Below are 55,614 nucleotides of genomic sequence, written 5' to 3' on the forward strand. Positions count from 1 at the left end.
TCCGCGGCATCGGCATCGACGCCGCCAAGGCGATGCCGGGCGTGCTCGGCGTCTGGACCGGGACGGATCTGAATGCCGCGGGCTACGGCCCCTTCACCTGCGGCCTGCCGCTGAAAAGCCGTGACGGCTCGCCCCTGATCCAGACCAACCGCCAGCCGCTGGCCACCGACAAGGTGCGCTTCGTCGGCGATCCCGTCGCCTTCGTGGTGGCGGAAACGCTGGCCCAGGCCCGCGATGCGGCCGAGGCGGTCGAGCTCGATATCGAGCCGCTGCCGGCGGTCACGGATCCCGAGGAAGCTGCCAAGCCCGGCGCGCCGCAGCTCTATGACCACATCCCTAACAACGTCGCGCTCGACTATCACTATGGCGACACCGAGAAGGTGAACGCGGCCTTCGCCAGCGCCGCCCATGTCACAAGGATCGACATCGAGAACACCCGTGTCGCCGTGGTGTCGATGGAACCGCGCGTCGGGCTTGCCTCGTACGACAAGGCCACCGAGCGCTACACCATCCAGATGCCGACGCAGGGCGTTGCGGGCAACCGCGCCAACCTCGCCAAGAATTTGAAGGTGCCGAACGAGAAGGTGCGCATCCTCACTGCCAATGTCGGCGGCTCGTTCGGCATGAAGAACGTCAACTATCCCGAGTATATGTGCATCCTGTACGCGGCGAAGGCGCTCGGGCGCCCGGTGAAGTGGCTCGACGAGCGCTCGACCAGCTTCCTCTCCGACAGCCACGGCCGCGCGCAGAAGATCCATGCCGAGCTGGCGCTCGATGCCGAAGGGCACTTCCTCGCAGCAAAACTGTCCGGCTACGGCAATCTCGGCGCCTATATCACCGGCGTTGCGCCCAGCCCGCTCTCGCTCAACACCGGCAAGAACTTCTCCAGCGTCTACCGCACGCCGCTGATGGCGATCGACATCAAGACGGTCTTGACCAACACGACGCTGATGGGGGCCTATCGCGGCGCCGGACGGCCCGAGGCCAACTACTACATGGAGCGGCTGATCGACCGCGCCGCCGACGAGATGGGCATCAACCGGCTGACCCTGCGCAAGCGCAACTTCATCAAGCCGAACCAGATGCCGTTCCCGGCCTCGTCAGGCGTCACCTATGACAGCGGCGACTTCCAGGCCGTGTTCAACAAGGCGCTCGAGATCTCCGACCACGAGAACTTCCCCAAGCGCAAGAAGGAGAGCAAGAAGGCCGGCAAGCTGCGCGGCATCGCGGTCGGCTCCTATCTCGAGGTCACCGCGCCGCCCGGCGTCGAGCTCGGCAAGATCGTGTTCGATCCTGATGGCACTGTGCAGCTCATCACCGGTACGCTCGACTACGGCCAGGGCCATGCCACACCGTTCGCACAGGTGCTTTGCGCGCAGTTAGGGGTTCCCTTCGAGAGCGTGAAGCTCGTCCAGGGCGACAGCGACATCGTCCACACCGGCAACGGCACGGGCGGCTCGCGCTCGATCACGGCAACCGGCATGGCGATCGTCGAGGCCGCCAAGCTCGTCGTCGAGAAGGGCAAGCGCGCCGCCGCGCACCTGCTGGAGGCCTCCGAGGCCGACATCGAGTTCGCAGACGGCAGCTTCACCATTGCCGGCACCGACCGCAGCATCGACATCATGGAGCTTGCCAGAAAGCTTCACGACGGCAAGGTGCCCGATGGCGTGCCTGACTCACTCGACGTCGATCACACCAGCGAGCCGGTGCCCTCGGCTTTTCCGAACGGCTGCCATGTCGCCGAAGTCGAGATCGATCCGGACACCGGCGTGGTGCAGATCGTGCGCTACAGCGCGGTGAACGATTTCGGCACGGTGATCAACCCGATGCTGGTCGCGGGCCAGCTCCATGGCGGTGTGGTCCAGGGCATTGGCCAGGCGCTGATGGAGCACGTCCGCTACGACGAGAGCGGCCAGCCGATCACGGGCTCGCTGATGGACTACGCCCTGCCGCGCGCGGAGGACGTGCCCGACATGACGGTCGGCGATCATCCGGTGCCGGCCACGACCAATCCGCTCGGCAGCAAGGGCTGCGGCGAAGCCGGCTGCGCCGGCAGCCTGTCGACGGTGGTCAACGCCGTGCTCGATGCGCTTTCCGACTACGGCATCAAGCACATCGACATGCCGCTAACCCCGGAGCGGGTGTGGCGCGCAATCCAGGATGCGAAGCGGAAGGCGGCGTAAGGCTGCCCTTCCGCCTCCACAAGAATGCTGTCATCGCCCGGCTTGACCGGGCGATCCAGTACTCCGAGACAGCAGTAATTCACCGAAGGGCCGCGGCGTACTGGATGCCCCGCCTTCGCGGGGCATGACACCGTATTTGAATTGACGCGCTTGCCTCTTCCTGTGCTACGCCGCCGCCTGCTCGCGCGGCTGGTAGATCGCAATGTGCTGGCAGCGTGCAATCGGCGTCGTGCCGTTGGCCACGACCAGCGCGTCGAACTCGACGAAGCGGTGGCCTTTCTTCTCGTAATTCGCACTGACCTTCGCCCGCGCGACAATCTCGTCGCCGATGCGTGCGGTCGACAGCAGCTGCATGCGGCTGCCGACATGGATCCATGGGCCGAGGATGGTGTTGTCGACCAGCACGCGGTTCATCACACGCTGGATCAGGCCGGGATGGCCGAGGCCCTCACGCACGAAAATCGGATCCGTCTCCCTGATGTCGGCGAGATAGTCGCTCGCCGCCTGCCCGGCCCAGCGGCGCGGCGCCGTGCCCAGCCACTTGCCGACTTCAAAGGTCGAAGGGCTGACCGGCTTGCGCTCGGCGATCGCGGGCACTTCGACATAGTCGCCTAGTGACACCGCAGGCGCTGCCGCCGGCAGCGAGGCCGTTCCAGTGGCGCAGAGTTCGGTGCGGCTGAACACCTCGATCGTCAGCAGGCCGTTGTGCTCGGTGGCGTCCACATCCGCGACCTCGCCGTCATAAACCGGCTTGATGAAGCGGGCCTCGACCAGGCCGCGGGCAAGAAAATCGCGGCCCCAGCGCGCCACCGGCACGTGCATCATGTAGGCGAAGACATCGACGCCGGGGACCAGCCCGCCGGCAAAGCCGAAGCGGCGCGCCACCGCGTCGTCGTGCATCTTGTTTTCTGACTGTTTTGCGGTGTTGTAGGCCTCGACGCGCCAGGTTTCGAGCAGGTTCGGCATGGCTTGGCTTCCCCAATATTCTTGTTGTTCAGGGCTGATCGTAGGCCCCGGGGAACAGGGGTCAATCCCCTCGCCTTTGCGGCCCGAATGCGGTACCACGCGGCCAATGACAGACACTTCCACCCGCATCTATGTCGACGCCGACGCCTGCCCGGTGAAGGACGAGATCTATCGCGTCGCGCTCAGGCACGGTGTGCCCGTCAGCGTGGTCGCCGGCAATTTTATCCGCGTGCCGCAGGACCCCCTGATCGAACGCATCGCTGCCGGCGCCGGCATGGACGCGGCCGACGACTGGATCGCAGAGCGGGCGAGGCCCGGCGACGTCGTCATCACGTCTGACATTCCGCTAGCGAGCCGCTGCGTCAAGGCGGGGGCCGACGTGATCGCGCCGAACGGCAAGCCGTTCACGGAGGAATCGATCGGCATGACGCTGGCGGTGCGCAATCTGATGACGGATCTGCGCTCGGCCGGCGAGGTCACCGGGGGCCCACGCTCGTTCGCGCCGCGCGACCGCTCCGCTTTCCTCTCGGCGCTCGACCAGACGTTGCGCCGGATCCAGCGCCGCCGCGCCGATCAGGCTGCTACGAGCCAGGGCTGACGATGGCGCCGCCGCTGATCCAACTCAAGGACATCAAGCTGACCTTCGGCGGCACGCCGCTGCTGTCGGGCGTCGAGCTCAATGTCGCGCCATCGGAGCGCGTCTGCCTGATCGGGCGCAACGGCTCCGGCAAGTCGACGCTGTTGAAGATCGCGGCTGGCCTGGTCGAGCCCGACGACGGCACGCGCTTCGTGCAGCCCGGCGCGACCGTGCGCTATCTGCCGCAGGAGCCTGACTTCGGCGAGCACAAGACCCTGCTCGCCTATGTCGAGGCCGGTCTCGCGCCCGGCGACGACCCCTATCAGGCGCGCTACCTGATCGAGCAGCTTGGGCTGACCGGCAACGAGAACCCGGCGAACGCCTCCGGCGGCGAGGCGCGCCGCGCCGCGCTCGCGCGGGTGCTGGCGCCCTCGCCCGACATCCTGCTGCTGGACGAGCCGACCAACCATCTCGACCTCTCCACCATCGAGTGGCTGGAAAAGGAGCTCGACTCCCGGCGCAGCGCGCTGGTCATCATTAGCCACGACCGCCGCTTCCTCACCAATCTCTCGCGTTCCACCGCCTGGCTCGACCGCGGCAAGATCAAGCAGATCGATCGCGGCTTTGCCTCGTTCGAGAGCTGGCGCGATGAGGTGCTGGCGGAAGAAGAGCGCGACCAGCACAAGCTCGACCGCAAGATCGTCGACGAGGAGCACTGGCTGCGCCACGGCGTCTCCGGCCGGCGCAAGCGCAACGTCAAGCGGCTCGCCAATCTGCACGCGCTGCGCGACCAGCGCCGCAACTATCGCGGCACCGCCGGCACCGCCAGTCTCGCCGCGGCGGAAGCCGAACAATCCGGCAAGCTGGTGATCGAGGCCAAGGGCATCACCAAGGCGTTCGGCGATCGCGTGATCGTCGACAATTTCTCCACCCGCATCCAGCGCGGCGACCGGCTCGGCATCATCGGGCCGAACGGCGCCGGCAAGACCACGCTGGTCAATCTGCTCACCGGGGGCATGCAGCCCGACGCCGGCACGGTGCGGCTCGGCGCCAATCTGGAGATGGCCACGCTCGACCAGCACCGCGAAAGCCTCGATCCCAAATCGACACTCGCGGAAGCGCTGACCGGCGGCCGCGGCGACCACGTCATGGTCGGCGGCAAGCCCAAGCACGTCGTCGGCTACATGAAGGACTTCCTGTTCGCGCAGGAGCAGCGCGGCACCCCGCTGGAGGTGCTCTCGGGCGGCGAGCGCGGCCGGCTGATGCTGGCACGCGCGCTGGCGAAACCGTCCAACCTGCTGGTGCTGGACGAGCCCACCAACGATCTCGATCTCGAAACCCTCGACGTACTCGAGGAGATGCTCGGCGATTACGAGGGCACGGTCATCCTGATCAGCCATGACCGCGACTTCCTCGACCGCGTCGTCACCTCGGTGATCGCGCCCGACGGCGACGGCAAGTGGATCGAATATGCCGGCGGCTACAGCGACATGCTGGCGCAGCGCGGTGCGGACCTGAAGCGCGAGACGGCCAAGGCGCAGGCGCCAGCGGAGAAGAAAGAGGAGCGTGCTGCGGCCCCCACTGCCACGCCCAAGCGCAAGCTGAGCTTCAACGAGAAGCACGCGCTGGAGACGCTGCCGCAGAAGATGGAGACGTTGCACGCCGACATCGCCAGGCTGCAACGCGTGCTCGACGATCCAAATCTGTACGCCAGGGATCGCAAGACATTCGACGACACATCCGCCGCCATCGCCAAGGCGCATGAAGAATTGTCAGCCGCCGAAGAGCGCTGGCTCGAACTTGAAATGCTTCGCGAAGAGATAGAACAGGCTTAACCCATGACAACGACCCTTGCTGCAAAGATCGCCCGCGAATATGGCACGCCCTGTGCCGTCATCGACATGGACAAGGTCGAGCGCAACATTGCCCGGATCCAGAAGGCCTGCGACGACGCCGGGATCGCCAACCGCCCGCACATCAAGACCCACAAGAACCCGACCATTGCGAAGATGCAGGTCGCGGCCGGCGCCAAGGGCATCACCTGCCAGAAGATCGGCGAGGCCGAGATCATGGCCAATGCCGGGATCGACGACATCCTGATCAGCTACAATCTCTTGGGCGAAGAGAAGATGGCGCGGCTCGGCGCGCTCAATGCCAAGACCAGGATGACCGTGGCGGCCGATAACTCGACGGTCGTTGCGGGCTTGCCGAAGGCCGCCGAGGCGTCGGGCCGTCCGCTCTCGGTCGTGGTCGAATGCGACACGGGTCGCAAGCGCGCGGGCGTCGAGACGCCAGCGGAAGCGATCGCGCTGGCGCGCGAGATCGCCGCGTCCAAGGGGCTCGAGTTCGCCGGCTTCATGCTATATCCGACCGAAACCGGCTGGGCCGATGCGCAGAAATTCTACGATGAGGCGCTGGCCGGCGTACGCGCGCACGGGCTGGACGCAAAAATCGTCTCGACCGGCGGCACGCCCAACCTCGTCAATATCGGCAAGCTCAAGGGCGGCACCGAGCATCGCTTCGGCACCTACATCTACAACGACCGCATGCAGGTCGCAGCCGGCGTCGCCAGCTGGGACGATTGCGCGCTGCATATTTATTCGACCGTGGTGAGCCGCGCGGCTCCCGAGCGCGGCATTCTCGATGCCGGCTCGAAGACGCTGACATCAGACACCGGCGGGCTCGACGGCCACGGCCTGATCCTCGAGCATCCCGAAGCCAGAATCGCAAAATTCGCCGAGGAGCACGGCTTCCTCGACCTCTCGCGCAGCAACACCCGGCCGAACGTCGGCGACGTCGTCCGCATCGTGCCGAACCATGTCTGCGTCGTCGTCAATATGATGGACGAGGTGGTGATGGTGCGCGGCGATGAGATCATCGGCACGCTGCCGGTGGCTGCGCGCGGGAAGCTGCGGTAGGGCACGCTGCCGTAGGGTGGGCAAAGCGAAGCGTGCCCACGACTTCTCGTCGTAACTGCGAAGATGGTGGGCACGGCGCTTCGCGCCTTTGCCCACCCTACGATTTCTGCAACTGGGCGAGCCACGCCAATACACCCCTGCCCGCCGCCACACCTGTCGCAAACGAGGCCTGCAGCAGATAGCCGCCGGTCGGCGCTTCCCAATCCAGCATCTCGCCAGCGGCGAACACGCCGGGCAGCTTGCGCAGCATGAAGTGATCGTCGAGTTCGTCGAAGGCAATCCCGCCCGCAGTCGAGATCGCGCGCTCGATCGGCGCGACGCCGGTCAGCTGAAGCGGAATCGCATTCGCCAGATGCGCCAGCTCCGCCGGCGAGAACGAGGCCAGCTGCCGGCCTGATCCGATCGCCGCCTCCTGCATCAGACCAATGCCGACGGGCGACAATTGCGCCGCCTTGCGCAGGAAGTTTGCGAGCGACTGCTTGCCGCGCGTGCCTGACAGCCGCATGGTCAGCGCGGCGGTGCCGAGATCCGGCCGCAGCGCGATCGTCAGCGTCGCCTGCCCGATCCCCAGCACCGCCTCACGCAGCTCCGCCGACAGTGCGTAGATCGCGCCGCCTTCGATGCCGCTGCGCGTGATCATGGCTTCGCCGCGCACAGTGTGCGGACCGACCGTCAGCGCCACGCCCTTGAGCGGCTGGCCTTCAAAACGATTGCGGAAGACATCGGACCATGCAACCGCGAAGCCGGAATTGGCTGGCCGAAGCTTCGAGATGGAAATACCTTTTGCAGCCAGGATATCGACCCAAGCGCCATCGGAGCCCAATCGTGGCCAGCTCGCACCACCGAGTGCGAGCACCGTTGCACCAGCGGCGACGGCAAGCGTGCCGTCCGGCGCGCGAAGCTTGAGCCGTCCCTCCGCGTCCCAACCGATCCAGCGATGGCGAAAGGCGAACTGCACACCTGATGCATCGAGCCGCCGGAGCCAGGCGCGCAACAATGGCGAAGCCTTGAAGGTTTTTGGAAACACCCGTCCGCTGCTGCCGACGAAGGTCAGCTGTCCGAGGCCCGCGCTCCAGTCGCGCAGCGCGTCGGGCGTGAACGCCTCGACGGCGGCGCGCAAGTGCGGCATCGCCTCCCGGTAACGCGGGAGGAAATCCGCCAGCGGCTCACTGTGGGTGAGGTTGAGCCCGCCCCGGCCCGCCATCAAAAATTTGCGGCCGGCCGACGGCATGGCATCGTAGACGGTGACGCGGGCGCCGCCTTGCGCCAGCACCTCCGCCGCCATCAGCCCGGCGGGACCGGCACCGATGACGGCGACGTCGGTCAGAGCTTGATCCCCGCCCGCACTGCTGCCTGCGCGACATACTTTTGCGTCTGCTCGAACGCACCGGCAAGCGCCTTGGCCTTGGACATGTCGCTGATCTCGGCGAAATGCGCCGCAATCGCGTCCGGGGTCCAGTCGGACTCAGGCAGGTTGATGCCTTCGCTCTCGACGATCTTGATCACGGCGAAGGAGCCGGCGCCGGCACCCATGATGGTGCGGGTCGGCGCGTCCTCGCTCAGCATGTATTCGATCGCCGGCGTGATCGCGTTCGGCTTCATCAGTTGCAGCGCTTGCGGCGGCAGCAGCTCTTCAGTCATGCGGGTCGCGGCGGTCGGCGAGATGATGTTGACGCGGATGTTGTTCTTGCGGCCCTCTTCCGCGAGCACATTCATCAGCCCGACCATGCCCGACTTGGCCGCGCCATAGTTGGCCTGGCCGAAATTGCCGTAGAGGCCGGAGGAGGACGTGGTCAGCACGATGCGGCCGTAGTTGCGGTCGCGCATGCCGGCCCACACCGCCTTGCAGCAATAGAAAGTACCGACCAGATGCACGTCGAGCACCTTCTGGAAGTCGGCTGCTTCCATCTTGCCGAACGACTTGTCACGCAGGATGCCGGCATTGGCGCACATGATGTCGACGCTGCCCCACTCCTTGGTGGCGCGCTCGACCATGGTGGTTACCTGCTCGAAATTCGAGACGTCGGCGCCGTCGGCCATGGCGGTGCCGCCGGCTTTGCGGATCTCCTCGACCACGGCCTCTGCCGGCGACAGCGAGCCTCCGGTGCCGTCACGCGCACCACCGAAATCATTGACCACGACCTTGGCGCCGCGGCTGGCGAGGCCCAGCGCGTGCGCCTTGCCGAGACCATTGCCCGCGCCGGTGACGATGGCGACGCGTCCGTCGAACCTGATTGCCATGAGTGCGCTTCCTAGATGTTAGACCGTCATGGCCAGGCTTGACCCGGCCATCCATCAAAATCGACAGGCTTTTGAGCAGCGATGGGTTGCCGGGTCAAGCCCGGCAACGACGCCTCAAGTCAGGCGAAATAGGTCAGGCCGAGCCACTCGGCGACCAGCGCCGGCTTTTCCTCGCCTTCGATCTCTACCGTCACGTTGGTGCGGGTCTGAAATTCGTTGGGCTTGCGCAGCTTGGCCTCGGCCAGCACAAATCGGCCGCGGACGCGCTTTCCGGAACGCACCGGCGAGATGAAGCGCAGCTTGTCGAAGCCGTAGTTCACGCCCATCGTGGTGCCGGCGATGACCGGCATCACCTCATAGGACATGATTGACAGCAGCGACATCGTCAGAAAGCCGTGCGCGATGGTGGTGCCGTACGCCGTCTCCTGCTTTGCCCTCTCGGGATCGACGTGGATGAACTGGTGATCCTCGATCACGTCGGCATAGGCGTCGATGCGGGGCTGGTCGATCAGGTGCCAGGACGACACGCCGATCTCCTTGCCGACCAGGGCCTGATAGGCCTGAAGCGTGATCGGCGGCTTCTTCCAGATTTGGTTCATTGGTAACTCCAAATACCGTCATTCCGGGGCGATGCGCAGCATCGAACCCGGAATCCATTATGCCGCAGCGCTGTTGCTGAATGGATTCCGGGTTCGTGCTCCGCACGCCCCGGAATGACAAGCTTCACCTAAGTCTCACTTCTTGTTCTCGGCAGCTCCGGAAAATCCTCCTCGCGGAATTCCCGGCCGCGCAGCGGATCGTCGCGATCGTTGTCGCGTTCGAGCCGTCGTAGCTGCACGCGGCGGATTTTGCCAGAGATCGTCTTCGGCAGCTCGGAGACGATTTCCAGCCGGCGGATGCGCTTGAACGGCGCAAGCCGGGTGTGCAGGTGCTTGAAGATGGAAAGCGCCGTCTCCGGTGTCCGCTCGGCGCCCGCGGTCAGCAGCACGAAGGCCTTGGGAATCGCGAGCCTGATGGGATCGGGGCTCGGCACCACCGCGGCTTCCGCGACGAGCTCATGCTCGAGCAGCACGCTCTCGAGCTCGAAGGGGCTGATGCGATAGTCGGAGGATTTGAACACGTCGTCGGAGCGGCCGACGAAGGTGAGATAGCCGTCCTCGTCTGCGAAGACGACATCGCCACTGCGATAGAGCTGGCCTTCCGCGCCCGACAGCTTACCGTCGTCGCCCTGATAGCCTTGCATCAGGCCGGCGGGACGAGCAGCGCCCAGCAGCAGCGCCACCTCACCTTCCTTGGCTGGATGGCCGTCGGCGTCGCTGACTTGCACACGGTAGCCCGGCAGCGGCCGGCCCATCGAACCAACCTTGATCTTTTGCCCAGGCGAGTTGCCGGCAAGCGCAGTCGTCTCGGTCTGGCCATAGCCGTCGCGGATGGTCAGACCCCAGGCGGCCTGAACCTGGTCGATCACCTCAGGATTGAGCGGCTCGCCCGCGCCGCAGACTTCGCGCAAGGCAACCTTGAACGAGGACAGGTTCTCCTGGATGAACAATCGCCACACCGTCGGCGGCGCGCACAGCGTGGTGACGCCGCAGCGGCCGACGGTGGCAAGCAGGCCCTTCGCGTCGAAGCGCGGCTGGTTGACCACAAACACGGTCGCACCCGCATTCCACGGCGCGAAGAAGCAGCTCCAGGCGTGCTTGGCCCAGCCGGGCGAGGAGATGTTGAGATGGACGTCGCCGGGCTTTAGCCCAATCCAGTACATGGTCGACAGATGCCCGACCGGATAGCTGCGCTGGCTATGCCGCACCAGCTTCGGCTTTGCCGTCGTGCCCGAGGTGAAATAGAGCAGCATCGGGTCGTCAGCGTTGGTCGGGCCGTCGGGCGTGAAACTCACAGGCGCCTTCGCCGCTTCGTCGTAAGCGAGCCAGCCCTCGGACGTCTCGCCCACAACGATGCGCGCGACACCATCGACGCCAAGGCTGGCAAACTTCGCGACCTGATCCTGTGCAGCCACCACCGCCTTCGCCTTGCCGCGATCGAGCCGGTCGCGCAGCTCGTCGGCCGTGAGCAGCGTGGTCGCGGGGATCACGACGACGCCGAGCTTCATTGCGGCGAGCATCGTCTCCCACAACGGAACCACATTGCCGAGCAGCAGCAGGAGATGATCGCCGCGCTTCAGGCCCTGCGCACGGAGGAAGTTGGCGACCTGGTTGGAGCGCTGCGAGAGCGTCGCAAAGGACAGTTTCGTCTGCTTGTCCTGCGCAGCATCGACAATCCAGAGCGCGGGCCGATCCTTGCTCTCCGCATTCGTCGCCAGCTCGGCGTCGAACCAGTCGAGCGCCCAGTTGAAGGGATCAGGATCGGGCCAGCGAAAATCCCTGACCGCTGTCTCGTAATCCGTGCGGTGCTGAAGCAGAAACGCGCGCGCTTCCTGAAATGTCGTCATTAAGATTTCCCGGCCAGCTCCCTAACGTGCTTGATAATTCCGGAAAAATCCACCCCGCCATGGCCGGCTGCGTCGAAAGACCGGTAGATCTCCTGCGCATGCTTGCCGAGCGGCGTCACCGCGCCGGCGGCCTTGGCGGCATCCTGCGCCAGGGTCAGGTCCTTCACCATCAGCGCCGAGGCGAAGCCCGGCTTGTAGTCGTTGTTGGCCGGCGAGGTCGGCACCGGGCCCGGAACCGGGCAATAGCTCGTCAGCGACCAGCACTGGCCCGACGAGGTCGAGGCGACGTCGAAGAGCGCCTGATGCGAGAGGCCGAGCTTCTCAGCCAACGCAAAAGCTTCGCTCACCGCGATCATGGAAATGCCGAGGATCATATTGTTGCAGATCTTGGCCGCCTGGCCAGCTCCGGCGCCGCCGCAATGCACGATCTTCTTGCCCATCTTCTCCAGCACGGGCTTGGCTGCCGCGAACGCGCCCTCCTCGCCGCCGCACATGAAGGTGAGCGACGCGCCCTTGGCGCCACCGGTGCCGCCGGACACCGGTGCGTCGACCGAAAGTACACCGTGTTTGGCTGCGAGCGCATGGGCGGCCCGCGCGCTCTCGACATCGATGGTGGAGCTGTCGATGATCAGCGCGCCCTTGGTCATGACAGGTACGACCTCGTTCCAGACGGCGAGCACGTGCTTCCCGGCCGGCAGCATGGTGACGACGACATCGGCGCCTCTCCCCGCGCCCGCCGCGCTGTCGGCGATGCTGGCGCCATCGGCCTTGGCCTGGCTGCGCGAGGCCTCGACGAGGTCAAAGGCCACGACCTTGTGGCCGGCCTTGACCAGATTGGCCGCCATCGGGCCGCCCATGTTGCCGAGACCGATGAATGCGATCGTAGCCATTGTCGTTTCCTCCACTTCGATCGTTATTGGTTGAATTTGAGCTCGTCGGCGCCGATCTCGGCAAAATACGGTGCAAGCATCTCCGGCGTCACATCCTCGATGCGCGGCGGCGACCAGGTCGGGTTGCGGTCCTTGTCGATTACCGCGGCACGCACGCCCTCGCGGAAATCATCGCTGCGGAAGACCTCATTCGCGGCGCGATATTCCCGCACCAGGCATTCTTCCAGGCTCGACGCGGTGCGCGCCAGCCGCAGCAGCTTCAGCGTCACCACCATGCCGCGCGGCGATTTTTCATTGAGCGTCTTGAGCGTTGCCAACGCAAAGTCCGAGCCGTCGCGCTTGAGCGCGGCAAAGATGTCTTCCATGCGGTCGAAGCCGAACAACGCATCGATCACCGGCTCCTTTGCCGCGACCGGCCCCGCGGTCTCGCCGGTCGCAAAACCGTTGATGAGCCTGCTGATATCAGTCGCGGTCGCGCCCGCGCGCACCTTGGTCAGCGCCCCGCGCAACTCCGGCAATTTTGCTGCAGGAACCACCCAATCGGCAAATCTCGCGTGGATCGCATCCGGCCCGTTCATGGTCTGGCCGGTCAGGCCGAAGAACGTGCCGATCTCGCCGGGCGAGCGCGACAACAAATAGGTGCCGCCGACATCGGGAAAGAAGCCGAGCCCGACCTCCGGCATCGCCAGCTTCGTGCGATCCGTGACGACCCGATGGCTCGCATGCGCGGACAAGCCGACGCCGCCGCCCATCACGATGCCGTCCATGAAAGCGACATAGGGCTTTGGAAACTTCTTGATCCGGGCGTTGAGGATATATTCCTCGCGCCACAGGATCTTGCCGAGATCGCCGCCAGCCTTCGAGCTTTCCCAGAGCGTGCGGATGTCGCCGCCGGCGCACAGCCCGCGCTCACCGGCGCCTTCCAGCAGGATCACGGCAACGGTGGGATCGCTCTCGAAGCGGTCGAGCGCCTTCTCGATGTCGCGAAACATCTCCAGCGTGACGGCATTGATGGCCTTGGGACGATTCAGCCTGATCACGCCAGCCCCGCCCTCGACACGGGCGACCAGATCGCCCTCCTCCACTTCGCTCATCGCGCGCCCTCGATCAGTTTGCGCGCCACGATGAGCCGCATGATTTCATTGGTGCCTTCGAGGATCTGGTGCACGCGCAGATCGCGCACGATCTTCTCGATGCCGTATTCGCTGAGGTAGCCGTAGCCGCCGTGCAGCTGCAGCGCATGGTTGGCGACCTCGAAACCGACATCGGTGCCGAAGCGTTTTGCCATCGCGCACAGCATGGTGGCGTCGGGGTCCTTGCGATCCAATGCGGCCGCGGCCCGCCACAGGAAGGTGCGCGCGGCCTCAAGCTCGATCGCCATATCGGCGAGCTTGAACTGCAAGGCCTGGAATTCGTCCAGACGTTTTCCGAACGCCTTGCGCTCCTTCATGTAGGCGCGCGCCTTGTCCAGCGCCGTCTGTGCGCCGCCGAGCGAGCACGCCGTGATATTGAGGCGGCCGCCGTCGAGGCCGGCCATCGCGATCTTGAAGCCGACCCCCTCCTCGCCCAGGCGGTTGGCAACAGGCACGCGGGCGTTCTCGAACATCACGGCGCGGGTCGGCTGCGCGTTCCAACCCATCTTGCGCTCATTGGCGCCGAAGGAAACACCCGGCGTCTTGCCGTCGATGACGAGGGTCGAGATGCCGCCCGGGCCATCACCGCCGGTGCGCACCATCGCGACCAGGAGATCGGTGCCGCCAGCACCGGAGATAAACTGCTTCTGGCCGTTGAGGACGTAGTGATCGCCGTCGCGCACTGCACGCGTCCGCAGCGCCGCTGCGTCGGAGCCGGCGCCCGGCTCGGTCAGGCAGTAGCTCGCGATCAGCTCCATCGAGCAAAGTTTTGGCAACCATTGATGGCGCTGGGTGTCGCTGCCGAAGGCATCGATCATCCATGACGCCATGTTGTGGATGGAGATGAAGGCCGAGGTGGTCGGGCAGCCCGTCGCCAGCGCCTCGAAGATCAACGCGGCGTCGAACCGCGTCATGGCGGAGCCGCCGACATCGTCGCGGATGTAGATGCCGCCCATGCCGAGGGTTGCGGCCTCGCGCATCACATCGACCGGGAAATGCTTCTCCTCGTCCCAGCGTAGCGCATGCGGCGCGATCTTCTCCGCCGCAAACGCCAACGCCATGTCGCGAACCGCGATCTGATCCTCGTTCAGAGCGAATTGCATGATCGCCTCGCTCTAAACAGAATTACTTCATCAGCGGGATCGAGAACTCCGCACCTTCCTTGACGCCGGACGGCCAGCGCGAGGTCACCGTCTTGGTCTTGGTGTAGAAGCGGACCGAATCCGGACCGTGCTGGTTGAGGTCGCCGAAGCCCGACTTCTTCCAGCCGCCGAAGGTGTAATAGGCGATCGGCACCGGGATCGGCACGTTGATGCCGACCATGCCGACATTCACCTTGGCCGCGAAGTCGCGCGCGGCATCGCCGTCGCGGGTGAAGATGGCAACGCCGTTGCCGTAATCATGCTCGGACGGCAGCGCCAGCGCCTCCTTGTAGTCGTGCGCGCGCACGACCGAGAGCACGGGCCCGAAGATCTCTTCCTTGTAGATCCGCATGTCCTTGGTGACGTTGTCGAACAGCGAGCCGCCGAGATAGAAGCCGTTCTCGTAGCCCTGCATCTTGAAGCCGCGGCCGTCGACGGCGAGCGTCGCGCCTTCCTTGATGCCGATGTCGATGTAGCTCTTGACCTTTTCGACCGCCTCGCGCGTCACCAGCGGGCCGTAATCGGCCGACGGATCGATCGAGGTGCCGATCTTGAGCGACTCGACGCGCGGGATCAGCTTTTCCATCAAGCGGTCGGCAGTGGACTTGCCGACCGGCACCGCGACCGAGACCGCCATGCAGCGCTCGCCGGCCGAGCCGTAGCCCGCGCCGATCAGCGCGTCGACCGCCTGGTCCATATCGGCGTCAGGCATGACGATGGCGTGGTTCTTGGCACCGCCGAAGCACTGGCAGCGCTTGCCGGTCTGGGCGGCGCGCTCGTAGATGTACTGCGCGATCGGCGTGGAGCCGACGAAGCCGATGGCCTTGATGTCAGGGTCGTCGAGGATGGCGTCGACCGCTTCCTTGTCGCCATTGACGACGTTGAGAATGCCGGCCGGCAGGCCCGCCTCCATCATCAATTGGGCGAGCAGCATCGGTACGCCGGGGTCGCGCTCGGATGGTTTGAGGATGAAGGCGTTACCGCAGGCGATCGCGGGCGCGAACTTCCACATCGGGATCATCGCCGGGAAATTGAACGGTGTGATGCCGGCGACCACTCCCAAGGGTTGCCGCATCGAATAGATGTCGATGCCGGGACCGGCGCCTTCGGTGTACTCGCCCTTCATCAGATGCGGGATGCCGCAGGCGAACTCGGCGACTTCGAGGCCGCGCTGGATGTCGCCCTTGGCGTCGGGCACGGTCTTGCCGTGCTCGCGCGCCAGCAGCTCGGCGAGCTTGTCGTAATCGCGCTGCACCAGCTCGACGAACTTCATCATCACGCGGGCGCGACGCTGCGGGTTGGTCGCGGCCCATTCCGGCTGTGCAGCGCGGGCGTTCTCGACGGCGGCGCGAACCTCGGCCTTGGACGCCAGCGCGACCTTGGCCTGGACGTCACCGGTCATCGGCTCGAAGACGTCGGCGGTGCGGCCCGAGGTACCCTTGACCTCCTTGCCGCCGATGAAATGTCCGATTGAGCGCATGGAATGATCTCCTTCAGGCCGAGCTTGGACGCTTTGACAAATCCTATTGACCTGCATTTTATAGGATTCAAGTCTGAGATAATGCACCATAGATGTGCGAAAATGCTGGATCAAGGCGCTATCGACTGGGATGACTTCCGCTTCGTGCTGGCCATCGTGCGGGGCGGCTCGGTGTCGGCTGCCGCAAAGCAGCTCGGCGTCGACCATGCCACCGTGATCCGGCGTGTGGACCGGCTGGAGAAGCATCTCTCGGCCAAGCTGTTTGACCGGCGAAAGACCGGCTACCTGCTCACCGAATCCGGCCAGCGCGTGGCCGACAGCGCGGAGGCGATGGAATCCACCATCGTGGCCAACCAGGAGCAGGTCGGCGGCTCCGTGGCGCGGTTGACCGGCACGGTGCGGATCGGCGCGCCCGATGGCTTCGGCACCGCCTTCCTGGCGCCAAGGCTCGCCCCGTTCGCCGACCGCTATCCCGACCTCGATCTGCAACTTGTGGCCACCGCGCGGCTGTTCAGCCTCTCCAAGCGCGAGGCCGACATCGCGATCAGCCTGACCATGCCGAAGGAAGGCCGCATCGTTGGCCGCAAGCTGCTCGACTACCGCCTCGGGCTCTACGCCGCTCCCGCCTATCTCGATCGTTTCCCGAAAATCGTCTCGCGGCAGGACCTGCCGCAGCACCGTTTCGTCGGCTACATCGAGGAACTGCTGTTCACGCCGGAGCTCGACTATTTGCCGCAGGTGTCGCCGCGGATCTCCGCGCGCTTCCGCAGCGCCAATCTCATCGCGCAGCTCAACGCTACGCTCTCAGGCTTCGGCATCGCTGTGCTGCCGCACTTCATGGCGAGCGACTATCCGCAGCTCGTGGCGGTGCTGCCCGAGGAGATCTCGATCACAAGGACGTTCTGGATGCTGATGCACGCCGACAGCAAGGACCTGGCGCGGATCCGGGCGGTGGCGGATTATATCGGGGAGATCGTGGAGCGTGACCGGGCGTTGTTTGCGGGGCGATAAAAGCCGGGCTCGTAGGGTGGGCAAAGCGAAGCGTGCCCACGCATTTTTGTGACCGAGAGAGATGGTGGGCACGGCGCTTACGCGCCTTTGCCCACCCTACGGCACCTCGCCTAGTTTTGCTTCGCCTTCTTCGCAGCCGCCACCTTCGGCTCCCGCCTCGCGCCCTCGAGCGCGCTGTCCCGGCCCGCCTTCAGCACCTCATCCGACAGCTCGCTGGAGCCGGCGATGCGCGCCAGCAGCATGGTGCCGGCCATGGTCGCCAGCGTGGCGATCGCCTGCTTGCGCGCAGCCTTGCGCGGAACGTTCGGGATGAAATCGGTCATCATCTCGATCATCTCGTCGAGCTTGCCAGCAAAGGCTTTTCGCGTCTTCGGGCTCTCGCGGGCGATCTCGGCGCCGAGCGCTGGGATCGAGCAGCCCTGGCCGGGATTGTCGCGGTGCAGCACCGAGAGATAGGTTTCGACGATCTGGGTGAGCTGCCTCTCGGGCGCAACCTGATCGGACTGCTTGCGCCAGTGCTCCATCGAGCGGTCCATGGCGTAGGCAAAGGCTTCGATCACCAGCGCCTCGCGCGAATCGAAATGGGCGTAGAAGCCGCCATGAGTGAGGCCCGCCTCCTTCATGAGGTCGGCAACGCCGATACCATGGGCACCTTTTTCGCGCAGCCGCACGGAGGCCTTCCTCACGATGCGGTCGTGGGTTTCCTGCTTGTGTTCCCGAGAATAGCGCATGCAGCTCTCATTGGATGTCGGAGGTCATCTCATAACACGAATATCGGCCAAGCGGCGCATTAATTCCCGGTAAAGATGTTGCCGACCATAGAAAAAGTTGCAGTTGCATGGACTGCGAGTGCCCCTTTACCATCCCGCACAAACCCTTCGGTATAGCTGGTCTGGCGCCCAAGCTTGATGATCTTGCCTTCGGCCGAGATCAGTCCGGACCGGACCGAGAGCGGCCGCAGGAAGGTGATTTTCAGGTCGAGCGTCACCGACGACTGCCCGGCCTCCAGCCGCGTCGAGATCGCACAGCCCATCGCGGTGTCGAGCAGAGCCGCCGCGGTCGCCCCATGCAGAAGGCCGATGGTATTTTCGAGATCCTCGCGCGGCTCCAGTTCCATCACGATCCTGTCCGGCTCGACCACGGCCATGACAAAACCGATCAGCCTCGCGAAGGGCGGCGGTGGCAGCCGACCATCGCGGATGCCAAGCATGGCGTCCAGGCCTGATAGCCCCATGGCCACTTTCGCGACCGGCGCAGGCACCTGCCAGTCGACCACGCGCTCGCGCCGCTGCGCGGACGAAAACAAATCGACTTGAGCGGATTCCGTCATGATACCCTCTTTATAATATTATGATAATCATACTATGCGACGGACTTCATGCTGGCAACACCGTCGCATCCGCTTGACAAGCGCGGCGTTTCGGCCCACGGCCGCGCCTCGCGCCCGTCCACAAAGCTTCGAGACATCAGATGGAAATGCTCAACGACCACTGCGGCGTAACACGCGATGCGCGCGGCGTCGTTCATGTCGCAATCAGCAACGCCGGCTCACTGAACATTCTGAGCTCGCACGTGACCGACGCAGTCCGCGAAGGGCTGCAAAAGCTCGCCACTGACCGCAGCATCCGGGTCGTGGTGCTGCGCGGCCAGAGCGAGAAGAGCATGATCGGCGGCGCCGACATCAAGGAGATGGCCAAGCTCGACCAGACGTCCGCGGAGGCCTTCATCAGCCGCCTGCGCGATCTCTGCGAGGCGGTGCGGCAATTCCCTGCCCCGATGATCGCCCGCATGCCGGGCTGGTGCCTCGGCGGGGGGCTCGAGGTCGCAGCGGCCTGCGATTTCCGGATCGCGGCGCATGATGCGCATTTCGGCATGCCGGAGGTGCGCATCGGCATCCCCTCGGTGATCCACGCCGCGCTGCTGCCGCGCCTGATCGGCTGGGCCCGTGCCCGTTGGCTGGTGATGACCGCAGAAAATATCGATGCGCCGACGGCGCTGTCCTGGGGACTGATCGACAAGGTCGCGCCGGCGGGCGGGCTGGATGCCGAGATCGAGCACTTGGTGAGCACGCTGCTCGAATGTGGCCCGGAGGCGTTGCGCTCACAGAAGGCGCTACTGCGGCAATGGGAGGAATTGCCACTCACGCAGTCCGTCGACCTCAGCGTCAAGGTGTTCGGCGAGTCGTTCCTGACCGACGAGCCGACCCGGCTGATGCAGGCGTTCGTGAACAGGAAGCGGTAGGGCCCACTCCAAAGACGCTGTCATGCCCCGCGAAGGCGGGGCATCCAGTACGCGGCGGCCCCTCGATTCAACTACAAGCGTCTCGGAGTACTGGATGCCCCGGTCGAGCCGGGGCATGACACCATCTTTGGAGGGACGCCCTCGTTCCTCGCGCCAACCAACTTCGCTCGCACGACCAAATCTCATCTGGACCACGACATTTTCTCATGCCGGTCGCGGTTGCATTTTTTGCGGCGCATCATATGATGATCGTAATTTAATAGACCGTCGCCAGGGAGTTCTGTCATGGCCGAAGCCGCCGATTCCGTCGTCATCGTCTCCGCCGCCCGCACCCCGCTCGGCCGCTTCATGGGCGAATTATCGCCGCTTGCCGCGCACAAGCTCGGATCGCACGTGATCAATGCAGCGTTGGAACGCGCCGAGCTCGCGCCCGAGAAAGTGGACGAGGTCTTCATGGGCTGCGTGCTGCCGGCTGGCCAGGGCCAGGCGCCGGCGCGGCAGGCGGCGCGTGGCGCCGGTCTGCCCGACGCGACAGGGGCTACCACGGTGAACAAGGTTTGCGGCTCCGGCATGAAGGCGACCATGCTGGCACACGACATCATCCGTGCCGGCTCAGCCGAGATCGTCGTCTCCGGTGGCATGGAGAGCATGAGCAACGCGCCCTACCTGCTCGCGAAGGCGCGTGGCGGCTATCGCGCCGGGCATGACCGCATCATCGACCATATGATGATGGACGGCCTTGAAGACGCCTACGAGACCGGCCGTTCGATGGGCGATTTCGGCGAGGCCACGGCCGAGGCTTATCAATTCACCCGTAAGGATCAGGACGCCTATGCGATGGAGACGTTGAGCCGCGCGCGCAAGGCGGTCGAGGGCGGTGCGTTCAAGGCCGAGATCGCGCCTGTTACGCTGACCGAGAAGGCTGGCCCGCGCGTGATCGCCAATGACGAGCATCCGCTGAAGGTCGATCCCGACAAGATCCCCGGACTGAAGCCGGCGTTCCGTGCCAACGGCACCATCACGCCGGCGGCCTCCTCCGCCAATGCCGACGGTGCCGCAGCGCTGGTGCTGACGAAGCGCTCGCTCGCCGATCGCAACAACCTTCCTGCCATCGCCGAGATCAAGGGCCACGCCACCCACAGCCAGGAGCCGCAATGGTTCACCACGGCGCCGATCCCGGCGATCAGAAAACTGCTCGATAAGGTCGGCTGGAGCGCGGGTGATGTCGACCTCTTCGAGATCAACGAGGCCTTCGCCGTCGTCGCGATGGCGGCGCAGCGCGATCTCGGCATCCCGCGCGAAAAACTCAACATCAATGGCGGCGCCTGCGCGCTCGGGCATCCGATCGGCGCGACCGGCGCGCGGCTGATCGTGACGTTGCTGCATGCGCTCGAAGCCAACAACCTCAAGCGCGGCGTCGCGGCGCTCTGCATCGGCGGCGGCGAGGCCACCGCGATCGCGGTGGAGCGCCTGACGTCCTAGCCATCGCAACGTCCGAAATTGAGGGAAGTCTGTCATTTCAGACTTCCCGTTTTCGTGTCAGAACTGCAACAATGACGCGGGCCTGCCAAAACCCGCCAACCTGGATTGAGGCGCAATGATCTCGAACTGGCTCTCGGCCGCGCTCGGCCGTCGCAACATCCATTACGGCTGGGTGATGGTCGGCGTGACCTTCTTCGCAGCACTGATCAGCGCCGGCACGGTCGGCGCGCCCGGAGTGTTCATCGTTCCGCTTCAGAAGGAGTTCGGCTGGAGCACGGCCGAGATCTCCTCCGCGCTGTCGATCCGCTTCATCCTGTTCGGGCTGATGGCGCCGTTCGCGGCCGCCCTGCTCAACCGGTATGGCCTGCGCAACGTCACGCTGACGGCGCAGCTCATCGTCGTCTCGGCTCTGGTTCTCTCGCTCGGCATGACGCAGGTCTGGCAGCTCGTGATGCTGTGGGGCGTGGTGATCGGCATCGGCACCGGCATGACCGCGCTGGTGCTGGGCGCCACCATCGCGACGCGCTGGTTCACAGCGCGCCGCGGCCTTGTCATCGGCATCATGACTGCGAGCGTCGCCACCGGCCAGCTCGTATTCCTGCCGCTACTGGCGAGCCTGACCGAACGTTTTGGTTGGCGACCGGCGCTCGGCTTCGTCTGCATCATGCTTGGCGTTTCCGCAACCGCGGTCATGCTCATCATGCGCGACCGCCCAAGCGATGTGGGCCTGCGCCCATTCGGCGACGAGGGCAGCGAGCCCCTGCCCGCACCTCCGGTGAGCCACGGCTCGATCACGGCGGTGGCGCTCGGCACGCTGCGCGACGCCTCGAAGTCGAGCGCGTTCTGGATCCTGTTTGCGACCTTCTTCGTCTGCGGCGCCTCCACCAACGGCCTCGTGCAGGTGCATTTGATCCCAATGTGCCTCGATTTCGGCATCCCGCAGGTGCAGGCGGCGAGCCTCTTGGCGGCGATGGGCATCTTCGACTTCTTCGGCACCATCATGTCGGGCTGGCTGTCGGATCGCTACGACAATCGCTTCCTGCTGTTCTGGTATTACGGCCTGCGCGGCCTCTCGCTGATCTTCCTGCCCTTCAGCGATTTCTCGTTCTATGGCCTGTCGATCTTCGCGATGTTCTACGGCCTCGACTGGATCGCGACGGTGCCGCCCACGGTGCGGCTCACCGCGCAAAAGTTCGGCCCCGAACGGGCCAATCTGGTGTTCGGCTGGATTTTCGCCGGGCATCAGCTCGGCGCCGGCACTGCCGCTTTCGGCGCCGGCCTGTCGCGGACGCTGCTGCAGAGCTATCTGCCCGCCTTCTTCATTGCCGGCGCGCTCTGCGTATTTGCCTCGCTGATCGTGCTGGCACTGTCGCGACAGCCGAAGCCACAGGCAAAACCCGCGATGGCCTAAAGCGATCGCGGCGGTGAATCAGTCGATCGGATCCGATGTGCCTCGCCGCCGCCGAAACGGAGCTGTTGACATGCTCGCCAGTGATGGCATCGCCGTCAACGCTCGGCCGGGGACCGGCTTTCCCATTGCTCAAGGCGGTCGATCGACGCCTGCCGTTCGTGCTGGCCCAGCCAAATCGTGAGGAGAACCAGCGCACCAACGAGAGCGCTGATGCCGAAATAAAGGTTCTTCATACGCGTTGAATGCAGCGCGGCGAAAATCGTTCCTGGCATCGCGGCGCGAACAGCGTTACGGATCGAGAAGTGGTCGCGGAAGCCCCGAATACCGGCGTCAGGCCACCATTGGACATCCGACGAGCGAGCGAAGACTTTCCCGGACCAGATCCTCCACTCACCGATCAACCGGACGCAGCCTGGAGCAAGCCGGGCTAACGGGAGGCCGTTCTTGAAGCGTCCTCGCCAAGTTGCTGGCCCTGCGCGAGTCTGCGCTCGACCATCCCCATGACGGAGCTCACCTCGTCGAAGGCTCTGGAGTGGGAATCGTCTCCACCAAGCTGGGTGAGGTCGAACACCAGGATCTTCTGCTGCGCCAACGCACTTCTGTACGGCTCTTCCTGCGGATTGATATCACCGAGGCGAATTGTCCCTCCGGCAAGCGACTTCGAGATTTTGAGAGCGACATCATCCTGCGACAGGAACAGGCCGATGCGGGGGCGCCGCGGCCCCAAAGCTCCGACCGCGCTGATGAACTCGTCGAAGCCGATGTCCGGCGCCACCAGCGCGGCATTCTTCAGCTTCGGCACCGATCCAGCCCGCGATGCCCTGCTCCGCAGCGCGTCGAGCGTCACCAGGCAGCCCATGGAATGGCAGACGAACGTGATCTCCTTGATGGTGGGATTGGCGCTCACGGTCTCCAGCAGTGCTGCCAGTGCCGCGCCCGATTGGCCCGCGACCTTGCGGTCGTGGTCGTATGACCCGAGATTGCCTGCCCCCTGCGACGGCCATGAAAACAGGATGGGAATGACGGGAAGCCGGCCGTCATGGACGAATTGCGCGTAGCGATACACCGCATCGTCAAAACGGTTGTTGAACCCGTGCACGAAGACCATCGCCTTGTTGCGATGCGTGGCCTTCACCGCTTGGGTGATGGCAGCATTGAATTCGGCGCGATCCAGATAACCAGCCGATGCCGTGACGAACTCCTTGCGCGGATCGCCGGGAGGCGAGAGCGGCCACTGGATCTCTCCGACCTTGCGCGATCCATCCGGTGGAATCGACACCGTGACCTGGGCAAACGCCATCTCGGTCGACGGCTCCCGGCTGAACATCTCCCCGGGATCGCCGCTTGAACGCGCCCGTGTCGTTCCGATCAGAACAGGTATTTGGGAGCTCGCTTCAACAGCCTCACTGCTCGGGACCAGCACGCCTTGCAGGGGGCGCATCGTGCAGGAAGCGCAGGCCAGCATGGTCAGCACAACAGCAGCAACATGCAGGGAAGTGACGGTACGGCTCCGAGGATGCATCCGGTTCTCCTTCCGGCGCACACAATGGGGTCCGGAGCAGTCTTACAATCGCCTGTTGCCGGCCCCGATTTTGACGCCGCCGGGCGGGTGCATCCGGCAAGCAAAGGCAGCTGCATGCTGTTCCGATTGATCCAGATCAACCCTCCAGTCCGGCAAGCCGGCTCCCGAGGACGCGATGATCCCTTGCCAGAACTCCGGCCCAAAGGCTTCTATGCCGGAGACCAGTCTTGATGTGCATCAAACGGTCGGGGAACGAAGCGGCTAGGAAATGAGGCCTAACTCGCCGGCGTCGGAGCGCGACATGGGAAAACATGCTGTCAAGTGTTTGATAATTGCCGGTCTTACCGCTGGTTTCGCCGCCGCGGCCCAGGCTGAAGACGTCGACGTCGGCAAGTCAGAGTTTCAGTCGTCCTGCGCGAGCTGTCATGGTGCGGATGCGAGGGGCAAAGGACCGGTCAGCAACCAGCTGAGGACACCACCTGCCGATTTGACGATGCTGGCCAAGAACAACAACGGCGTGTTTCCCGCGGACGCCATTTACGAAACAATAGAGGGAATGAAAACAGTTCCCGCTCACGGCTCTCGTGAGATGCCGATTTGGGGCGAGCGGTTCAATCCCATCGTCAACCTGCCGCACTATGTCGATCCGTCATATTGGGAAAAGGCCGGGCCGGAAAAGAACCCCGAGGTCGTTGTGCGAAAGCGCATCCTCTCTGTTGTCGATTATCTCAGCCGGATTCAGCAAAAGTAGCAGCTGGCAAGGATCGAGATGACCGGCCCCCGGCGCTCGGCTGTCCTCCAGAGCGGCCCGCTGCCCAATGCCTCCCACCCCTGGCTCGGGGCATATTGCCGTTAGACTTGGCGGCCCAAACGTGGACAATGCGACCTCAAGCGCTTCGCGCGCGCAGTGCACACCAAGATGCGCCAGAGGAAACAAGATGCCGACTGCCTTCCCGTCGCCCGTCCCCACCATTCCGACCACTCCCCTGACTGCCCAGCTCCGCGACGCGATGCGCGCGATCGTGGGCGAGAAGGGTTTCATCGAGGACGAACACGGCATGCAGCCGTTCATCACCGATTGGCGCGGGCTGCTGTTTGGCCGCGCCGGCGCCGTCGTTCGTCCCGGAAGTACCGAGGAAGTCTCAAAGCTCGTCCGGCTGTGCCATGAGCATGGCGTCGCCATTGTGCCCCAGGGCGGCAACACCGGGCTGATGGGTGGGGCCACGCCCTGGCCTGCGCACACCGGCATCGTGTTGTCGCTGGGCCGGATGAACCGCGTGCTCGACGTCGACCCCGTCGGCTATGCCATGACGGTCGAAGCCGGCTGTGTGCTGGAAACGCTTCAGGAGACAGCTAGCCGTCACGACAGGTTCCTGCCGCTCAGCCTGGGTGCCCAGGGCTCCTGCATGATCGGCGGCAATCTCTCGACCAATGCCGGCGGCGTGCAGGTGCTGCGCTATGGCAATGCCCGCAATCTCGTGCTCGGGCTCGAGGTCGTGCTGCCCAATGGCGACGTCTGGAATGGATTGCGCGCGCTGAAGAAGGACAACACCGGCTACGACCTCAAGCACCTCTTCATGGGCGCCGAGGGAACGCTCGGCATCATCACCAAGGCCGTGCTCAAGCTGTGGCCGGCGCCGAAGGACGTCTGCACGGCGTGGCTGGCCGTTCGCGATCCGCGCGCGGCGCTGGAGATCCTGTCCGAAGCGCACGCGGCGTCCGAGGACAATGTCGGCTCTTGCGAGCTCTTGAGCCGCGCGGCCGTCGACCTCGTGATGCGCCACATTCCCGGTGTGCAGGATCCGCTGAAGGCGGACACGCCGTGGTACCTGCTGCTGGAATGGTCGTCCTCGCGCCCGCGGCAGGACGGGGCCGACGGCATGTCGGAGAAGCTCGAGGCGTTTCTCGCCGACCAGCTCGAAGCCGGTCGCGTACTCGATGCGGTGATCGCGCAGACCGTCAGTCAGTCACGCAACATGTGGCGCATCCGGGAAGCCATGGCCGAGGCTGCCCGCGCCGAGGGGCCGGGGATCAGCTATGACGTGTCGGTGGCGATCTCGGGGATCCCCGAGTTCATCGACAAGGGCCTCAAGGCCGTGCTCGACATTCTCCCGAGCATTCGCCCCTATCCGCTCGGGCATATCGGTGACGGCAATCTGCATTTCTCGTTCATGGGACCAATCGGCATGGATCAGCAGACGCTAAACCAGTATACCGCCGCCATCACGCGGGCCGTGAACGACCTCATCACCTCCATGGGCGGCTCGATCTCGGCGGAGCACGGCATCGGCATCGAAAAGCTCGACGAGCTCAGCCACTACCGCTCGAAGACCGAGCTCGACATCATGCGCACCATCAAGCGCGCGCTCGATCCGCAGAACATCATGAATCCAGGCAAGGTGCTGCGGGTGTGATGGGCCGAGCACCTCGCCGTTTCCTCAGCCGTGCGGGTTGACGATGGTGTACCCCGCAGCGAACGCGCGTGCATGCGTGTGGCGTGACCGCCCGAGTTGGCGTCGTACGCCATCCACATGTCGCCGCCGAGAGACTGCTCGAGAACGAAGACATGCCCCCGTCGCGCCGCGACCATGCCCGGCGCCGGCGCCGCGCGCGGAAAGCGCAGCCAGTTGGATGCAAGATTCAATTCCGGCACGACATGACCGAACACGCGCAGCGCCGCGCCGCAGCCACAGAACGACGATGGGCAACCGGCGGGCCGGCCTCCGATGATGCGCTCGCCGGAGACGCTGATCGTGGTGGCCGTGGCGCCGGCATCGGTCACCGTCATTTGCGTTGAGCGATAGGCCTGCAACGGCCTGGGAGCCCGCTCGCGTCGCGTGGGCGAATAGGAGAAGTCGCAGGGCATGGTGACGTTGCATTCAGAGGCTTGGACAGCGCGATAAGGCCGCGCGTCGGCAACGGCAGAACTGGCGACAACAAAAATGCACGCAGAAAGAACTGTCTTGATCATTTGCAGGACTCTGAGTTGGAGGGTCCTGCCCCGCTGCAAAAAGACCAATATTGGTTTGGCTGAAATGAGCCTGAAGAGCGGCGGAAAAGGGCGTGCGATTAACCTGAGTTAACTCTCCGACCCGGGCACGGACGCACTCGCGCGACAATCATCATTGCGGACAAGCAATCCCGACCGTTTCCTACGTGCCCCGGACGCACCGTAGCGCGCCCCTGGCGATGCGAAGCATCGTCCGGCGCGGCGTGATGCGTTGCAGAGCCGGGGCCCATCCCTCGGCAATCTCGTGTGTGGCTTTTCTGGGTCCCGGCTAAGCGCAGCGACGCTGAAGCGTTGCGGCGCGTCCGGGACACGGGCTCACGGCCTGATCGAGAAATTCTCCGGCGGCCCCGCTTTGCGCAGCGGCTCGGCGAGACGTGCGAACTCGCACAGCAGCGAGCGCGTCTTGCGGGGATCGATGATCTCCTCGACCCAGAATTTCTCGGCCGAGCGGAACGGCGAGCGCAGTCTGTTGAGTCGCTCCTCGATCTCCTTCAGCTTGGCTGCCTTGTCCTCGGCGGCATCGATGTCGGCGCGGTAGGCAGCTTCGATGCCGCCTTCGAGCGGCAGCGAGCCCCAATAGGCGGACGGCCAGGCGTAGCGGATCGAGAAGCGGTCGGCGGGCTGGTGCACCACGCCGGCGACCCCGAAGGCGTTGCGCAGGATCACGGTGCACCAGGGCACGGTGGTCTGGTTGACCGCGGCCATGGCGCGGACGCCGTGGCGGATAGTCGCCGCCTTCTCGGCATCGAGACCGATCATGAAGCCCGGGCAGTCCATGAGATAGACGATCGGCAGATGGAAGGTTTCGGCGAAGTCGACCCAGCGCACCACCTTCTGGCAGGCATCGGCCGTCCAGGAGCCGCCATAGTGAAAACTGTCGCTGGCGAGCAGCATCACCGCCCTGCCCTCGAGCCGTGCGAGGCCGACGATGATGGGCTTGCCGAAATTACTGGCGACCTCGAAGAACGAGCCCTTGTCGACGACCGCTTCAATGATCGGCCTGACCTTGTAGACCTGCTTGCGGTTGCGCGGCACCGCCTTCATGAGCGCTTCTTCCATGCGCTCCGGATTGTCGATGCAAGGCAGGGTCGGCGGCAGCTCGTAGACCGACGACGGCAGATAGGACAGGAAGCGCCGGGCGCAGGCAAAGGCCTCTTCCTCGGTATCGACGGCATGATCGATCGCGCCGGCCTTGGTCTGAATATCAGCACCGCCGAGCTCTTCCTTCGAAAGGTTCTGACCGAGCGCCTTCACCACCGGCGGCCCTGCCACGAACATCGCGGACTTCCGGGTCATGATCGAATAGTGGCTGGCGGCAAGGCGCGCGGCACCTAAGCCCGCGACCGAGCCAAGGCCGAGCGCGACCACGGGCACGCGCGACAAATTCTCCGTCGTGAAGCGATACCAGCGCGTACCGCCGATGCCGCCGGGCAGGTTCGCCGCGCCCTTGGTCTCGATGGTCTTGACCGAGCCGCCGCCGCCGGAGCCCTCGATGATGCGGATGATGGGCAAACGGAAGTCGTGCGCCATCTCCTCCGCCATCAAGGGCTTTGCCGAGATCGACGCATCCGCCGAGCCGCCGCGCACGGTGAAGTCGTCGCCGACCACCACGACGGTGCGGCCGTCGACACGCGCGCGGCCGAACACGCAGTTCGCCGGCGTCACGGTCTTCAGCTCGCCTTTGGGATCGTACTCACCGATGCCGGAGACGGCACCGATCTCGTGGAAGCTACCCTTGTCGATCAGTCTGTCGATGCGTTCCCGAACTGTCAGCCGGCCCTGGTCATGCTGTCGCTTGACCTTGTCAACGCCGCCCATCTCCCGCGCGAAGGCTTCGCGCCGGGCGAGCTCGTCGAGTTCCGGCTTCCAGTTCATTCACTCCCTCCGAACTCATCGGCTTGTTATTGTTATGCACTGATATTGCGACCGGCTTGCGCGAGATGCGGTTGTTGAAGGCATCGCCTTCGGCGCCTTCCATCAGGCTGCCGAGCGAGCGGCCGAGCGCCAGCATCAGCGGCGCGACCTCGGCATGCAGGCGCTGCTCGTCATACATCGCCGACAGAAGCCCGATCGTGACGACCACGAAGGTCTGGTACTGCGGCGACCAGATCGGCACCGCCAGGCCGTTGATGTGCGGGCTCCACAGCCCGCAAGCCGTGACATAGCCGCGCTCGCGCAGCGACTGCCTGTTGGCCTCGATGCGGGGCCGCAGGATCTTTGCAGCCTCCGGCGCTTCGCGCTCCATGTCGTTGATGAAGGCATCGCCGACCTGTGGCGCCAGGGCCGCGGTGTAGGCCGCGCCCGCCGCAGTCGAGGCCATCGAGATGCGGCTGCCGGTGCCCTCGTGTAGGCCGAGCGCAGAAGGCGAGCGTGCAAACTGGAGATAGACCAGATGGAAGCGATCGGGCACGACGAAGCCGACGGTGCCGGGCAGCTGCTCGGCGACTTCCTGAAGCCGCTGGCGGATCATGCTGCGCAGCTGCGCGCCCTTCATCATCGAGGCGCTCATCGCCACGGCGCTCGGACCGATTCGGTATTTCTGATCGCGCGGCAGATAGACGAGCTGCCCCATGCGCGTCAGCGTGTGCGTGAGCCGCGACACCGTCGAGCGCGGCAGGCCGCAGCGATTCGAAATTTCGAGATTGCCGAGCCGCGCCTCGTGGCCCTCGAAGCATCGCAACACGTCGAACGCGCGCGACACCACCTGGATGACATCACCCTCACCGGCATCGCCAGCGAGCGCACCTTGCCTGCTTAACCGCTCCGAACGTCGTCCCATGATCCCTACCGTTTGTTCCGCTCTGCGGAATTAAATTCCACTTTGTGAACGACGCTACCTCAGGCATTTTGCCACGACAACAAAAAGGCGATGGCATGCCAGAAATTAAGATCGTCACGGAGGTCGCCGGCCGCATCTGCGCAACTCCCGCGCAAGTTGGAGGAACTGTCGCCGATGGCGAGGACGTTGTGGTCGTCGAAGCCATGAAGATGGAGATACCGGTGCAATCGCCTGCATCAGGCACGCTGACATCATTGCTCGTGAAGATCGATGACCTCGTTGCCGAGGGACAGGCGATCGCGATCGTCGTGAGCTGAGCGCGCGCCATCAGCGGCTTGTCGGCCACGACAATCTGAAACAGATGATATCGGAAGGGCGCGTGGCGTCTTGCGTTCGGGCGTGACCACGAGACCGGACGGGTTGCGCATATGCTTAATGCGTTGCACAAGGGAGCGATGATAGCGCAACCGTTGCACGCCTCCGCCTGGACCCGCTCGAAGCCGCCGCTGCTGCGGTTTCTCGACACATGCCTCAATGAATTCTCCGCGGAGACTGCAGGTCATGTCGCAGATTATATTCCCGAACTGAGCAAAGCCGATCCTGCCTATTTTGGCATCAGCCTCGCCACGCTTGACGGCCATGTCTACGAGGTGGGCGACTCCCGGGTGCCCTTCACCATCCAGTCGATGTCCAAGCCGTTCGTGTTCGCTTTGGCGCTGGATCTTTTGGGCGCGGGCAAGGTCGAGGGGGCGATCGGTGTCGAACCCTCGGGCGATCCCTTCAACTCGATCCGGCTCAACGCGGAAAACCATCCGTTCAATCCGATGGTGAATGCCGGCGCGATCGCCTGCACGGGGCTGATCTACGACAGCAAGGGATCTGAGGCCTTTGAGCAGATCCGGCTTGCGCTCAGCCGCTTTGCCGGGCGCGAGCTCGCCGTAGACGAGGCGGTTTACTCCTCGGAGAGCCAGACCGGCGACCGCAATCGCGCCATCGGCTATCTGCTCAAGACCAATGCGGTGATCTCGGACAATGTCGCTGAAGTCCTCGACGTCTATTTCCGCCAGTGTGCCGTGCTGGTCACCGCGCGCGACATCGCGGTGATGGCGGCGACGCTGGCCAATCGCGGCGTCAATCCGGTGACGGGCGAACAGGTGCTGACGCCGTATGCGATTTCGCGCACGCTGTCGGTGATGACGTCGTCGGGCATGTATGATTATGCCGGCGAGTGGATCTACCGGATCGGCATCCCCGCCAAGAGCGGCGTCGGCGGCGGCATTCTGGCCGCGCTCCCGGCCCGTCTCGGGCTCGGCAGCTATTCGCCAAAGCTCGACAAGCACGGCAACAGCGTGCGCGGCATCAAGGTCTGCGAGGCGCTGTCCTCGCATTACGACCTGCACATGCTCAACCGCAGCGATGACGCCCGCAACGCCGTGATCGCCGACTACGACATCGGCAAGAGCCCGTCACGCCGCGTCCGCCGCCAGCAGGAGCGCGACATCCTGGCCGCGCACGAGCAGGCCGTGCGCGTGATCGAGCTGGTCGGCGTGCTGTCACTGTCGGCCGTCGACTATGTCTCGCGGCGGCTCGCCGGGCGACCGCGACCGCAAATCGTCGTGTTCGACCTGCACCGCGTCACCTCGACGACGCGCGCTGGCGCCCGCCTGATCGCCGAAGCCTTCGAGGAGCTCGCCGCGCTCGATGTCACCGTGGTTCTGTCAGGCGTCAGGCGCGCCTCCAGGGAATGGGACAGCTTGCGCGAATGGACCGCGGGGCTGAAGAACGTCCGCGACTTCTATTTGCTCGACACGGCGATCGAATGGGCGGAAGACCAGATCGTCTATCGCTACGGCGGCTCGATCGATTTTCGCGAGACCACCGAGCTGTCCGAACAGCCGCTGCTCGACGGCCTCAGCGCGGAAGAGCTGACCGATCTCGCCTCGATCTGCACCATCAGGACCTATCAGTCCGGCGCAAAGATCGTCACGACGGGCGATCCGGCCGATGCGCTGTTCTTCCTGCGCAGCGGCGCGGTGCATGTCACCCTGCCCGACGGCGTGCGCCTGGCGACGCTGACCGCCGGCATGGCCTTCGGCGAGATGGCCCTGATCGAGACCGCCCGTACCGCCGACGTGTTCGCGGATATGGCAGCGACTGCGTTCGAAGTGCCGCTGAAGGACTTTGAGCGCTTTCGCAGGCAGCATCCGCGTGCCTCGGAGCGCATCATGCGCAACCTGGCGCAGCTGCTGGCCGATCGCCTGATCGTCGCCAACACCAAGGTGGATATTCTGACGTCGACGTGAGCGACCTTATGACAGGAGCTCGTCATGCCCGGGCTTGTCCCGGGCATCCACGTTCTCCATGCGCCTGGCAAGGCGCGGATGGCCGGGACAAGCCCGGCCATGACGTTGTGGATGCCGTCAGCGCCCCCGAACGCGCACCTGCCTTAGCGGCTCGCCGCCTCGCTGATCCGCCGCTTGATCTTGGCGGCGCTGGCCTTGAGCAATTCGGACGGCTGCTGGCCGGTCGCGGCGCACAGGCAGGCCCAGTAGTAGATAACGTCGCCGAGCTCTTCGACGAGACCCGCCTTGTCGAGCCAGTCGTCACGCAGGAGTTTCTTGATGTGCTCGGCGACTTCGCCCGCTTCGCCGGCGAGGCCCAACCCGAGATAGGACAGCCGCTCGTTCGAGGGATGCTCATCGACTTTCGCAATGGTTGCAGCCCAGGCCGCATATTCATCGATCGTCATGACCATCCCCCGCAGCTCGCGTCTGATCAGCCCACCACTTCGGTGACGGGCTGGAGATCGATCTCAAACGTCTCCAAAAACTTTGACGTCATGATGTAGAATCCGACCGAGAGCTGCAACTCGACCAGTGCGGCCGGCGTCAGCTTCGCGGCGATTGCCCTGAAGGTCGCATTGGTCGGCTTCTTCAGCTTGACGATCTCGTCGGTGAAGGCGAGCGCGGCGCGCTGCGTCTCATCGAAACAGTCGGCGGCCTGCCAGTTCTCCAGCGCCTCGTTCTGCGCGTCGGTGACGCCGACATTCTTGCCGATGCGCTTGTGCGCGATGATCTCGTACGGCGCCTCGCACAGAATGCCGGTGCGCGTGATCGCAAGCTCGCGCAGAACAGGATCGAGCTCGCCCTTGTGCCTGATGGCGCCGCCGAGCCGGCAATACTGCTCAAAATAGCTCGGCGAATGCGCCATCATGCGGAAAATGTTGGCGTTGCGGTTTTTGTCGAGGATTTCGCGGGTGCGGTCGGACGCCTTGGACGGATCGCTGTAGTCGATACGGGCCATGATTTACCTTGGGTTTTTCCTGACGCCTTTGAGGCTTATTGTCGTTACCGGAATAAGTTCCGAAAAACTCTATTCGCAGCCCGACGCAGGAGCAACATTATCGAGTCAAATTGCCGCCGCATTGCTGATCGACGCTGGCACAGTCGATATTCGCCGCGTGGGGACTTAATTGCGGTGAATACTCGAAGTGGGGTGTTCCGAGTAAAAACAATTGACCGTCTTTGCGCTTGACCGCGCAACGATGAGTCATGCCCAAGTCTAGGGAGAAAACGGCATGAAGGAAGCCTCCAAGGGGGCAGCCTCGGAAGCGCTCGCGCATATGCTGGCGGTGATGGCGATGCTCGTCATCGCCAGCATCATGTTCTACGCGCGCTGAGTTCGAGGTTTACGGTTTTCGTCATTCCGGGGGGCCCCCTCGGGACCGCGCAAAGCGCGGCCCTGGCAGGCCAGGCCCAGAATTCCCGTTCCAGGCTCGGTCCCACGACCGCCCCCGAATGACGAAATCCCACGTTGGCTGCCGTAGCCCGGATGGAGCCAACGGGTCGGCGCGAAGCGCCGCCCGATGACAGGCTCCGCGCAATCCGGGAAAATCTATCCGCGAGGTGAGATTCCCGGATTTCGCTGCGCTCCATCCGGGCTACAGCATCCCAATCCCACTATTTCTCTTTGGCGAAGTACGGCACGAGCTTACCGGCAAACGGCCTGAAGCTCGCCGTGACCGCATCGCCGATGGCCAATCCGTTATCGCCATGGGCCATCATCCGAAATCCTTCGGCGCAATCGACGAGGAGGATGTTGTAGGGCACGTGCGCGCGCGTCTCGGGCGTGGCGGCGCGGCAGACCAGAGAGGTTGCGTAGACCCTGCCCTTGCCGCTGGCGCGCGCCTCGCGCGGACCTGCGGCTCCGCACGCGGCGCAGAAAGCGCGGTGGAAATACTGGACATGACCGCACGCGGCGCAGGCCTGGTAGGTAATGGCCTCTTCGCCCCTGGTCCAATCAGCCAAGCGCTCGCTCATCGCACTTGCTCCAGAAACATGCTGACATGGGACGACAGCACGCCGCCGTCGCCGTGCAGCAGCGCAATCGAGGCGTCACGCACCTGGCGATTCGCTGCCCGGCCCGTCATCTGCAAATGCGCCTCGACCAGATGCGCCATGGCGCCGCCGACGCCGCAATGGCCGTAGCTGAGCAGGCCACCATGAGTGTTGAGCGGCATCTCGCCGTCGCGGCCGAAATGCCCCGATCGCACGCGCGCAGCCGCCTCGCCTCGTCCGGCAAGGCCAAGGTCTTCCAGCAGCATGGCCAGCGTGATGGTGAAACTGTCGTAGATCGCGGCGTAACGCACGTCTGATATTGCCAGCCCCGTAGCCTCCTTCGCGCGCGCGATGGAGATTTCGGCGCCGAACTCGCTTAAGCCTGGTGCGGCGGTGACGTGCTGATGCGTATGCGCCTGCGCGCAGCCGCGGATCCGCACGCCCGCCTCGCCGGTTCGCTCCCGGCTGATCACAAACGCAGCGCCGCCGTCGGACACCGGGCAGCAATCCAGCAGCTTTAACGGCATCGCCACTGGCTTCGAGGCCATGACATCGGCCACCGTGATGGGATCGCGGAATTGCGCCCCAGGATGGGTGCAGGCGTGCGCACGCATCAGCACGGCGAATTCGGCAAGGTCTTCTTCGGTCACGCCGTATTCGTGCATGTACCTGCTGGCAACGAGGCCGTAATAGGCGGGGATGGTCGGACCGAGCGGCACCTCGTAGTCGGGGTGGCCGACCTGCGCCAGCGCCTGGATCGAGGCATCGCGGCTCTGCCCGGTCAGGCGGTTCTCGCCGGCGACGACGAGCACATTGCGGCAGACACCTGATACGACGAGGTGATGGGCTAGCATGGTCATCGCAAGGCCCGTCGCGCCGCCGACCTGCACGGCATGGGCGTAAGACGGGCGGATGCCAAAATGCTCGGCGAAAACAGTCGCCAGCATGATGTGCGGCGAGACGGTGGAATAGCCGCAGAGGATGCCGTCGATCTCGGCGCGCTTGAGGCCGGCGTCGTCGAGCGCAGCTCGCGCCGCCTTGCTCATCAGGTCGAGCGAGGACGAGCCTTCGTGCTTGCCGAAAGACGTGAGGCCAACGCCGGTGATGAAGCTCATGGCGCGCCCCCATCGTCATTCCGGGGCGGTCCAAAGGGCCGAGCCCGGAATCGCGAGATTCCGGGTTCTCGCTTCGCGAGCCCCGGAATGACGGCGGAGAGAGCCTTCGCCATATCTTCCCCCTACTCCGGTGCCGCGCGTGTGACGCCGTCGCGGACCATGGCGGCGATCTCGCCCTCGGAGTAACCGATCTCGCGCAAGATCTGCGCGCCGTGCTCGTTGAGGCGTGGCGCCAGCCGCACCGGCTCGGCCGCGGTCTCCGACCAGCTCGCCGTCACCTTCATGCTGCGGATCGGGCCTTCGGTCGGATGGTTGACGACGGGGAAGAAACCGGTCGCTTCGAGATGCTCGTCGTGCAGGATCGATGCGAGGTCGTGCATCGGCATGACGGGCACGTCGGCCCTGGTCAGCAGCTCGATCCATTCAGCCGTGGTGCGCGTCTCGAAGATGCGGGCGAGCTCGGCATAGACGACATCGATATTGGCGGCGCGCCCCGCAAAGGTCGCGAATTTGGGATCAGCGCGCAGGTCATCGCGCCCGGTCGCCTTGAAGAAATTCTCCCACTGCTTGTCGTTGTAGACGATGACGCTGAGATAACCGTCCGAGGTCTTGTACGGCCTGCGGTCGCGCGAGAGGTGGCGGGCATAGCCGCCCTTGTCGAGCGGCGGCTCGTAAGTCAGCCCGCCCATGTGGTCGCCCATGACGAAACCGGCCATGGTCTCGAACATCGGGATGTCCAGACGCTGGCCGTGGCCGGTACGGTCGCGATGCACGAGGCTGGCACAGATCGCGCCGACGGCGGTGAGGCCGACGATGCGATCGACCAGCGCGTTCGGCACGTAGCGCGGCACGCCGTCGCCGGTCTGCGCCATCAAGGCCGGCAACGCGGTTGCGCCCTGGATCAGATCGTCATAGGCGGGTTTTGCCGCGTATGGCCCGTCCTGGCCGAAGCCGAACACACCGGCATAGACGAGCCGCGGATTGATCGCGGAGACCACGTCATAGCCGAGCTGCAGCCGCGCCATTGCCTGCGGTCGGACGTTGTAGACGAGAACGTCGGCATCCTTCAGCAACCGCAGCACGGCCTCGCGGCCAGCGGGCTTCTTCAGGTCGAGGCAGATCGAACGCTTGCTGCGGTTGGTGTTGAGGAACACCGGCCCCATGCCGGCATGCCGCATCGGGCCGATCAGGCGGGTGACGTCGCCGTCGAGCGATTCCACCTTGATGACGTCGGCCCCGTAGTCGCCGAGCATCTGGGTCGCATAAGGCCCCATCAGCACGGTGGTCATGTCGACGACCTTGATGCCCTTCAGCGGCCCCATTGGTTCGCTCCCGATTGCGCGGGCTCTCCCGCGATTTCGGTCCAGCTAAGGGGAGTGGTGGCGCATGCGCAAGGGCGGCCGGCGAATAGCCGCATGCGCGCGGACGCGGCCGCTATTTCTTCTGGCGGGATTCGCGGATCTTCATGAGACGCTCGAGCTCGTCGTTCTGCTGGTTGATGCGGTCGGCGATGCGCGACTCGTTCTGCTCGCCGGAGGCGGCGGCGGCCTGCTCGATCAGCTGGCGGATATTATCCTCGAGAATCGCGATGCGATCGTTGAGGGCTTCGATAGAGAGTGAATCTTCGTAGTTAGTGCTCATGATGCTTTTCCGCAAATCAATCAGGAGCCGTAGGGTGGGCAAAGCGAAGCGTGCTCACCATGATCTACCGCAAGGAAATGGTGGGCACGGCGCTTTTGCGCCTTTGCCCACCCTACAAGAGTCGAACCTTACTTCAATGGCTCGAGAACCGAGACGTAGTTGGCAACGGCCGCGCCGCCCATGTTGAAGATGCCGCCGAGCTTGGCATTCTTCAACTGCATGCCCTCGGGCGCCTGCCCGGCCAGCTGCATCGCGGTCATCACATGCATGGAGACGCCGGTGGCGCCGATCGGGTGGCCCTTGGCCTTCAGGCCGCCGGACGGATTGACCGGCAGCTTGCCGTCCTTGAGCGTCCAGCCTTCCTTGATGGCGCGGGCGCCCTGCCCCCTCGGCGTCAGTCCCATTGCTTCGTACTCGATCAGCTCGGCCACGGTGAAGCAGTCATGGGTCTCGACGAAGGAGAGATCGGACAGCGTCACGCCCGCCTTCTCCAGAGCGCGCTGCCAGGCGACCGTGCAGCCCTCGAACTGAAGGATGTCGCGCTTGCTCATCGGCAGGAAATCCTGGGCATGCGCGGTGGCGCGGAAGCCGATCGACTTGCTCATGGTCCTGGCGGTCTCGGTGTCGGCCAGCACCAGCGCGGCGGCGCCGTCGGACACCAGCGAGCAGTCGGTGCGCTTCAGGGGACCGGCGACGTATGGGTTCTTCTCGCTCTCGGCGCGGCAGAAGTCGAAGCCGAAATCCTTGCGCATCTGGGCGAAGGGATTGGCGACGCCGTTCTTGTGGTTCTTGGCCGCGATCAGCGCCAGCGCATCGGACTGATCGCCGTATTTCTGGAAGTAGGAGCTGGCGATCTTGCCGAACACGCCGGCAAAGCCGCCGACGGTGTCGCCGTCCTCGGGCAGGTACGAGGCCTTGAGCAGGTTCTTGCCGATCTCCGGCCCCGGTGTGCGGGTCATCTGCTCGACGCCGACGACCAGCACGATTCTGGCCGCGCCTGCGGCGATCGCGCGCAGGCCCTGATGGACGGCAGCCGAGCCCGTCGCACAGGCGTTCTCCACACGGGTGGCCGGCTTGAAGCGCAGCTTCGGGTCGGCCTGCAGCACCAGCGAGGCGGTAAAATCCTGCGCCGAGAAGCCGGCGTTGAAATGGCCAAGCACGATCTCGTCGACATCGGAGGCCGAAATGCCGGCATCGGCCATCGCCTCATTGGCGACCCGGGTGACGAGGCTCTCGACGGTCTCGGTATCGAACTTGCCGAACGGCGTATGCGCCCATCCGACGATGCTGGCAGTCATGGTCTTCTCTCCCTGGCGGTCTCTTGCTGACCTAAGTCTTAGCCCAGGGAGGGCAAGACTTCACGCGGGTTTAAGGGCCTGGAGGGTGCGCTGGCAGATGGCAGTTATGCCGGCCCAGTTCCCGGCCCTGATCTCCGCCGTCGGGCACAGCCAGGAACCACCGACACAGACCACATTGGGCTCGGCGAGCCAGGTCGCCGCATTGGCCTCACCGACCCCGCCGGTTGGGCAGAACCGGACGTTCGGGAACGGCCCGCCAAGCGAGCGGAGACCCTTGATGCCGCCGGCCTGCTCGGCCGGGAAGAATTTTGCGACGTCGAAGCCGTAGGACAGCGCCGTCATGAGCTCGGAGGCGGTCGCGATGCCCGGTGCAAACGGCAGGGAGCTATCGGCGGCGACCTTGAGGAGGTCGGGGGTCAGGCCCGGGCTGATGCCGAAGGCGACGCCGAGCTTCTCGACCCGGGTGAAGTCAGCCGGATTGAGGATGGTGCCGATCCCGACCACCGCGTCGGGGACCTCGGCCATCATCGCCCGCGCCGCCTCGATCGCGACAGGGGTGCGCATGGTCACCTCCAGCGTGCGGACGCCGCCGGCCACCAGGGCTTTTGCCAGTGGCACGGCGTCCTGGATCCGCTCGATGGTGAGGACGGGAATGACGGTCGCCGCCTTGAACAGCGCGACGAGGTGGTTCTGTTGGGCGGCAGTGGGCATCTTCTGGGTCTCGTTGACTTGGTCGCGTGACTTCGTGGCTCTACTTCGTGGCTTGGCGTGTGGTCGCAGGCCGGTGCCGCTTCTTCGGCGGCATGGCATAGCCCGGAATGATGGCGCCGGGATAGCAGATCACGAGACTGGCGAGGCGATGGCCCGATTGGGCCGCCTCGACCGGATCGGAACCACCGAGGCGGGCCGCGATATAGGCTGCGGCAAAACTGTCACCGGCCGCCGTGGTGTCGACGACGGGCTTTGTCATGGGTTCAGCGCGGACCTCGCTGGTACCACCGGGGTAGCGCAGCCGGCTGACGGGCTCCGCGAGCCGGAACACCAGCTCCGGCGTCGGGATGCGCGCCATCAATTGCTCAGGACTTTCGCCAGGATAGAGCGCGAGCAGATCCTCGGCCGACGTCAGCACGATGTCGGCGGCGGCAAAGGCCGCAGAAAACACCTCGCGGGCGATGTCGCGATCGGGCCAGCCGCGTGCGCGGAAATTGGTGTCGAACACGAAGCGGGTGCCGAGCAGGCGGGCGCGCTTGATCGCCGCAAACAGGCGGTCGCGCCCGGCCTGATCGTAGATCGAGAGCGTGATCGCGGAGAGATAGACGATGTCGTAGCTCATCAGCGAGTTGAGCAACTCGTCGGTCTCCGGCAGGCTCATGAGTTGCCGCGCCGCAGCGCTGTCGCGCCAGTGGTAGAACTGGCGCTCGCCCTTGGCATCGAGCTGGATCATGTAGAGGCCGGGCAGCTTGCCCGGCAGCCGCACCACGCGCCTTGTGCCGACGCCCTCGGCGTTCCAGGCCGCAATCATCTCCTCGCTCATCGCATCGTCGCCGAGCGCGGTGAAATAGTCGACCTTGACGTCGAGCCGCGCCAGATACACCGCTGTGTTGAGCGTGTCGCCGCCGAAGCCGCGCGAGAACAGGCCACCGCCCTGCCCTGCCTGCCCACCCTGAGCCTGTCGAAGCTCGACCATGCATTCACCGATGCAAGCCACGCTCGCCATCGTCATATCCACGCTGTTCATCAGTTACGTCAGGCGACGAAGTTGCCGCCGAGCTCGTCTTCGATGTGAATGCGGATGATGTCGTCAAAGGTCTTCTCGGCCGTGGTGAAGCCGAGCTCGAGCGCCCGCTTTGGGTTGAAATTGCGCGGCCAGCCCCCGACGATGCCGACAATGAAAGGATCGGGCTCCCGCTTGATGCGGGCAGCGACCTTCTCGCCGGCAACGCGCTTCAAGGCGGCGATCTGCTCGCCGACGGTGGCCGACAGGCCCGGCATCGTCAGATTGCGGCGCGGGCCGACCGTGGCGAGGTCCATGGTACCGGCGTGGAGCAGGAAGCCGACCGCCGAGCGCGGCGTCGCGTGCCAGTGGCGGACATCCTCCGACACCGGAAGCACCGCTTCCTCGCCGGCGAGCGGCTTACGGAGGATATTGGAGAAGAAGCCTGATGCCGCTTTGTTGGGCAGGCCAGGCCGGATGCAGATGGTCGGCAGGCGAATGCCGATGCCGTCGAGGAAGCCGCGGCGCGAATAATCCGCAAGTAGGAGTTCGCCGATCGCCTTCTGGGTCCCGTAGCTGAGCAGCGGGGTGTGGAAGAATTCGTCGCCGATCGCATCCGGGAACGGGGCGCCGAACACCGCGATCGACGACGTGAACACCACGCGCGGCTTGTAGCCGCCGCCGACCAGGCGGATGGCGTCGAGCAGCATCCGCGTGCCATCGAGATTGATGCGGTAGCCCTTGTCGAAATCGAGCTCGGCTTCGCCGGAGACGATGGCGGCGAGATGGAAGATCACGTCGGGACGGCCGGCGATCAGCTTTTCGGCAGCGCCCGGCACGGCAAAATCGCCCGAGACAGTCTCGACGGCAAAACCCGCCTTCTCCGGTTTCTTGGGCTCGACCACGTCGTGCATGGTCATCTTGGTGATGTCGCTCTTGCCGAGCCGGCCGTCGCGCAAGAGACGTTCACACAATTTGCGGCCGACCATGCCGGCAGCGCCCAGAACCAGAATGTGCAAGAGCTTAACTCCTTCTTATTGGCCTTATTGGCCGGAACGCGCCGGAACCGACGCGCTGCAACGGCCGGCCGCCATCATTCCTTCACGGCGCCGGTCATCGCCGACACATAATGCTCCACGAAGAAGGCGTAAAGGATAACCAGCGGCAGCGACCCTGCCAGCGCTCCCGCCATCAGCGAGCCCCAGCGATAGATATCCCCGTCCACGAACTCGTTGACGATCGCGACTGGCACCGTCTTGTTGCTGGTCGATTGCAGGAAGGTCAACGCGTAGATGAACTCGTTCCAGCACAGTGTAAAGCAGAAGATGAAGGCCGAGATCAGGCCGGGAATTGCGAGCGGCACGACGATCTTGATCAAGATCTGCCAGCGGCTCGCCCCGTCGATCAGCGCGCATTCCTCGAGCTCGAACGGGATGGTCTTGAAATAGCCCATCAACAGCCAGGTCGAGAACGGGATCAGGATGGTCGGATAGGTCAGGATCAGCGCCAGCGGCGAATCGAACAGGCCATACTGATATACGACGGTGGCGAGCGGAATGAACAGGATCGACGGCGGCACCAGATAGGCGAGGAAGATCAAGCCGCCGACGAGATTGGCGCCCTTGTAACGCAAGCGCACGATGGCGTAGGCGGCGAACACCGAGGCGACAATCGAGAGCACCGTGGCGCAGATCGCCACGTACATCGTGTTCCAGAGCCAATGCGGATAGTAGCTCTCGAACAGCAGCTTGTGGAAGTGCTTGAAGGTCGGATTCCAGGTCCAGAACGGATTGTACTTGTCGAGATCGAGCAGCTGCTCGTCGGGCTTCACGGAGGTCAGCGCCATCCAGTAGAACGGGAACAGCAGGATGACGACGATGATCGTGAGCGGCAGATACAGCGTCACGATCCTGCGCGGCACCGACTGCAGATAGCTCATACCCTCGCTGTTGTCGACGCGGGGCGGCGTCGACAGCACGCTCTTGAGATCGACTTTGGAAGCAGGAAGATCAGTCATTGCTTTCTCCCTGCTGCCATTTGCGTCGCTGCAGGCCGAACCAGGAGACCATGATCGCGGCGAGCAGGAACGGAATCATGGCGCTGGAAATCGCGGCGCCCTCGCCGAGCTGCCCGGCGATGATCGCGCGCTGATAGGACAGGGTTGCCATCAGGTGGGTGGCGTTGACCGGGCCGCCACGCGTCATCGCCCAGATCAGCTGGAAGTCGGTGAACGTAAAGAGCACGGAGAAGGTCATCACGACCGCGATGATCGGCGTCAGCAGCGGATAGGTGATGTACCGGAAGTTCTGCCAGCGCGTGGCGCCGTCGAGCGTCGCCGCTTCATAGAGCGAGGGCGAGACAGTCTGCAGTCCTGCGAGCAGCGTGATCGCCACGAAAGGCACGCCGCGCCAGATATTGGCAAAGATCACGCAAATGCGCGCCCAGGTTGTATCGCCCAAAAAGTTGATGTTCTGGCTGATCAGGCCAAGATGCCTCAGCGACCAGGAAATGATCGAAAATTGCGAATCGAATATCCACCAGAAGGCGAGCGCGGAGAGTACCGTCGGGACGATGAAGGGGATGAGCACCATCGCGCGCAGCATCGCCTTGAAGGGCATGTGCTCGTTGAGTAGCAGCGCAAGGTAAAGCCCGATGCCGAATTTGAAAGCGCTGGCGACGAAGGTGTAGAGCAACGTGTTGAACACCGACAGCCAGAAAATGGAATCGTCCCACAGCCACTCGTAGTTTTCGGTGGCGATGAAGTGCCCGACCCTGCCGATGCGCGTGTCCGTGAAGGACAGCCAGATTCCGAGCCCGAGCGGATAGGCCAGGAAGAAGATCAGGAACATCATGGCCGGCACCATGAACCAGAAGCCGAGCCAATTGCGGTTGTGCTTGAGCTGGGTCCACGCGCCAGCCTTGCTCATCTGAGGCTTGGCCCGGGAAATTGCGACATCAGCCATGCCCGTTTATCCCTGATCGAAATGTTGAGGGGCGGGCGGCCGAAACCGCCCGCTCCGTGACGTCAGCGATAGATGCGCTTCAACTGCCGTTCGGCTTCAGCCATCGCGCCCTTTGCGTCCTTCGAACCGGTGCAGTAGTTGGCGAACATGTCGACGACGATGAAATCGGCGATCGCGGTGGCCGCCTTCTCGCCGACCGTGCCGATGCCGGATGCTGGCAGGGTGCGCTTGGAGGCCTGCGAGAACACGGTGTTCTTGGGGTCTGCGGTCCAGACCGGCGCCGTCTCATAGGCGTTCAGGGTCTGCGTCAGATAGCCTTGCGCGCCTTCCAGCCACTTCTCGTAGTTTTCCTTCTCCAGCATGAAAGCGATGAAGGCCTTCGCCGCATTCGGATATTTGGTGAAGTTGAAGGAGAGGATCGGCAGAGCAAGCTGAAGCTCGGTTGGCTTGCCGACCGGACCGACCGGATGCAGCGCGTGATAGGTGTCTTCCGCCAGTTCCTTCTTGGTGGGATCGGTCTTGGCGGCAACATAGATCGAAATGCCGTTGAGGGTGCAATAGAGCTCACCGGCCAGGTACGCCTTGTTGTTGGAGGAGTCGTTCCAGGACGGCGTGCCCGGGATGAAGGTGTCGTACAGCGCCTTGCAATACTCCAATGCCTTCGCGGTCTCGGGCGAATTGATGACGATCTTGTCGTTCTGGTCGACCGTGTAGGCGCCGTGGCCCCACAGGATCCAGTGCAGCCAACCATTGGCGTCGCCGCTGGCGTGTCCGAGCGCGAAGCCCGCCGGCGTGTTGTTCGCCTTGAGCGCCTTGCACATCTCGAGGAAGCTCGGGAAATCTTTCGGGAATTCCTTGAAGCCCGCCTTGTCCATCGCCGACTTGCGGTAGGTCATGTAGCCGCCGTTGGTCGCGACCGGGATGCCCAGCCAGTCATCGCCAAGCTTACAGGTCTTTGCTGCAGCGTCCGTCCAGCCGCCATATTTCTTGCCGAGATAGTCGGCGACGTCGTTCATCTTCAGGACTTTGGTCGGGAACAGCTGCGGCAGCGTGTGAAGGCCCCAAGCGACGTCGAGGCCGGAGCCCGTGTTGGCTGCAACGGATGCCTTTGGCTGCACGTCCTCGAAGGACTCGCTGAATACGTTCATTTCGGTGCCGGTGGCCGACTTGAAGGCTGCAACCATGGCATTGAACGCATCATCCTCCGACGGGACGAAACGCTTCCAGCGCATCACGGTGAGCTTCGCACCGGACTCCGCCTTCCAAGGCGAATCCGCAGCCCAGGCTTTCGCGAATTCGAACAGCGCAGGCCCGGTCAGCATGCCGCCGGCGGCCAGTGCCGTTCCGCCCTGAAGCAAAGCCCGGCGGGTGAAGTCTTTCATGTCGTCCTCCCAGTGATGCTTTTTTTTGCTTTGTTCAGGCTAAATTCGTTTGCCTGTCGCCTCGTCAAACAAGTGGATCACGCCCGGATCGGGTTTCAGCTTGACCTTGTCGCCTGGATTGAACTGGTGGCGCTCGCGGAAGACCGCGACGACCTGCTCGCCCCCGAGCTTCGCAAACACCTGCGTCTCCGAGCCGGTCGGCTCGACCACGACGATCTCGGCGTCGGCGCCGTCATCGGCAATGGTGAAATGCTCGGGACGGACGCCGTAAACCACGGGCTTGCCGTCCGAGGCAGCCGGCGCGCTCTTGAGCGGCAGCTTGACGCCGTTTGGTCCTTCGAAGGTCGCAACGCCGTTGACGCGGATATGCCCCTTCAGGAAATTCATGGCCGGTGAGCCAATGAAGCCGGCGACGAACTGGTTTTCCGGCCGGTCATAGAGCTCGAGCGGCGTGCCCATCTGCTCGACGATGCCGTCATGCATCACGACGATCTTGTCGGCCATGGTCATGGCCTCGATCTGGTCGTGGGTGACGTAAACGGTGGTGGTCTTGAGCCGCTGGTGCAGCTCCTTGATCTCGGTGCGCATGGCGACGCGCAGCTTGGCGTCGAGGTTCGACAACGGCTCGTCGAACAGGAAGACCTGGGGATCGCGCACGATGGCGCGGCCCATGGCGACGCGCTGGCGCTGGCCGCCCGAGAGCTGGCGCGGGTAGCGGTCGAGCAACGGCGTCAGGGCAAGAATTTCAGCGGCGCGCTTGACCCGCTTGCCGATCTCGTCCGAGCCGGCGTTCCGCAGCTTCAGCGAGAAGCCCATGTTCTCGGCGACGGTCATGTGCGGATAGAGCGCGTAATTCTGGAACACCATCGCAATGTCCCGCTCCTTGGGCTGGACATTGTTGACGACGCGATCGCCAATCGAGATCGTGCCTGAGGTGATGTTCTCGAGGCCTGCGAGCATGCGCAGCAGCGTCGACTTGCCGCAGCCGGAGGGGCCAACCAGGACGACGAACTGGCCATCCTCGATCGGGATCGAGACGCCGTGCAGGACCTCAAAATTGCCGAACGATTTCCGCACGTCGCGGATTTGCACAGACGACATCTAGCTCCCTCCTTCGACCGAGACGACACATCTCTGCAGCGCCGCCGCGGACTTGTTTTTTCCGAACTTCGCTGACCCGAAGCCCTCTTAACAGGCGACATTGTCAGCAGTTTGTGCGGGTTTGGCAATTTGTCTTTGGTTATTCGTTGCTGGTAGCGCTGTCAACGATCCTTTGTTTGCGGGAATGGCTGTGTTATGAGCAACAAATGGGTCGAAAGCGCACCAAGTCTGGCAAGATTCGGTTGGCGGAAGTCGCCGAGCTGGCCGGCGTCAGCCCGATCACGGCGTCCCGCTTCTTCCGCAATCCCGAGGCGCTCTCGATGGCCAAGCGGACGCGGGTCGAAAGCGCGGCCCGGGAGCTCGGCTATGTGCCCAACCTTGCGGCACGTGCGCTGGCCTCGCAGCGCACCGAAGTGATCGGCGTCTTGATTCCGTCGCTGACCAACAACGTGTTTTCCGACGTGCTGCGCGGCATCTATGACGCGTCCGAAGGCAGCCGTTACTCGATCCAGCTGTCCAACACGCGCTACTCCATTCTCCAGGAGGAGAAGCTGCTGCGGCTGTTTCTGGCACAGAAGCCGGCGGGACTGATCGTCACCGGCATCGACCAGACTACCGAGTCCCGCGCGATGCTTGAGGCGGCCGACTGCCCGATCGTGCAGATCATGGAGATCGGGCCTAATCCGGTCGACATGATGATCGGCTTCTCCCACTATGATGCGGCGCGCGCGGCAATTGCCCATTTGTTCGCGCAGGGCCACCGCAGGATCGGCTTCGTCGGCGCCCGCATGGATCCCCGGGTGCAGCGCCGGCTCGACGGCTATGCTGCAGCCATGAAAGAGGCCGGCCTGTTCGACCAAAGACTGACCGTGACGACGGCTACGCCGACCTCGGTGACGCTTGGCGGCGCGCTGTTCGCCGATCTGATCGCGCGCGAGCCCGACATCGACGCGGTGTTCTGCGCCAATGACGACCTCGCGCTCGGCGTTCTCTTCGAATGCCGCCGGCGCGACATCCCGGTCCCCGACCAGATCGCGATCGTCGGCTTCAACGACCTCGAATTCATGGCCTCCTCGGTGCCGACGCTGACGAGCGTGCGGACCAATCGTTACGAGATGGGCAGCACGGCTGCCGCGATGCTGATTGAAGCGATCGAGGGAAAGCGCCCTGAAAAGCCCGTGCTCGATCTCGGCTTCACGGTGATCGAACGACAGAGTTCGCAAGCACAGCGGCCGACGGCGAGCCCCCGCGCGGGCGAATGGGTGGCCGCCGTACAAAATGATAGCGTTACCAACGACCCGTGAGTAGTATCCCAACCATGAGGAAATGTTCGCCAGCAGGCGGGCCGTCTGACCATGCTCGCGCTGCCGGGCAGCGCACCGATCGACATCCCGAACGTCGGACCGTGCGTTTGCATTGAAGGAGAAACCCATGACAAAAAACCCAACCAATGGGCACGCGCCCGCCGGCAACGGCACCCGCCGCCATCTTCGCTCGCAGGACTGGTTCAACAATCCGCATAATCCGGGCATGACCGCGCTCTATATGGAGCGCTACCTGAATTTCGGCCTCACCCGCGCCGAGCTGCAATCCGGCAAGCCGATCATCGGTATCGCCCAGACCGGCAACGACCTGTCGCCCTGCAACCGCCACCATATCGAGCTGGCCCACCGCGTCCGCGAGGGTATCCGCGAGGCCGGCGGCATTGCGATGGAATTCCCGACCCACCCGATCCAGGAGACCGGCAAGCGCCCGACCGCGGCGCTGGACCGCAACCTCGCTTATCTGGGCCTGGTCGAGGTGCTCTACGGCTACCCGCTCGACGGCGTGGTGCTGACCACCGGCTGCGACAAGACCACGCCGGCCTGCATGATGGCGGCGGCGACCGTCAACCTGCCCGCGATCGTGCTGTCGGGCGGGCCCATGCTGAACGGCTGGCACAATGGCGAGCGCACCGGCTCCGGCACCATCGTCTGGAAGTCGCGCGAGCGGCTCGCCGCCGGCGAGATCGACTATGAAGAGTTCATGGAGATCGTGGCGTCCTCGGCGCCGTCGGTCGGCCATTGCAACACCATGGGCACGGCCTCGACCATGAACGGCCTTGCCGAAGCGCTCGGCTTCTCGCTGCCGGGCTGCGCGGCCATCCCCGCTCCCTATCGCGAGCGCGGCCAGATCGCCTATGAGACGGGAAAACGTATTGTCGAGATGGTCTGGGAAGACCTCAAGCCGTCGGACATCCTGACCCGCAAGGCGTTCGAGAACTGTATCGTCATCAATTCGGCGATCGGCGGCTCGACCAACGCGCCGATCCACATCAACGCGTTGGCCCGACACATCGGCGTCGAGCTGTCGATCGACGACTGGCAGAAATTCGGCCACGACGTGCCGCTGCTGGTCAACATGCAGCCGGCCGGATTCTATCTTGGCGAGGAATTCCACCGCGCCGGCGGCGTGCCCGCGGTGGTGCGCGAATTGATGAAGCACAAGCGCATCCATGAGGACGCGGTCACCGTCAACGGCCGCGGCATCGGCGAGAATTGCAAGAATGCGCCGGCGCCCGACAACGACGTGATCTGGGCCTACGACAAGCCGCTGGTGAAGGACGCCGGCTTCCTGGTGCTGAGGGGCAATCTGTTCGATTCTGCGATCATGAAGACCTCGGTGATCTCCAAGGAGTTTCGCGATCGCTACTTGAGCAATCCGAAGGATCTGAACGCCTTCGAGGGCCGCGCCGTCGTGTTCGAGGGGCCGGAGGATTATCACGCGCGGATCGACGATGCCTCGCTCGACATCGACGAGCATTGCGTGCTGTTCATCCGCGGCACCGGCCCGATCGGTTACCCCGGTGGTGCCGAGGTCGTGAACATGCAGCCGCCGGCGGCGCTGATCAAACGCGGCATCCTGTCCCTGCCCTGCATCGGCGATGGCCGTCAGTCCGGCACCTCGGGCTCGCCGTCCATCCTGAACGCCTCGCCGGAAGCCGCCGCCAACGGCGGCCTCGCGATCCTCAGGACCGGCGACAAGGTCCGCATCGACCTCAACAAGGGCAGCGCCAACATCCTCATCTCCGAGGAGGAACTGAAGAAGCGCCATGCCGAGCTGAAGGCCGCCGGCGGCTTCAAGCATCCGCCGAACCAGACGCCGTGGCAGGAGATCTATCGTAGCACTGTCGGCCAGCAATCGACCGGCGCCTGCATGGAGCTCGCCACGCGCTACCAGAACGTCGCCTCGGCGTTTGGCGTGCCGCGGGATAATCACTGACGCTGTCATTCCGGGGCGCGCGCAGCGCGAGCCCGGAATCCATCAATCCACAAACTTTGCCGCACAATGGATTCCGGGCTCGCGCCAAGAGGCGCGCCCCGGAATGACCAACTCAAAGGGAGAACACCATGGCCAACCGCCTCAAGGGCAAGCGCGCCGTCGTCACGGCTGCAGCGGCAGGCATCGGGCGCGCATGCGCGCTCGCATTCGCGCGTGAAGGCGCAACCGTCATCGCCACCGACATCAACGAGGCCGGCATCGCAAGCCTGACCAAAGAAGGCATCACGGAAGTCGCCAAGCTCGACGTCCGCAACACCGCTGACGTCAATGCCTTTGCAAAACGTATCGGCAAGATCGACATCCTGCTCAACGCGGCCGGCTTCGTGCACCACGGGACCATCCTGGATTGCTCGGAAGAGGATTTCGATTTCTCGTTCGACCTCAACGTCAAGTCGATGCACCGGACCATCAAGGCCTTCCTGCCTGACATGATCGCGGGCGGCGGCGGCAGCATCGTCAACATCTCGTCCTGCGCGGCGCTGCGTCCGCCGGCGAACCGCTACGTTTACAGCTCATCCAAAGCCGCGGTGTCGCTGCTGTCGCGCGCGGTCGCGCTGGACTTCATCACCAAGGGCATCCGTTGCAACGCGATCTGCCCCGGCACCGTCGAGACCCCCTCGATGCTCGACCGCGCCGCAGCCCAAGGGCCGCAGGGCAAGGAGATGTTCATCTCGCGCCAGAAGATGGGCCGGCTCGGCACTGCCGAGGAGATCGCATCCATGGCGGTCTATCTCGGCAGCGACGAGAGCGCCTTCACCACCGGTGTCGACCTCGTGGTTGACGGCGGCTACATGCTCTGACGCCCACCGGATCACATCTGATGAACAAGATTGATCTCAACGACCGCGTCGCCGTCGTCACCGGCGGCGCGCAGGGCTTTGGCCGCGCCATCAGCGAGCGTTTCGTCGCCTCCGGCGCCAGGGTCGCAATCTGGGATTTTGATTCAGATTTGGCCGAGAAGACCGCCGCGGAGATCGGCGACAACGTCCGCGTCTTCAAGGTCGACGTGACCGACACCGCAGGCGTCGAGCAGGCCCGCGATGCGACGCTGGCAGCCTTCGGCAGGATCGACATCCTCGTCAACAATGCCGGCATCGCCGGCGTCAACAAGCCGGTCTGGGAGACCGATCTGGAGGAATGGCGGAAAGTCCTGCGCATCAACCTCGACGGTCCCTTCATCGTCTGCAAGGCCATCGTGCCGGTGATGCTCAAGCAGAAATACGGGCGGATCGTGAACATCGCCTCGATCGCCGGCAAGGAAGGCAATCCGAACGCCTCGCACTATTCAGCCTCCAAGGCTGGCCTGATCGCGCTGACCAAATCGCTCGGCAAGGAGCTCGCCGCGCATGACATTCTCGTGAATGCGGTGACGCCGGCGGCGGCCAAGACCGCGATCTTCGACCAGATGACGCAGCAGCATATCGATTTCATGCTGTCTAAAATCCCCAAAGCGCGCTTCGTGCTGGTGGAAGAACTGGCGGCGATGGTCGCATGGCTCGCATCCGAAGACTGCGCGTTCTCGACCGGCGCGGTGTTCGATATCTCGGGTGGACGGGCAACCTATTGAGGACACCATGATCCGGGAAGGTGGATGCCTGTGCGGCGCAGTACGGTTCAAGGCGGAGGGCGAACCGCTGAACGTGCGCATCTGTCACTGCCGCATGTGCCAGAAGGCGATGGGCTCGCCCTATTTCGCCCGCGCCCAGTTCGACCAGAAGGCGCTGACAGTCGAGGGTGAGACCGGCCGCTACAAGTCGTCTGAGGCGATCGACCGCGTGTTCTGCAAGACCTGCGGCACGCGGCTGTTCTCCTGGCGGCGCAACGGCACGCTGGCCGGCGTCGCGCTCGCGACCTTCGACGACCGCAACGCCTTCGCGCCGACCGAGCACATCTGGGTCTCGGAAAAGCTCGCCTGGGTGAAGCTCGACGACGGCCTGACGCAGTATGAGACGACGATCCCGGCCTGAGGTCAGGGCTGCCTTGAAACGGTGATGCTTGCCGCCCGCACGCGCTTTCCCGTTGTCGTGGCTAACCAAATCCCTGCGAACACCGCGACAATGCCGGCCGCGAGGTTCCAGCGCAGCGGCTCATGCAGCAGCCAGGCGCCGACCAGCGATGCCGTGATCGGATTGACCGTGACCGAAATCGCCACGCGCGTCGGCGTGGTCCGCTCCAGCGCGAAGGCCCAGAGATAGAAGGTCAGCGCCGCGCCGAAGGCGCCGAGATAAAGCGCAGCCAGCCATTGGGGCGTGCCGAAATCTGCAACGGGCGCGAAGCTGCCTCGAAAACTTGAAAGCAGGATGAGGCAGAGACCGCCCGCGGCCATGCTCATGGTCGTAAACCCGATCGGGCTGGAGCGCCGGATCAGCGGCTTCGACCAGATGCCATACAGCGCCATGCACAGCGCAGCCGCCATCATCAGAAGATCACCGCGCCAGGCCCCTGACGGCGCCGAGCTCAAGTCAGAGAGAAGCGCGACGGCAACGCCTGATGTTGCCACGACGACACCAATTGACTTGCGCCAGGTCAGGGCTTCGCTGCCGAGCGCGGCGCCAATCACGAGCGACAACAGTGGCAGCGTCGATAGCGCGAGCGCGCCGCGCGCGGCTGTCGTGAAGATCAGCGATGCATTGAACAAGATTGGAAACAGCGCGAAAAACAATATGCCGAGCCCGACGGTAGCCGCCCAGTCATCGCGCTCCAGCCAGCGGTCGCCGCGCAGCAGGGTCAGCGGCAGTAGCAGCAGAAAGCCAATGCCAAACCGGAATGAGCCAATCGCCAGCGGATCGATGCTGCCGACGAGATAGCGCGTCGCGCCAATCGAGGTGCCGCCCAGCGCGCTCGATAGCACCGCGGCCAGAACGCCGAAAATCTCGCTCACGATTGCTCCCTGACGAACGCGCTGACGAACAGCATACGGGCCGTGTCAAAACTGAGAATGGAATTTCCGTCATGCTGGGATAACGTTCCGTCATGACCGCGCCCGACCTCGATCCCGATCTGCTGAGGGCTTTTCTCGCCGTCGCCGAGCATCGCTCGTTCACTCGCGCGGCCGATCGGCTCAACCGCACACAGTCCGCGGTGAGCGTGCAGGTCAGGCGCCTCGAGCAGCGGCTCGGCACAAAGTTGTTTCAGCGCAATCGGGACGGCATCGTGCAGACCGCCGCGGGCAAAGAGCTGCGCGCCTATGCCCAGCGTATCCTTGCCCTTCATGCGGAAGCGGTCGACGCCTTGCGCTCGCGCAAGCCCGAGGCGGTCATTCGCCTCGGCGTGATGGACGATTATGGCACGATCGTCGTTCCGCCGCTGCTGGCGAGCTTTGCCAACAATCATCCGACCGTCAGGGTCGAGGTCGAGACCGGGCTGACCGCCACCATGCCGGCCCGCCTCGGCGAGGCCTATGACCTCGTCATCGCCATGCATCCGGAAGGGCGTGGCGAGGGCGAGCTGTTGCGGCGCGAGCAGGCCGTCTGGGCAGCCGCCGCCGCTTGTCGTGCCATGGCGGAAGACACCCTGCCCGTCGCGCTCTACCCGCCGGGCTGCCTGTTCCGCCAATGGGCCGCGGAAGCACTTGATCACGCCGGCCGGCCCTGGCGGCTCGCCTTTGTCAGCCGGACGACGGCGGCGGTGGAAGCGATCGCAGCGGAAGGCCTTGTGGTGACCGTCGTGAAGGCCGGCACCCTGCCGCGCCGCCTTCGACCTCTCGGCTTACGCGACGGCCTGCCGCCGCTGCCGGTGGCGGACATCCGCCTCCATTGCGCGCGCGGCCTATCGCGCCCGGCGGCACTGCTCGCCGATCATCTGCAGCGTGGCATTTCGGAACCGGCCACCCTATGTTGAGCTGAAGCATTGCTGCACCGCCTGACGGTCGTCTGCAAGGCGACAGGCACAAACAGGCTGGATGCGACGTGAACGTTTCCTTTTATGATCTCTCGGTGTGGGTGCTGCCGCTGGTGCTTGCCATCACCTTCCATGAAGCCGCGCACGGTTTTGTCGCGCACCGGCTCGGCGACGACACAGCCTGGCAGCTTGGGCGCGTCAGCTTCAATCCTGCCAGGCACATCGATCCGTTCGGCACGCTGATATTACCGGCGATGCTGCTGTTTGCGCATTCCCCGTTCCTGTTCGGCTATGCCAAGCCCGTGCCGGTGAATTTTCGCAAGCTCAACAATCCGAAGCTGGACATGGTCTGGGTCGCTCTCGCCGGTCCCGTCACCAACATCCTGCTGGCGCTGGTCGCAGGTCTCGCCCTCCACGCTTTGCCCTTGGCGCCGGCAGGCTCCGCGCAATGGATCTTCGACAATCTCAAGAATGCGCTGCTGATCAACGCCGTGCTGGCGGTCTTCAACATGATGCCGATACCGCCGCTCGACGGCGGACGGGTCGCGGTCGGGCTGTTGCCCCGCGCGCTCGCCCTGCCGCTGTCGCGACTCGAGCCGTTCGGCATGATGATCCTGATCGGGCTTCTGATTTTGCTACCGCTGGCGGGTTCCCAGTTCGGTCTAAATCTTGATGTTATTTCAGCAATACTGCGAACGTTGACCGGTTATGTGATTCAAGCTGTTCTCTTGGCCACCGGCAATGCGTAGTTGAAACCGTACTTGATATCCCTGAAGACAAAGCCGAAGGGCTAGAGGCCAACTTGGTCAAAGCTGCCGATATGCTGATCGCGCGTCGCGCGGACACCCGTGCCCGAGCCGATTTCGCCACCTGGAAGATGATGGCCAAGCTGAACGGGTTGTCGGCGCTGCCCCCTGACGCACAGGGCTTCCTGGACGGCTACAAGAAGCTGCTGGAGCGGATGAGCGAGGCTGAGGCGACAGAGGCCGCCATCGCCGAGGTCTACAAATCCTACTATCTGGAGATGGGCGGCGGTGGAAACCCGCCCGACGTCCGCACGCGGCCGGCCGAACCGGCAAGGGACAATGTTACCGCTTTCCGGCGCCCGGCTCCAAAGCCGAAAAAGGCCGGCTTCTTCGGGGCAACGACGGCCGGAGGAACCCAGAAGCGCCCGCTGCCGGTGGCGCTGATCTTCGCCTGCCTGGTCGTGGTCTATGTCGGGATCAAGTTCTACTGGCGCTGAGCGCTATCAGCCTGTTTCGACGGCTTCTTGAAGTTCACCGGCAGGCTGAAGGCGAACTGATCGTCGGTCAGTTCGGCCGGCGGAACCGGCACCGGATCCGACCGGCGCACCATGGAAATGGCCGCATCGTCGAAGGCGGGATCCCCTGAGGATTCCGCGACATTGACGGACACGACATTGCCGCGCCGGTTCAGGACCAGGCTGAGCGTCACCGTCGTCGTCTTGATCTTGTCCTTGGGATAGCGCTTGTGAATCTCGAAATAGGCGCTGATCCGCTTGCCCCACTCGGCGGTCAGCTTGCGGATGTCCTTGCCGATGCCCTGATGGGGCGCCGCCGCCTTCTCGTCCTCGCGCGCGTCCTCGTTCAGTGCCTGCCTTGCCGATTCCTGGGCGTTCGGCATCTCCTCGACGGCCTGGGTCTCGACCTTAGCCACCTTCGTGGTGTCCTCCACCGGCTTCTTGGAGTCATTCTCGGTGACGAGGCGGTCCGGGTCCTCGGCCTCCTGGGGAATCTCCTTCGGCAGGTCGGTCTCCTTCACCTCGGCCTGCTGCTGCATCTGCTGCGGCTGGTACTGTGAGGCTTCGCTGTCCGGACCGGGCGGCAGATCCGTCTCGGGAAGCTTCGGTGAGGTCATTTCGACGGCGTATTCCGCGCCGTTCGCGCCGAGGCCGTCGTCACCGTCGTCGGCACGTAGGTTGGCGAGCGCGAGCGCGGCCCCGCCAAGATGCAGGCCAATCGCTACGACAGCGGCCACGATCCACAACGGCCGCGAGGATTTTGCCTCGAACACAGGGTCGGTCATCGCGCCGCCATCAGGGTTGGACTGCCCCTTGCGCCGGCCCGGCCGCCGCAGGAGGTGCCTCTAGCGCCACCAGCTTGATCCGAGAATAGCCGCCGGATCGCAGGATTTCCATCACGCCCATCAACTCGCCATACGGCACCGCCTTGTCGGCGCGCAGGAACAGATATTTGTCCTTGCTCATATCGGCGATGGCATCGAGCGAGCTGACGAGGTCGGTGCGCTTGACCGGATTCTCTCCGATCGCCAGCGTCAGATCGGGCTTGATGCTGACATAGGTCGGCTTGTCCGGCTTCTTCTGCGGCTGCGCGCTCGACGTCGGCAGGTCAATCGGCAGATCGACTGTCGACAGCGGAGCTGCGACCATGAAGATGATCAGCAGCACCAGGATGACGTCGATGAACGGCGTGACGTTGATGTCATGCGTTTCGGAGAAATCGTCGTCGTCATCATTCTCGGTGAGCGAGACAGCCATGGCTTACTCCGCCGCGTGCGAATGCGCGCTGCCATGGCTGCGGTCGAGATCGCGCGACAACAGCCGGGCGGCGGCGCCCGAGGCGCGGCTGACGAGCTCGAGATAGCCCTTCGTCACGCGCGAGAAGTGATTGTAGATGATGACGGCAGGAATAGCGGCGACGAGACCGATGGCAGTGGCGAGCAGCGCCTCGGCGATGCCGGGGGCAACCACAGCAAGATTGGTCGTCTGCGACTTCGAGATGCCGATAAAACTGTTCATGATGCCCCAGACGGTGCCGAACAGACCGACGAAGGGTGACGTCGAACCGATGGTCGCAAGCACACCCATACCGACGCGGATGCGCCGCGCTTCCGCGCGCACGATCTCGGCGAAGCTCGACGCCGCACGCTCCTTGATGCCGCCGTCGCTGGACAGGCCCGCCGACATCCGCGCTTCGCGCAGCGCGGCACTCAGGAAGGACGGCAGGATGCCCTGCTTGGTGCCGAGCGCCATCTGGGCTTCCGCGAGCGACCGCGCCTCTGCAATCCTCTTCAGCGCCGAACGAAGCCTCGTGGAGGCGATCGACAGCTCGATCGATTTTGCGATGAAGACGGTCCAGGTCACAAGCGAGGCGAAGGCAAGCCCGATCATGACCGCCTTCACGATGACGTCCGCCGACATGAACATCACCCAGGGCGACAATTCCTTCATGGCCGGCGCGATGCCGGCCTTCGGCGCTGGCTCGGACGCAGCCTCGGTCGCGGGAGCGCTGGGCGTCGCGGCCATGGGCGCCGCAGCCGTGGGCGTGGCAGCCGTGGCGGCTGCGGTCGAAGGCGCCGCGGTAGCGCTTGGTTGCGCCGCGGTAGCGGCAGTAACCGGCGCCGGCAGGGCCGCCGCAGGTGCAGGCGCTGTGGGCCGAGCCTGCGCCGCCGCCTGGGTTTGTGTCTGGGCAGCAGCAGGCGCTGTGAGC

54 protein-coding genes (2 of these 54 only partly in view) are annotated in these 55,614 nt (G+C 64.4%); 20 read left to right on the forward strand and 34 right to left on the reverse strand.

What is annotated here, in order from left to right:
* Positions 1 to 2,183, forward strand: the 3' portion of a protein-coding gene (locus XH80_RS38480; RefSeq protein WP_271603114.1) for a xanthine dehydrogenase family protein molybdopterin-binding subunit. Its footprint begins 190 nt before the window's first position; the window shows 2,183 of its 2,373 coding nt (coding positions 191-2,373); the start codon falls outside the window, past its left edge; its stop codon occupies positions 2,181 to 2,183.
* A gap of 165 nt (positions 2,184 to 2,348) precedes the next feature.
* Here the strand turns inward: XH80_RS38480 and XH80_RS38485 are convergent, their stop codons facing one another.
* The gene (locus XH80_RS38485) at positions 2,349 to 3,149 is read right to left on the reverse strand and encodes a hypothetical protein (RefSeq protein ID WP_271603115.1); all 801 of its coding nucleotides are present in this window, start codon (positions 3,147 to 3,149) and stop codon (positions 2,349 to 2,351) included.
* A 106-nt stretch (positions 3,150 to 3,255) separates the two neighbouring features.
* On the opposite strand from XH80_RS38485, the gene XH80_RS38490 reads away from it, so the two are divergent.
* The 3 genes from XH80_RS38490 to XH80_RS38500 are packed head-to-tail and all read left to right on the forward strand — an operon-like array spanning position 3,256 to position 6,644.
* Positions 3,256 to 3,747, forward strand: a complete 492-nt coding sequence (locus XH80_RS38490; protein ID WP_057758132.1) for a YaiI/YqxD family protein — start codon at positions 3,256 to 3,258, stop codon at positions 3,745 to 3,747.
* Between the two features lie 2 nt (positions 3,748 to 3,749).
* Positions 3,750 to 5,561, forward strand: coding sequence for an ABC-F family ATP-binding cassette domain-containing protein (locus XH80_RS38495; protein ID WP_271603116.1), 1,812 nt, complete (start codon positions 3,750 to 3,752; stop codon positions 5,559 to 5,561).
* A 3-nt stretch (positions 5,562 to 5,564) separates the two neighbouring features.
* The gene (locus XH80_RS38500) at positions 5,565 to 6,644 is read left to right on the forward strand and encodes a D-TA family PLP-dependent enzyme (RefSeq protein WP_271603117.1); all 1,080 of its coding nucleotides are present in this window, start codon (positions 5,565 to 5,567) and stop codon (positions 6,642 to 6,644) included.
* Between the two features lie 97 nt (positions 6,645 to 6,741).
* Here XH80_RS38500 and XH80_RS38505 read toward each other — a convergent pair whose 3' ends face one another.
* The 8 genes from XH80_RS38505 to XH80_RS38540 all read right to left on the reverse strand — a co-directional run bounded on the left by XH80_RS38505 (position 6,742) and on the right by XH80_RS38540 (position 15,976).
* Complete coding sequence (locus XH80_RS38505) at positions 6,742 to 7,971, reverse strand: NAD(P)/FAD-dependent oxidoreductase (protein WP_271603325.1); 1,230 nt, start codon at positions 7,969 to 7,971, stop codon at positions 6,742 to 6,744.
* Positions 7,968 to 8,885, reverse strand: a complete 918-nt coding sequence (locus tag XH80_RS38510; protein ID WP_271603118.1) for an SDR family NAD(P)-dependent oxidoreductase — start codon at positions 8,883 to 8,885, stop codon at positions 7,968 to 7,970. Before XH80_RS38510 ends, XH80_RS38505 begins: the two co-directional genes overlap by 4 nt.
* 119 nt (positions 8,886 to 9,004) lie before the next feature.
* A complete protein-coding gene (locus XH80_RS38515; protein WP_271603119.1) occupies positions 9,005 to 9,484 on the reverse strand; it encodes a MaoC family dehydratase in 480 nt (159 codons plus the stop codon).
* A gap of 128 nt (positions 9,485 to 9,612) precedes the next feature.
* Positions 9,613 to 11,331 (reverse strand): AMP-binding protein, encoded by a 1,719-nt coding sequence (locus tag XH80_RS38520; RefSeq protein ID WP_271603120.1) that lies wholly within the window; start codon positions 11,329 to 11,331, stop codon positions 9,613 to 9,615.
* A complete protein-coding gene (gene mmsB / locus XH80_RS38525) occupies positions 11,331 to 12,221 on the reverse strand; it encodes a 3-hydroxyisobutyrate dehydrogenase (protein ID WP_271603121.1) in 891 nt (296 codons plus the stop codon). Before mmsB ends, XH80_RS38520 begins: the two co-directional genes overlap by 1 nt.
* 23 nt (positions 12,222 to 12,244) lie before the next feature.
* On the reverse strand, positions 12,245 to 13,315 hold the full coding sequence (locus XH80_RS38530) for an enoyl-CoA hydratase/isomerase family protein (RefSeq protein WP_271603122.1): 1,071 nt from the start codon (positions 13,313 to 13,315) through the stop codon (positions 12,245 to 12,247).
* Positions 13,312 to 14,457, reverse strand: a complete 1,146-nt coding sequence (locus XH80_RS38535) for an isobutyryl-CoA dehydrogenase (protein ID WP_271603123.1) — start codon at positions 14,455 to 14,457, stop codon at positions 13,312 to 13,314. Before XH80_RS38535 ends, XH80_RS38530 begins: the two co-directional genes overlap by 4 nt.
* A gap of 22 nt (positions 14,458 to 14,479) precedes the next feature.
* Entirely contained in the window at positions 14,480 to 15,976 is a 1,497-nt protein-coding gene (locus XH80_RS38540) for a CoA-acylating methylmalonate-semialdehyde dehydrogenase (protein WP_271603124.1), read from the reverse strand.
* A gap of 102 nt (positions 15,977 to 16,078) precedes the next feature.
* Between XH80_RS38540 and XH80_RS38545 the strand changes: the two genes are divergently transcribed.
* Complete coding sequence (locus tag XH80_RS38545; RefSeq protein WP_271603125.1) at positions 16,079 to 16,987, forward strand: LysR family transcriptional regulator; 909 nt, start codon at positions 16,079 to 16,081, stop codon at positions 16,985 to 16,987.
* Between the two features lie 110 nt (positions 16,988 to 17,097).
* Here the strand turns inward: XH80_RS38545 and XH80_RS38550 are convergent, their stop codons facing one another.
* Together XH80_RS38550 and XH80_RS38555 are read right to left on the reverse strand one after the other, a co-directional pair.
* Entirely contained in the window at positions 17,098 to 17,718 is a 621-nt protein-coding gene (locus XH80_RS38550) for a TetR/AcrR family transcriptional regulator (RefSeq protein ID WP_271603126.1), read from the reverse strand.
* Between the two features lie 59 nt (positions 17,719 to 17,777).
* A complete protein-coding gene (locus XH80_RS38555; protein WP_271603127.1) occupies positions 17,778 to 18,317 on the reverse strand; it encodes a PaaI family thioesterase in 540 nt (179 codons plus the stop codon).
* Positions 18,318 to 18,457: 140 nt separating this feature from the next.
* On the opposite strand from XH80_RS38555, the gene XH80_RS38560 reads away from it, so the two are divergent.
* The 3 genes from XH80_RS38560 (at position 18,458) to XH80_RS38570 (ending at position 22,121) form a co-directional block, all read left to right on the forward strand.
* Complete coding sequence (locus XH80_RS38560) at positions 18,458 to 19,228, forward strand: enoyl-CoA hydratase (RefSeq protein WP_271603128.1); 771 nt, start codon at positions 18,458 to 18,460, stop codon at positions 19,226 to 19,228.
* A gap of 285 nt (positions 19,229 to 19,513) precedes the next feature.
* Positions 19,514 to 20,710: an acetyl-CoA C-acyltransferase gene (locus XH80_RS38565; RefSeq protein WP_271603129.1), complete on the forward strand. Its 1,197-nt coding sequence runs from the start codon at positions 19,514 to 19,516 to the stop codon at positions 20,708 to 20,710.
* A gap of 115 nt (positions 20,711 to 20,825) precedes the next feature.
* Positions 20,826 to 22,121: an MFS transporter gene (locus XH80_RS38570; protein ID WP_271603130.1), complete on the forward strand. Its 1,296-nt coding sequence runs from the start codon at positions 20,826 to 20,828 to the stop codon at positions 22,119 to 22,121.
* Between the two features lie 95 nt (positions 22,122 to 22,216).
* Here XH80_RS38570 and XH80_RS38575 read toward each other — a convergent pair whose 3' ends face one another.
* Both XH80_RS38575 and XH80_RS38580 read right to left on the reverse strand, forming a co-directional pair.
* Complete coding sequence (locus XH80_RS38575) at positions 22,217 to 22,522, reverse strand: hypothetical protein (protein WP_271603131.1); 306 nt, start codon at positions 22,520 to 22,522, stop codon at positions 22,217 to 22,219.
* Positions 22,523 to 22,548: 26 nt separating this feature from the next.
* On the reverse strand, positions 22,549 to 23,643 hold the full coding sequence (locus tag XH80_RS38580; protein WP_271603132.1) for an alpha/beta hydrolase: 1,095 nt from the start codon (positions 23,641 to 23,643) through the stop codon (positions 22,549 to 22,551).
* Positions 23,644 to 23,944: 301 nt separating this feature from the next.
* Here XH80_RS38580 and XH80_RS38585 point away from each other — a divergent pair, with 301 nt between their 5' ends.
* Together XH80_RS38585 and XH80_RS38590 are read left to right on the forward strand one after the other, a co-directional pair.
* A complete protein-coding gene (locus XH80_RS38585) occupies positions 23,945 to 24,394 on the forward strand; it encodes a c-type cytochrome (RefSeq protein WP_271603133.1) in 450 nt (149 codons plus the stop codon).
* A 187-nt stretch (positions 24,395 to 24,581) separates the two neighbouring features.
* On the forward strand, positions 24,582 to 26,057 hold the full coding sequence (locus tag XH80_RS38590; protein ID WP_271603134.1) for an FAD-binding oxidoreductase: 1,476 nt from the start codon (positions 24,582 to 24,584) through the stop codon (positions 26,055 to 26,057).
* On the opposite strand, the gene XH80_RS38595 is transcribed toward XH80_RS38590, so the two are convergent.
* The 3 genes from XH80_RS38595 to XH80_RS38605 form a co-directional block, all read right to left on the reverse strand.
* Positions 25,961 to 26,509: a hypothetical protein gene (locus XH80_RS38595; RefSeq protein ID WP_333968922.1), complete on the reverse strand. Its 549-nt coding sequence runs from the start codon at positions 26,507 to 26,509 to the stop codon at positions 25,961 to 25,963. The genes XH80_RS38590 and XH80_RS38595 overlap by 97 nt on opposite strands.
* A 459-nt stretch (positions 26,510 to 26,968) precedes the next feature.
* The gene (locus XH80_RS38600) at positions 26,969 to 28,528 is read right to left on the reverse strand and encodes an acyl-CoA carboxylase subunit beta (RefSeq protein ID WP_271603135.1); all 1,560 of its coding nucleotides are present in this window, start codon (positions 28,526 to 28,528) and stop codon (positions 26,969 to 26,971) included.
* On the reverse strand, positions 28,458 to 29,432 hold the full coding sequence (locus XH80_RS38605; RefSeq protein WP_271603136.1) for an IclR family transcriptional regulator: 975 nt from the start codon (positions 29,430 to 29,432) through the stop codon (positions 28,458 to 28,460). The genes XH80_RS38600 and XH80_RS38605 overlap by 71 nt, the downstream gene beginning before the upstream one ends.
* A gap of 95 nt (positions 29,433 to 29,527) precedes the next feature.
* On the opposite strand from XH80_RS38605, the gene XH80_RS38610 reads away from it, so the two are divergent.
* On the forward strand, positions 29,528 to 29,749 hold the full coding sequence (locus XH80_RS38610; protein ID WP_271603137.1) for an acetyl-CoA carboxylase biotin carboxyl carrier protein subunit: 222 nt from the start codon (positions 29,528 to 29,530) through the stop codon (positions 29,747 to 29,749).
* 138 nt (positions 29,750 to 29,887) lie between these two features.
* Positions 29,888 to 31,735, forward strand: a complete 1,848-nt coding sequence (glsA, locus tag XH80_RS38615) for a glutaminase A (RefSeq protein WP_271603138.1) — start codon at positions 29,888 to 29,890, stop codon at positions 31,733 to 31,735.
* Between the two features lie 143 nt (positions 31,736 to 31,878).
* On the opposite strand, the gene XH80_RS38620 is transcribed toward glsA, so the two are convergent.
* From XH80_RS38620 to XH80_RS38685, 14 genes are all read right to left on the reverse strand, one after another.
* A complete protein-coding gene (locus XH80_RS38620) occupies positions 31,879 to 32,181 on the reverse strand; it encodes a nucleoside triphosphate pyrophosphohydrolase family protein (protein ID WP_057759035.1) in 303 nt (100 codons plus the stop codon).
* A 26-nt stretch (positions 32,182 to 32,207) separates the two neighbouring features.
* On the reverse strand, positions 32,208 to 32,735 hold the full coding sequence (locus XH80_RS38625; protein ID WP_271603139.1) for a carboxymuconolactone decarboxylase family protein: 528 nt from the start codon (positions 32,733 to 32,735) through the stop codon (positions 32,208 to 32,210).
* Between the two features lie 656 nt (positions 32,736 to 33,391).
* Positions 33,392 to 33,751 (reverse strand): Zn-ribbon domain-containing OB-fold protein, encoded by a 360-nt coding sequence (locus tag XH80_RS38630; protein ID WP_271603140.1) that lies wholly within the window; start codon positions 33,749 to 33,751, stop codon positions 33,392 to 33,394.
* Positions 33,748 to 34,884: a thiolase family protein gene (locus XH80_RS38635; protein WP_271603141.1), complete on the reverse strand. Its 1,137-nt coding sequence runs from the start codon at positions 34,882 to 34,884 to the stop codon at positions 33,748 to 33,750. The genes XH80_RS38630 and XH80_RS38635 overlap by 4 nt, the downstream gene beginning before the upstream one ends.
* 122 nt (positions 34,885 to 35,006) lie before the next feature.
* Positions 35,007 to 36,206 (reverse strand): CaiB/BaiF CoA transferase family protein, encoded by a 1,200-nt coding sequence (locus tag XH80_RS38640; protein ID WP_271603142.1) that lies wholly within the window; start codon positions 36,204 to 36,206, stop codon positions 35,007 to 35,009.
* A gap of 112 nt (positions 36,207 to 36,318) precedes the next feature.
* On the reverse strand, positions 36,319 to 36,525 hold the full coding sequence (locus tag XH80_RS38645) for a hypothetical protein (protein ID WP_057758191.1): 207 nt from the start codon (positions 36,523 to 36,525) through the stop codon (positions 36,319 to 36,321).
* 128 nt (positions 36,526 to 36,653) lie between these two features.
* Positions 36,654 to 37,823: an acetyl-CoA acetyltransferase gene (locus XH80_RS38650; RefSeq protein ID WP_271603143.1), complete on the reverse strand. Its 1,170-nt coding sequence runs from the start codon at positions 37,821 to 37,823 to the stop codon at positions 36,654 to 36,656.
* Positions 37,824 to 37,883: 60 nt separating this feature from the next.
* Complete coding sequence (gene eda, locus XH80_RS38655; RefSeq protein WP_271603144.1) at positions 37,884 to 38,534, reverse strand: bifunctional 4-hydroxy-2-oxoglutarate aldolase/2-dehydro-3-deoxy-phosphogluconate aldolase; 651 nt, start codon at positions 38,532 to 38,534, stop codon at positions 37,884 to 37,886.
* Between the two features lie 40 nt (positions 38,535 to 38,574).
* The gene (locus XH80_RS38660) at positions 38,575 to 39,540 is read right to left on the reverse strand and encodes a sugar kinase (protein ID WP_271603145.1); all 966 of its coding nucleotides are present in this window, start codon (positions 39,538 to 39,540) and stop codon (positions 38,575 to 38,577) included.
* A 29-nt stretch (positions 39,541 to 39,569) separates the two neighbouring features.
* Entirely contained in the window at positions 39,570 to 40,556 is a 987-nt protein-coding gene (gene denD / locus XH80_RS38665) for a D-erythronate dehydrogenase (RefSeq protein ID WP_271603146.1), read from the reverse strand.
* Between the two features lie 74 nt (positions 40,557 to 40,630).
* Entirely contained in the window at positions 40,631 to 41,554 is a 924-nt protein-coding gene (locus XH80_RS38670; protein WP_271603147.1) for a carbohydrate ABC transporter permease, read from the reverse strand.
* The gene (locus XH80_RS38675) at positions 41,547 to 42,464 is read right to left on the reverse strand and encodes a carbohydrate ABC transporter permease (protein WP_442868668.1); all 918 of its coding nucleotides are present in this window, start codon (positions 42,462 to 42,464) and stop codon (positions 41,547 to 41,549) included. The genes XH80_RS38670 and XH80_RS38675 overlap by 8 nt, the downstream gene beginning before the upstream one ends.
* Before the next feature lie 98 nt (positions 42,465 to 42,562).
* Positions 42,563 to 43,882 carry an ABC transporter substrate-binding protein gene (locus XH80_RS38680; RefSeq protein WP_271603149.1) on the reverse strand — a complete coding sequence of 440 codons (1,320 nt, stop codon included), beginning with the start codon at positions 43,880 to 43,882 and terminating at the stop codon, positions 42,563 to 42,565.
* 39 nt (positions 43,883 to 43,921) lie between these two features.
* On the reverse strand, positions 43,922 to 44,983 hold the full coding sequence (locus XH80_RS38685) for an ABC transporter ATP-binding protein (protein ID WP_271603150.1): 1,062 nt from the start codon (positions 44,981 to 44,983) through the stop codon (positions 43,922 to 43,924).
* A gap of 206 nt (positions 44,984 to 45,189) precedes the next feature.
* Here XH80_RS38685 and XH80_RS38690 point away from each other — a divergent pair, with 206 nt between their 5' ends.
* The 5 genes from XH80_RS38690 (at position 45,190) to XH80_RS38710 (ending at position 50,271) form a co-directional block, all read left to right on the forward strand.
* Positions 45,190 to 46,287, forward strand: a complete 1,098-nt coding sequence (locus tag XH80_RS38690; RefSeq protein ID WP_271603151.1) for a LacI family DNA-binding transcriptional regulator — start codon at positions 45,190 to 45,192, stop codon at positions 46,285 to 46,287.
* A gap of 127 nt (positions 46,288 to 46,414) precedes the next feature.
* Positions 46,415 to 48,244, forward strand: coding sequence for an IlvD/Edd family dehydratase (locus tag XH80_RS38695; protein WP_271603152.1), 1,830 nt, complete (start codon positions 46,415 to 46,417; stop codon positions 48,242 to 48,244).
* Between the two features lie 128 nt (positions 48,245 to 48,372).
* Positions 48,373 to 49,104, forward strand: coding sequence for an SDR family oxidoreductase (locus XH80_RS38700; RefSeq protein WP_271603153.1), 732 nt, complete (start codon positions 48,373 to 48,375; stop codon positions 49,102 to 49,104).
* A 20-nt stretch (positions 49,105 to 49,124) separates the two neighbouring features.
* Positions 49,125 to 49,871, forward strand: a complete 747-nt coding sequence (locus XH80_RS38705) for an SDR family NAD(P)-dependent oxidoreductase (protein WP_271603154.1) — start codon at positions 49,125 to 49,127, stop codon at positions 49,869 to 49,871.
* A 7-nt stretch (positions 49,872 to 49,878) separates the two neighbouring features.
* Entirely contained in the window at positions 49,879 to 50,271 is a 393-nt protein-coding gene (locus XH80_RS38710; RefSeq protein WP_057758215.1) for a GFA family protein, read from the forward strand.
* A 2-nt stretch (positions 50,272 to 50,273) separates the two neighbouring features.
* Here the strand turns inward: XH80_RS38710 and XH80_RS38715 are convergent, their stop codons facing one another.
* Complete coding sequence (locus tag XH80_RS38715; protein ID WP_271603155.1) at positions 50,274 to 51,185, reverse strand: DMT family transporter; 912 nt, start codon at positions 51,183 to 51,185, stop codon at positions 50,274 to 50,276.
* 92 nt (positions 51,186 to 51,277) lie between these two features.
* Between XH80_RS38715 and XH80_RS38720 the strand changes: the two genes are divergently transcribed.
* From XH80_RS38720 to XH80_RS38730, 3 genes are all read left to right on the forward strand, one after another.
* Positions 51,278 to 52,144: a LysR family transcriptional regulator gene (locus XH80_RS38720; RefSeq protein WP_271603156.1), complete on the forward strand. Its 867-nt coding sequence runs from the start codon at positions 51,278 to 51,280 to the stop codon at positions 52,142 to 52,144.
* A 68-nt stretch (positions 52,145 to 52,212) separates the two neighbouring features.
* Positions 52,213 to 52,893 carry a site-2 protease family protein gene (locus XH80_RS38725; RefSeq protein WP_271603157.1) on the forward strand — a complete coding sequence of 227 codons (681 nt, stop codon included), beginning with the start codon at positions 52,213 to 52,215 and terminating at the stop codon, positions 52,891 to 52,893.
* Between the two features lie 71 nt (positions 52,894 to 52,964).
* Positions 52,965 to 53,387, forward strand: a complete 423-nt coding sequence (locus tag XH80_RS38730) for a hypothetical protein (RefSeq protein ID WP_271603326.1) — start codon at positions 52,965 to 52,967, stop codon at positions 53,385 to 53,387.
* On the opposite strand, the gene XH80_RS38735 is transcribed toward XH80_RS38730, so the two are convergent.
* The 3 genes in view from XH80_RS38735 to exbB are tightly spaced (at most 10 nt apart) and all read right to left on the reverse strand, a layout consistent with a single transcriptional unit that may run on beyond the window.
* The gene (locus XH80_RS38735) at positions 53,375 to 54,190 is read right to left on the reverse strand and encodes an energy transducer TonB (RefSeq protein ID WP_271603158.1); all 816 of its coding nucleotides are present in this window, start codon (positions 54,188 to 54,190) and stop codon (positions 53,375 to 53,377) included. The two genes, XH80_RS38730 and XH80_RS38735, sit on opposite strands and share 13 nt — an antisense overlap.
* Positions 54,191 to 54,200: 10 nt before the next feature.
* Entirely contained in the window at positions 54,201 to 54,662 is a 462-nt protein-coding gene (exbD, locus tag XH80_RS38740; RefSeq protein ID WP_220001949.1) for a TonB system transport protein ExbD, read from the reverse strand.
* Positions 54,663 to 54,665: 3 nt separating this feature from the next.
* Positions 54,666 to 55,614, reverse strand: partial view of a tonB-system energizer ExbB gene (exbB, locus tag XH80_RS38745; RefSeq protein WP_271603159.1) — the 3' portion only. The gene runs 59 nt beyond the window's last position; only the last 949 of its 1,008 coding nucleotides appear in the window; its start codon lies beyond the right edge, outside the window; the stop codon is at positions 54,666 to 54,668.

Origin of the sequence: Bradyrhizobium sp. CCBAU 45384, assembly GCF_028128665.1 — a bacterium.
Taxonomy (GTDB): domain Bacteria; phylum Pseudomonadota; class Alphaproteobacteria; order Rhizobiales; family Xanthobacteraceae; genus Bradyrhizobium; species Bradyrhizobium manausense.

What these genes read in the sequence shown, in the direction of transcription:
- XH80_RS38650 (WP_271603143.1), bottom strand. Translation starts at nt 37,823, where the DNA reads ATGACTGCCAGCATCGTCGGATGGGCGCATACGCCGTTCGGCAAGTTC.
- XH80_RS38600 (WP_271603135.1), bottom strand. Translation starts at nt 28,528, where the DNA reads ATGAACTGGAAGCCGGAACTCGACGAGCTCGCCCGGCGCGAAGCCTTC.
- XH80_RS38700 (WP_271603153.1), top strand. Translation starts at nt 48,373, where the DNA reads ATGGCCAACCGCCTCAAGGGCAAGCGCGCCGTCGTCACGGCTGCAGCG.
- XH80_RS38565 (WP_271603129.1), top strand. Translation starts at nt 19,514, where the DNA reads ATGGCCGAAGCCGCCGATTCCGTCGTCATCGTCTCCGCCGCCCGCACC.
- XH80_RS38640 (WP_271603142.1), bottom strand. Translation starts at nt 36,206, where the DNA reads ATGGGGCCGCTGAAGGGCATCAAGGTCGTCGACATGACCACCGTGCTG.
- XH80_RS38630 (WP_271603140.1), bottom strand. Translation starts at nt 33,751, where the DNA reads ATGAGCGAGCGCTTGGCTGATTGGACCAGGGGCGAAGAGGCCATTACC.
- eda (WP_271603144.1), bottom strand. Translation starts at nt 38,534, where the DNA reads ATGCCCACTGCCGCCCAACAGAACCACCTCGTCGCGCTGTTCAAGGCG.
- XH80_RS38685 (WP_271603150.1), bottom strand. Translation starts at nt 44,983, where the DNA reads ATGTCGTCTGTGCAAATCCGCGACGTGCGGAAATCGTTCGGCAATTTT.
- XH80_RS38540 (WP_271603124.1), bottom strand. Translation starts at nt 15,976, where the DNA reads ATGCGCTCAATCGGACATTTCATCGGCGGCAAGGAGGTCAAGGGTACC.
- XH80_RS38530 (WP_271603122.1), bottom strand. Translation starts at nt 13,315, where the DNA reads ATGAGCGAAGTGGAGGAGGGCGATCTGGTCGCCCGTGTCGAGGGCGGG.
- XH80_RS38625 (WP_271603139.1), bottom strand. Translation starts at nt 32,735, where the DNA reads ATGGCCCGTATCGACTACAGCGATCCGTCCAAGGCGTCCGACCGCACC.
- XH80_RS38680 (WP_271603149.1), bottom strand. Translation starts at nt 43,882, where the DNA reads ATGAAAGACTTCACCCGCCGGGCTTTGCTTCAGGGCGGAACGGCACTG.
- XH80_RS38620 (WP_057759035.1), bottom strand. Translation starts at nt 32,181, where the DNA reads ATGACGATCGATGAATATGCGGCCTGGGCTGCAACCATTGCGAAAGTC.
- XH80_RS38645 (WP_057758191.1), bottom strand. Translation starts at nt 36,525, where the DNA reads ATGAGCACTAACTACGAAGATTCACTCTCTATCGAAGCCCTCAACGAT.
- XH80_RS38545 (WP_271603125.1), top strand. Translation starts at nt 16,079, where the DNA reads ATGCTGGATCAAGGCGCTATCGACTGGGATGACTTCCGCTTCGTGCTG.
- XH80_RS38660 (WP_271603145.1), bottom strand. Translation starts at nt 39,540, where the DNA reads ATGGCGAGCGTGGCTTGCATCGGTGAATGCATGGTCGAGCTTCGACAG.
- XH80_RS38730 (WP_271603326.1), top strand. Translation starts at nt 52,965, where the DNA reads ATGCTGATCGCGCGTCGCGCGGACACCCGTGCCCGAGCCGATTTCGCC.
- XH80_RS38695 (WP_271603152.1), top strand. Translation starts at nt 46,415, where the DNA reads ATGACAAAAAACCCAACCAATGGGCACGCGCCCGCCGGCAACGGCACC.
- XH80_RS38535 (WP_271603123.1), bottom strand. Translation starts at nt 14,457, where the DNA reads ATGCAATTCGCTCTGAACGAGGATCAGATCGCGGTTCGCGACATGGCG.
- XH80_RS38500 (WP_271603117.1), top strand. Translation starts at nt 5,565, where the DNA reads ATGACAACGACCCTTGCTGCAAAGATCGCCCGCGAATATGGCACGCCC.
- glsA (WP_271603138.1), top strand. Translation starts at nt 29,888, where the DNA reads ATGATAGCGCAACCGTTGCACGCCTCCGCCTGGACCCGCTCGAAGCCG.
- XH80_RS38635 (WP_271603141.1), bottom strand. Translation starts at nt 34,884, where the DNA reads ATGAGCTTCATCACCGGCGTTGGCCTCACGTCTTTCGGCAAGCACGAA.
- XH80_RS38705 (WP_271603154.1), top strand. Translation starts at nt 49,125, where the DNA reads ATGAACAAGATTGATCTCAACGACCGCGTCGCCGTCGTCACCGGCGGC.
- XH80_RS38495 (WP_271603116.1), top strand. Translation starts at nt 3,750, where the DNA reads ATGGCGCCGCCGCTGATCCAACTCAAGGACATCAAGCTGACCTTCGGC.
- XH80_RS38590 (WP_271603134.1), top strand. Translation starts at nt 24,582, where the DNA reads ATGCCGACTGCCTTCCCGTCGCCCGTCCCCACCATTCCGACCACTCCC.
- XH80_RS38595 (WP_333968922.1), bottom strand. Translation starts at nt 26,509, where the DNA reads ATGCCCTGCGACTTCTCCTATTCGCCCACGCGACGCGAGCGGGCTCCC.
- XH80_RS38710 (WP_057758215.1), top strand. Translation starts at nt 49,879, where the DNA reads ATGATCCGGGAAGGTGGATGCCTGTGCGGCGCAGTACGGTTCAAGGCG.
- XH80_RS38560 (WP_271603128.1), top strand. Translation starts at nt 18,458, where the DNA reads ATGGAAATGCTCAACGACCACTGCGGCGTAACACGCGATGCGCGCGGC.
- XH80_RS38485 (WP_271603115.1), bottom strand. Translation starts at nt 3,149, where the DNA reads ATGCCGAACCTGCTCGAAACCTGGCGCGTCGAGGCCTACAACACCGCA.
- XH80_RS38580 (WP_271603132.1), bottom strand. Translation starts at nt 23,643, where the DNA reads ATGCATCCTCGGAGCCGTACCGTCACTTCCCTGCATGTTGCTGCTGTT.
- XH80_RS38605 (WP_271603136.1), bottom strand. Translation starts at nt 29,432, where the DNA reads ATGGGACGACGTTCGGAGCGGTTAAGCAGGCAAGGTGCGCTCGCTGGC.
- XH80_RS38690 (WP_271603151.1), top strand. Translation starts at nt 45,190, where the DNA reads ATGGGTCGAAAGCGCACCAAGTCTGGCAAGATTCGGTTGGCGGAAGTC.
- XH80_RS38735 (WP_271603158.1), bottom strand. Translation starts at nt 54,190, where the DNA reads ATGACCGACCCTGTGTTCGAGGCAAAATCCTCGCGGCCGTTGTGGATC.
- exbD (WP_220001949.1), bottom strand. Translation starts at nt 54,662, where the DNA reads ATGGCTGTCTCGCTCACCGAGAATGATGACGACGACGATTTCTCCGAA.
- XH80_RS38515 (WP_271603119.1), bottom strand. Translation starts at nt 9,484, where the DNA reads ATGAACCAAATCTGGAAGAAGCCGCCGATCACGCTTCAGGCCTATCAG.
- XH80_RS38550 (WP_271603126.1), bottom strand. Translation starts at nt 17,718, where the DNA reads ATGCGCTATTCTCGGGAACACAAGCAGGAAACCCACGACCGCATCGTG.
- mmsB (WP_271603121.1), bottom strand. Translation starts at nt 12,221, where the DNA reads ATGGCTACGATCGCATTCATCGGTCTCGGCAACATGGGCGGCCCGATG.
- XH80_RS38675 (WP_442868668.1), bottom strand. Translation starts at nt 42,464, where the DNA reads ATGAGCAAGGCTGGCGCGTGGACCCAGCTCAAGCACAACCGCAATTGG.
- XH80_RS38585 (WP_271603133.1), top strand. Translation starts at nt 23,945, where the DNA reads ATGGGAAAACATGCTGTCAAGTGTTTGATAATTGCCGGTCTTACCGCT.
- XH80_RS38510 (WP_271603118.1), bottom strand. Translation starts at nt 8,885, where the DNA reads ATGGCAATCAGGTTCGACGGACGCGTCGCCATCGTCACCGGCGCGGGC.
- XH80_RS38670 (WP_271603147.1), bottom strand. Translation starts at nt 41,554, where the DNA reads ATGACTGATCTTCCTGCTTCCAAAGTCGATCTCAAGAGCGTGCTGTCG.
- XH80_RS38610 (WP_271603137.1), top strand. Translation starts at nt 29,528, where the DNA reads ATGCCAGAAATTAAGATCGTCACGGAGGTCGCCGGCCGCATCTGCGCA.
- XH80_RS38555 (WP_271603127.1), bottom strand. Translation starts at nt 18,317, where the DNA reads ATGACGGAATCCGCTCAAGTCGATTTGTTTTCGTCCGCGCAGCGGCGC.
- XH80_RS38720 (WP_271603156.1), top strand. Translation starts at nt 51,278, where the DNA reads ATGACCGCGCCCGACCTCGATCCCGATCTGCTGAGGGCTTTTCTCGCC.
- XH80_RS38490 (WP_057758132.1), top strand. Translation starts at nt 3,256, where the DNA reads ATGACAGACACTTCCACCCGCATCTATGTCGACGCCGACGCCTGCCCG.
- XH80_RS38520 (WP_271603120.1), bottom strand. Translation starts at nt 11,331, where the DNA reads ATGACGACATTTCAGGAAGCGCGCGCGTTTCTGCTTCAGCACCGCACG.
- XH80_RS38570 (WP_271603130.1), top strand. Translation starts at nt 20,826, where the DNA reads ATGATCTCGAACTGGCTCTCGGCCGCGCTCGGCCGTCGCAACATCCAT.